The sequence below is a fragment of the Rhodococcus phenolicus genome (assembly GCF_001646785.1).
Taxonomy (GTDB): domain Bacteria; phylum Actinomycetota; class Actinomycetes; order Mycobacteriales; family Mycobacteriaceae; genus Rhodococcus; species Rhodococcus phenolicus.
In genome coordinates this window covers 1-55,877 of the sequence record NZ_LRRH01000022.1, presented here as the reverse complement: position 1 = coordinate 55,877, position 55,877 = coordinate 1, and the positions used below count along the sequence as shown (strand labels likewise).

At 68.9% G+C, this 55,877-nt stretch carries 61 protein-coding genes and 1 pseudogene (1 of these 62 running past the window's edge); 42 read left to right on the top strand and 20 right to left on the bottom strand.

The annotated features are described in order from the left end of the window. From A8G15_RS08010 to A8G15_RS07980, 8 genes and pseudogenes are all read left to right on the top strand, one after another. Positions 1-1,167, top strand: partial view of an acyl-CoA dehydrogenase family protein gene (locus tag A8G15_RS08010; RefSeq protein WP_068157628.1) — the 3' portion only. The gene continues 93 nt to the left of window position 1, outside the view; the window shows 1,167 of its 1,260 coding nt (coding positions 94-1,260); its start codon lies off the left edge, out of view; it ends in the stop codon at positions 1,165-1,167. 42 nt (positions 1,168-1,209) lie between these two features. Next, complete coding sequence (locus A8G15_RS08005) at positions 1,210-2,310, top strand: acyl-CoA dehydrogenase family protein (protein ID WP_068157557.1); 1,101 nt, start codon at positions 1,210-1,212, stop codon at positions 2,308-2,310. Between the two features lie 30 nt (positions 2,311-2,340). Next, positions 2,341-2,577: pseudogene (locus A8G15_RS32480) on the top strand (SDR family NAD(P)-dependent oxidoreductase); the annotation flags it as partial. A 19-nt stretch (positions 2,578-2,596) separates the two neighbouring features. Then, positions 2,597-3,127, top strand: coding sequence for an SDR family NAD(P)-dependent oxidoreductase (locus A8G15_RS31720; RefSeq protein WP_245687755.1), 531 nt, complete (start codon positions 2,597-2,599; stop codon positions 3,125-3,127). Positions 3,128-3,285: 158 nt separating this feature from the next. Next, complete coding sequence (locus A8G15_RS07995) at positions 3,286-4,572, top strand: type 2 periplasmic-binding domain-containing protein (protein ID WP_068157554.1); 1,287 nt, start codon at positions 3,286-3,288, stop codon at positions 4,570-4,572. 105 nt (positions 4,573-4,677) lie between these two features. Next, positions 4,678-5,562 (top strand): DUF6282 family protein, encoded by an 885-nt coding sequence (locus A8G15_RS07990; RefSeq protein WP_068157551.1) that lies wholly within the window; start codon positions 4,678-4,680, stop codon positions 5,560-5,562. Between the two features lie 31 nt (positions 5,563-5,593). Continuing rightward, positions 5,594-6,430 (top strand): mycofactocin-coupled SDR family oxidoreductase, encoded by an 837-nt coding sequence (locus tag A8G15_RS07985; RefSeq protein ID WP_068157626.1) that lies wholly within the window; start codon positions 5,594-5,596, stop codon positions 6,428-6,430. Between the two features lie 11 nt (positions 6,431-6,441). Further along, entirely contained in the window at positions 6,442-7,203 is a 762-nt protein-coding gene (locus A8G15_RS07980) for an SDR family NAD(P)-dependent oxidoreductase (protein WP_068157548.1), read from the top strand. Positions 7,204-7,265: 62 nt separating this feature from the next. Here A8G15_RS07980 and A8G15_RS07975 read toward each other — a convergent pair whose 3' ends face one another. From A8G15_RS07975 to A8G15_RS07965, 3 genes are read right to left on the bottom strand one after another with little or no spacing between them, the layout of a single operon-like run. Beyond that, complete coding sequence (locus tag A8G15_RS07975; protein ID WP_068157545.1) at positions 7,266-8,057, bottom strand: SDR family NAD(P)-dependent oxidoreductase; 792 nt, start codon at positions 8,055-8,057, stop codon at positions 7,266-7,268. A 55-nt stretch (positions 8,058-8,112) separates the two neighbouring features. Continuing rightward, complete coding sequence (locus A8G15_RS07970; protein ID WP_068157543.1) at positions 8,113-9,123, bottom strand: MaoC family dehydratase; 1,011 nt, start codon at positions 9,121-9,123, stop codon at positions 8,113-8,115. A gap of 1 nt (position 9,124) precedes the next feature. Beyond that, positions 9,125-9,976 carry an HpcH/HpaI aldolase/citrate lyase family protein gene (locus A8G15_RS07965; RefSeq protein WP_068157540.1) on the bottom strand — a complete coding sequence of 284 codons (852 nt, stop codon included), beginning with the start codon at positions 9,974-9,976 and terminating at the stop codon, positions 9,125-9,127. Between the two features lie 229 nt (positions 9,977-10,205). On the opposite strand from A8G15_RS07965, the gene A8G15_RS07960 reads away from it, so the two are divergent. The 3 genes from A8G15_RS07960 to A8G15_RS07950 are packed head-to-tail and all read left to right on the top strand — an operon-like array spanning position 10,206 to position 12,615. After that, positions 10,206-11,360 carry an acyl-CoA dehydrogenase family protein gene (locus A8G15_RS07960; RefSeq protein ID WP_068157537.1) on the top strand — a complete coding sequence of 385 codons (1,155 nt, stop codon included), beginning with the start codon at positions 10,206-10,208 and terminating at the stop codon, positions 11,358-11,360. A gap of 29 nt (positions 11,361-11,389) precedes the next feature. Then, positions 11,390-12,133, top strand: coding sequence for a GntR family transcriptional regulator (locus tag A8G15_RS07955; RefSeq protein ID WP_068157534.1), 744 nt, complete (start codon positions 11,390-11,392; stop codon positions 12,131-12,133). Positions 12,134-12,162: 29 nt separating this feature from the next. Continuing rightward, a complete protein-coding gene (locus A8G15_RS07950) occupies positions 12,163-12,615 on the top strand; it encodes a MaoC family dehydratase (protein WP_068157623.1) in 453 nt (150 codons plus the stop codon). Positions 12,616-12,692: 77 nt separating this feature from the next. On the opposite strand, the gene A8G15_RS07945 is transcribed toward A8G15_RS07950, so the two are convergent. Continuing rightward, on the bottom strand, positions 12,693-13,787 hold the full coding sequence (locus A8G15_RS07945; RefSeq protein WP_068157620.1) for an alanine racemase: 1,095 nt from the start codon (positions 13,785-13,787) through the stop codon (positions 12,693-12,695). 38 nt (positions 13,788-13,825) lie between these two features. Here A8G15_RS07945 and A8G15_RS07940 point away from each other — a divergent pair, with 38 nt between their 5' ends. From A8G15_RS07940 to A8G15_RS07855, 19 genes are all read left to right on the top strand, one after another. Continuing rightward, the gene (locus A8G15_RS07940; protein WP_068157617.1) at positions 13,826-14,173 is read left to right on the top strand and encodes an ArsR/SmtB family transcription factor; all 348 of its coding nucleotides are present in this window, start codon (positions 13,826-13,828) and stop codon (positions 14,171-14,173) included. Between the two features lie 71 nt (positions 14,174-14,244). Beyond that, a complete protein-coding gene (locus A8G15_RS07935) occupies positions 14,245-14,574 on the top strand; it encodes a hydrogenase maturation nickel metallochaperone HypA/HybF (protein ID WP_068157531.1) in 330 nt (109 codons plus the stop codon). A 4-nt stretch (positions 14,575-14,578) separates the two neighbouring features. After that, positions 14,579-15,379 carry a hydrogenase nickel incorporation protein HypB gene (gene hypB / locus A8G15_RS07930; protein ID WP_082899734.1) on the top strand — a complete coding sequence of 267 codons (801 nt, stop codon included), beginning with the start codon at positions 14,579-14,581 and terminating at the stop codon, positions 15,377-15,379. Between the two features lie 147 nt (positions 15,380-15,526). Next, the gene (locus A8G15_RS07925) at positions 15,527-16,582 is read left to right on the top strand and encodes an NADH-quinone oxidoreductase subunit B family protein (protein WP_068157614.1); all 1,056 of its coding nucleotides are present in this window, start codon (positions 15,527-15,529) and stop codon (positions 16,580-16,582) included. 34 nt (positions 16,583-16,616) lie between these two features. Continuing rightward, positions 16,617-18,398, top strand: a complete 1,782-nt coding sequence (locus A8G15_RS07920; protein ID WP_068157522.1) for a nickel-dependent hydrogenase large subunit — start codon at positions 16,617-16,619, stop codon at positions 18,396-18,398. 3 nt (positions 18,399-18,401) lie between these two features. Continuing rightward, positions 18,402-19,376 (top strand): NifU family protein, encoded by a 975-nt coding sequence (locus tag A8G15_RS07915; protein WP_068157519.1) that lies wholly within the window; start codon positions 18,402-18,404, stop codon positions 19,374-19,376. After that, entirely contained in the window at positions 19,376-20,011 is a 636-nt protein-coding gene (locus tag A8G15_RS07910) for a DUF5947 family protein (RefSeq protein WP_068157517.1), read from the top strand. Before A8G15_RS07915 ends, A8G15_RS07910 begins: the two co-directional genes overlap by 1 nt. After that, positions 20,008-20,661 (top strand): DUF6084 family protein, encoded by a 654-nt coding sequence (locus A8G15_RS07905; RefSeq protein WP_068157513.1) that lies wholly within the window; start codon positions 20,008-20,010, stop codon positions 20,659-20,661. The genes A8G15_RS07910 and A8G15_RS07905 overlap by 4 nt, the downstream gene beginning before the upstream one ends. 2 nt (positions 20,662-20,663) lie before the next feature. Beyond that, positions 20,664-22,061 (top strand): hypothetical protein, encoded by a 1,398-nt coding sequence (locus A8G15_RS07900; protein WP_068157510.1) that lies wholly within the window; start codon positions 20,664-20,666, stop codon positions 22,059-22,061. Then, positions 22,058-22,177 (top strand): DUF6893 family small protein, encoded by a 120-nt coding sequence (locus A8G15_RS32475; RefSeq protein ID WP_425415077.1) that lies wholly within the window; start codon positions 22,058-22,060, stop codon positions 22,175-22,177. The genes A8G15_RS07900 and A8G15_RS32475 overlap by 4 nt, the downstream gene beginning before the upstream one ends. Further along, positions 22,174-22,677, top strand: a complete 504-nt coding sequence (locus A8G15_RS07895) for a hydrogenase maturation protease (RefSeq protein WP_068157506.1) — start codon at positions 22,174-22,176, stop codon at positions 22,675-22,677. Before A8G15_RS32475 ends, A8G15_RS07895 begins: the two co-directional genes overlap by 4 nt. A 3-nt stretch (positions 22,678-22,680) precedes the next feature. Next, the gene (locus tag A8G15_RS07890; RefSeq protein ID WP_068157503.1) at positions 22,681-22,935 is read left to right on the top strand and encodes a HypC/HybG/HupF family hydrogenase formation chaperone; all 255 of its coding nucleotides are present in this window, start codon (positions 22,681-22,683) and stop codon (positions 22,933-22,935) included. Continuing rightward, entirely contained in the window at positions 22,932-25,394 is a 2,463-nt protein-coding gene (hypF, locus tag A8G15_RS07885) for a carbamoyltransferase HypF (protein WP_082899733.1), read from the top strand. Before A8G15_RS07890 ends, hypF begins: the two co-directional genes overlap by 4 nt. Further along, the gene (locus A8G15_RS07880; protein ID WP_068157612.1) at positions 25,391-26,149 is read left to right on the top strand and encodes a phosphoheptose isomerase family protein; all 759 of its coding nucleotides are present in this window, start codon (positions 25,391-25,393) and stop codon (positions 26,147-26,149) included. Before hypF ends, A8G15_RS07880 begins: the two co-directional genes overlap by 4 nt. A gap of 1 nt (position 26,150) precedes the next feature. Beyond that, on the top strand, positions 26,151-26,831 hold the full coding sequence (locus A8G15_RS07875; protein ID WP_082899740.1) for a D-sedoheptulose-7-phosphate isomerase: 681 nt from the start codon (positions 26,151-26,153) through the stop codon (positions 26,829-26,831). After that, on the top strand, positions 26,828-27,913 hold the full coding sequence (gene hypE / locus A8G15_RS07870; RefSeq protein ID WP_068157499.1) for a hydrogenase expression/formation protein HypE: 1,086 nt from the start codon (positions 26,828-26,830) through the stop codon (positions 27,911-27,913). The genes A8G15_RS07875 and hypE overlap by 4 nt, the downstream gene beginning before the upstream one ends. A 17-nt stretch (positions 27,914-27,930) precedes the next feature. After that, complete coding sequence (locus tag A8G15_RS07865) at positions 27,931-28,215, top strand: HypC/HybG/HupF family hydrogenase formation chaperone (RefSeq protein WP_068157496.1); 285 nt, start codon at positions 27,931-27,933, stop codon at positions 28,213-28,215. A gap of 30 nt (positions 28,216-28,245) precedes the next feature. After that, positions 28,246-29,379: a hydrogenase formation protein HypD gene (gene hypD, locus A8G15_RS07860; RefSeq protein ID WP_068157493.1), complete on the top strand. Its 1,134-nt coding sequence runs from the start codon at positions 28,246-28,248 to the stop codon at positions 29,377-29,379. Between the two features lie 2 nt (positions 29,380-29,381). Continuing rightward, positions 29,382-30,137 carry a DUF6390 family protein gene (locus A8G15_RS07855; RefSeq protein ID WP_068157491.1) on the top strand — a complete coding sequence of 252 codons (756 nt, stop codon included), beginning with the start codon at positions 29,382-29,384 and terminating at the stop codon, positions 30,135-30,137. Between the two features lie 5 nt (positions 30,138-30,142). On the opposite strand, the gene A8G15_RS07850 is transcribed toward A8G15_RS07855, so the two are convergent. The 5 genes from A8G15_RS07850 to A8G15_RS07830 all read right to left on the bottom strand — a co-directional run bounded on the left by A8G15_RS07850 (position 30,143) and on the right by A8G15_RS07830 (position 33,797). Further along, complete coding sequence (locus A8G15_RS07850) at positions 30,143-30,892, bottom strand: energy-coupling factor ABC transporter ATP-binding protein (protein WP_156665297.1); 750 nt, start codon at positions 30,890-30,892, stop codon at positions 30,143-30,145. Further along, entirely contained in the window at positions 30,889-31,653 is a 765-nt protein-coding gene (cbiQ, locus tag A8G15_RS07845) for a cobalt ECF transporter T component CbiQ (protein WP_068157489.1), read from the bottom strand. The genes A8G15_RS07850 and cbiQ overlap by 4 nt, the downstream gene beginning before the upstream one ends. Continuing rightward, positions 31,650-32,000 carry a PDGLE domain-containing protein gene (locus A8G15_RS07840; RefSeq protein ID WP_068157485.1) on the bottom strand — a complete coding sequence of 117 codons (351 nt, stop codon included), beginning with the start codon at positions 31,998-32,000 and terminating at the stop codon, positions 31,650-31,652. The genes cbiQ and A8G15_RS07840 overlap by 4 nt, the downstream gene beginning before the upstream one ends. Next, positions 31,997-32,692: an energy-coupling factor ABC transporter permease gene (locus A8G15_RS07835; protein ID WP_068157483.1), complete on the bottom strand. Its 696-nt coding sequence runs from the start codon at positions 32,690-32,692 to the stop codon at positions 31,997-31,999. The genes A8G15_RS07840 and A8G15_RS07835 overlap by 4 nt, the downstream gene beginning before the upstream one ends. 109 nt (positions 32,693-32,801) lie before the next feature. Next, the gene (locus A8G15_RS07830) at positions 32,802-33,797 is read right to left on the bottom strand and encodes an ABC transporter substrate-binding protein (protein ID WP_068157478.1); all 996 of its coding nucleotides are present in this window, start codon (positions 33,795-33,797) and stop codon (positions 32,802-32,804) included. Positions 33,798-33,925: 128 nt separating this feature from the next. Here A8G15_RS07830 and A8G15_RS07825 point away from each other — a divergent pair, with 128 nt between their 5' ends. Beyond that, positions 33,926-35,716, top strand: coding sequence for an N-acyl-D-amino-acid deacylase family protein (locus A8G15_RS07825; RefSeq protein ID WP_068157476.1), 1,791 nt, complete (start codon positions 33,926-33,928; stop codon positions 35,714-35,716). Continuing rightward, positions 35,713-36,345, top strand: a complete 633-nt coding sequence (locus A8G15_RS07820) for a TetR/AcrR family transcriptional regulator (RefSeq protein WP_068157473.1) — start codon at positions 35,713-35,715, stop codon at positions 36,343-36,345. The genes A8G15_RS07825 and A8G15_RS07820 overlap by 4 nt, the downstream gene beginning before the upstream one ends. Positions 36,346-36,531: 186 nt before the next feature. On the opposite strand, the gene A8G15_RS07815 is transcribed toward A8G15_RS07820, so the two are convergent. Continuing rightward, positions 36,532-37,107, bottom strand: coding sequence for a dihydrofolate reductase family protein (locus tag A8G15_RS07815; RefSeq protein WP_068157469.1), 576 nt, complete (start codon positions 37,105-37,107; stop codon positions 36,532-36,534). A gap of 70 nt (positions 37,108-37,177) precedes the next feature. Between A8G15_RS07815 and A8G15_RS07810 the strand changes: the two genes are divergently transcribed. Both A8G15_RS07810 and A8G15_RS07805 read left to right on the top strand, forming a co-directional pair. Further along, positions 37,178-37,756 (top strand): TetR/AcrR family transcriptional regulator, encoded by a 579-nt coding sequence (locus A8G15_RS07810; RefSeq protein WP_068157467.1) that lies wholly within the window; start codon positions 37,178-37,180, stop codon positions 37,754-37,756. A 54-nt stretch (positions 37,757-37,810) separates the two neighbouring features. Continuing rightward, positions 37,811-38,686, top strand: coding sequence for an alpha/beta fold hydrolase (locus A8G15_RS07805; RefSeq protein WP_068157465.1), 876 nt, complete (start codon positions 37,811-37,813; stop codon positions 38,684-38,686). A gap of 49 nt (positions 38,687-38,735) precedes the next feature. Here the strand turns inward: A8G15_RS07805 and A8G15_RS07800 are convergent, their stop codons facing one another. The 6 genes from A8G15_RS07800 to A8G15_RS32470 all read right to left on the bottom strand — a co-directional run bounded on the left by A8G15_RS07800 (position 38,736) and on the right by A8G15_RS32470 (position 43,188). Then, positions 38,736-39,584: an ABC transporter permease gene (locus tag A8G15_RS07800; RefSeq protein ID WP_068157462.1), complete on the bottom strand. Its 849-nt coding sequence runs from the start codon at positions 39,582-39,584 to the stop codon at positions 38,736-38,738. After that, positions 39,581-40,747: an ABC transporter substrate-binding protein gene (locus A8G15_RS07795; RefSeq protein ID WP_068157460.1), complete on the bottom strand. Its 1,167-nt coding sequence runs from the start codon at positions 40,745-40,747 to the stop codon at positions 39,581-39,583. Before A8G15_RS07795 ends, A8G15_RS07800 begins: the two co-directional genes overlap by 4 nt. Beyond that, entirely contained in the window at positions 40,744-41,490 is a 747-nt protein-coding gene (locus A8G15_RS07790; RefSeq protein WP_068157458.1) for an ABC transporter ATP-binding protein, read from the bottom strand. Before A8G15_RS07790 ends, A8G15_RS07795 begins: the two co-directional genes overlap by 4 nt. Then, positions 41,466-42,515 carry an acyl-CoA dehydrogenase family protein gene (locus tag A8G15_RS07785; protein WP_068157454.1) on the bottom strand — a complete coding sequence of 350 codons (1,050 nt, stop codon included), beginning with the start codon at positions 42,513-42,515 and terminating at the stop codon, positions 41,466-41,468. Before A8G15_RS07785 ends, A8G15_RS07790 begins: the two co-directional genes overlap by 25 nt. Positions 42,516-42,519: 4 nt before the next feature. Further along, a complete protein-coding gene (locus A8G15_RS07780; RefSeq protein ID WP_068157451.1) occupies positions 42,520-43,035 on the bottom strand; it encodes a DUF4242 domain-containing protein in 516 nt (171 codons plus the stop codon). Positions 43,036-43,137: 102 nt separating this feature from the next. Continuing rightward, positions 43,138-43,188: a hypothetical protein gene (locus A8G15_RS32470; protein WP_425415078.1), complete on the bottom strand. Its 51-nt coding sequence runs from the start codon at positions 43,186-43,188 to the stop codon at positions 43,138-43,140. 96 nt (positions 43,189-43,284) lie between these two features. On the opposite strand from A8G15_RS32470, the gene A8G15_RS07775 reads away from it, so the two are divergent. After that, the gene (locus A8G15_RS07775; protein ID WP_068157449.1) at positions 43,285-43,878 is read left to right on the top strand and encodes a TetR/AcrR family transcriptional regulator; all 594 of its coding nucleotides are present in this window, start codon (positions 43,285-43,287) and stop codon (positions 43,876-43,878) included. Positions 43,879-43,883: 5 nt separating this feature from the next. Here the strand turns inward: A8G15_RS07775 and A8G15_RS07770 are convergent, their stop codons facing one another. After that, positions 43,884-44,267, bottom strand: a complete 384-nt coding sequence (locus tag A8G15_RS07770) for a DUF5313 family protein (RefSeq protein ID WP_068157444.1) — start codon at positions 44,265-44,267, stop codon at positions 43,884-43,886. Positions 44,268-44,455: 188 nt separating this feature from the next. Here A8G15_RS07770 and A8G15_RS07765 point away from each other — a divergent pair, with 188 nt between their 5' ends. The 3 genes from A8G15_RS07765 (at position 44,456) to A8G15_RS07755 (ending at position 47,456) form a co-directional block, all read left to right on the top strand. Next, positions 44,456-45,682, top strand: coding sequence for an acyl-CoA dehydrogenase family protein (locus A8G15_RS07765; protein WP_068157440.1), 1,227 nt, complete (start codon positions 44,456-44,458; stop codon positions 45,680-45,682). 93 nt (positions 45,683-45,775) lie between these two features. Further along, entirely contained in the window at positions 45,776-46,753 is a 978-nt protein-coding gene (locus tag A8G15_RS07760) for an alpha/beta hydrolase (protein ID WP_156665296.1), read from the top strand. 136 nt (positions 46,754-46,889) lie between these two features. Beyond that, a complete protein-coding gene (locus A8G15_RS07755; protein WP_068157603.1) occupies positions 46,890-47,456 on the top strand; it encodes a TetR/AcrR family transcriptional regulator in 567 nt (188 codons plus the stop codon). Positions 47,457-47,500: 44 nt separating this feature from the next. Here A8G15_RS07755 and A8G15_RS07750 read toward each other — a convergent pair whose 3' ends face one another. Beyond that, entirely contained in the window at positions 47,501-48,571 is a 1,071-nt protein-coding gene (locus A8G15_RS07750; RefSeq protein ID WP_068157434.1) for a class I SAM-dependent methyltransferase, read from the bottom strand. A gap of 141 nt (positions 48,572-48,712) precedes the next feature. Here A8G15_RS07750 and A8G15_RS07745 point away from each other — a divergent pair, with 141 nt between their 5' ends. After that, entirely contained in the window at positions 48,713-49,105 is a 393-nt protein-coding gene (locus tag A8G15_RS07745) for a VOC family protein (protein ID WP_068157433.1), read from the top strand. Positions 49,106-49,146: 41 nt separating this feature from the next. Here A8G15_RS07745 and A8G15_RS07740 read toward each other — a convergent pair whose 3' ends face one another. Together A8G15_RS07740 and A8G15_RS07735 are read right to left on the bottom strand one after the other, a co-directional pair. Then, entirely contained in the window at positions 49,147-49,959 is an 813-nt protein-coding gene (locus A8G15_RS07740) for an alpha/beta fold hydrolase (RefSeq protein ID WP_068157429.1), read from the bottom strand. Then, positions 49,956-51,494 carry an ABC-F family ATP-binding cassette domain-containing protein gene (locus tag A8G15_RS07735; RefSeq protein WP_068157427.1) on the bottom strand — a complete coding sequence of 513 codons (1,539 nt, stop codon included), beginning with the start codon at positions 51,492-51,494 and terminating at the stop codon, positions 49,956-49,958. Before A8G15_RS07735 ends, A8G15_RS07740 begins: the two co-directional genes overlap by 4 nt. Before the next feature lie 218 nt (positions 51,495-51,712). Between A8G15_RS07735 and A8G15_RS07730 the strand changes: the two genes are divergently transcribed. From A8G15_RS07730 to A8G15_RS07720, 3 genes are all read left to right on the top strand, one after another. Further along, positions 51,713-53,542 carry a penicillin-binding transpeptidase domain-containing protein gene (locus A8G15_RS07730; protein ID WP_068157424.1) on the top strand — a complete coding sequence of 610 codons (1,830 nt, stop codon included), beginning with the start codon at positions 51,713-51,715 and terminating at the stop codon, positions 53,540-53,542. An 83-nt stretch (positions 53,543-53,625) separates the two neighbouring features. After that, positions 53,626-55,302, top strand: coding sequence for an NTF2-like N-terminal transpeptidase domain-containing protein (locus A8G15_RS07725; RefSeq protein WP_068157421.1), 1,677 nt, complete (start codon positions 53,626-53,628; stop codon positions 55,300-55,302). 58 nt (positions 55,303-55,360) lie between these two features. Next, on the top strand, positions 55,361-55,877 hold a 517-nt coding region (locus A8G15_RS07720; RefSeq protein ID WP_068157418.1), incomplete at its 3' end, for a TSUP family transporter.

Genomic DNA, 55,877 nt, shown 5'->3' with positions numbered 1-55,877 from the left:
GGGGCACTGCCCGACGCCGAACAGGACACATTCCTGCAGTCCTGGCGTAAGGTGCTCTCCGACAACGGGTTGCTCGCGGTTTCGCTGCCGAAGGAGTACGGCGGGGGAGGCCTGTCGGACATCGAGCAGGTCGTCCTGAACGAGGAACTGATGCGGCTCGGCGTGCCCGAGGGAACCGAGAACGACACGCTCGGTATCAAGCTGCTGTGCAACACGCTCACCGTGCTCGGAACCGAGGAGCAGAAGGCGTACTTCATCCCGAAGACGTTGTCCGGTGAGATCGTCTGGTGCCAGGGCTATTCGGAGCCCGAAGCCGGGTCCGATCTCGCCGGGATGCGGACCCGCGCGGTCCTCGACGGCGACGAGTGGGTCGTCAACGGGCAGAAGACGTGGACGTCGGCCGGAAGCAACGCCAACTGGATCTTCGCGATCTGCCGCACCGATCCGGCCGCGGTCAAGCACAAGGGCTTGTCGTTCCTGCTGATTCCGATGGATCAGCCCGGTATCGAGGTTCGCCCGATTCTCAACGCCGCGGGATACACCGCGTTCAACGAGGTCTTCTTCACCGATGCCCGGACCGCGAAGGCCAATGTCCTCGGTGGGGTCGACGGAGGCTGGCACACGGCCAACACGCTGCTCGGATTCGAGCGCGGGGTGCGTGCGACGACCGACGCGATCAGGTTCGGACGTGAGATCGACCGCCTGATCGAGCTCGCCCGTGAACGCGGTCTCGCCGAAGATCCGCACATCCGTAGCGAACTCGCATGGTGCTGGCAGCGGGTCCAGACGATGCGCTTCCGCGGGTACCGGGCTCTGACCACCCTTCTCGAAGGTGGCCGGCCGGGAGTGGACGGTTCGTTCTCGAAGATCTACTGGGCCGAGTTCTTCCAGCGCTACACCGAGATCGGCCTCGAGATCCTCGGCGTCGAGGCGCTGACACCGGAAGGTCAGGGCAACAACGGGATTCTCGTGACACCGCAACCCGGAACCGAGAACTCGACCCGCTGCTGGGACGATATCGCGCTGTACGCGCGGGCCGCGACCATCTACGGCGGCAGCTCCCAGATCCAGCGCAACATCATCGGAGAGCAGTTGCTCGGACTTCCCAAGGAACCCCGCCTCGACGGTGGTCCGTTCCAGGAGATCGGTCGCCGCAAGAGCGCCTGAGATCCGCTCGTCGCCGCGTCGTCGGCAGAATGGAAGATCAACGTGTATTTCGCATTCGACGAGGACCAGGAGGAGTTCCGGGCGTCGCTGCGCCGGCTCCTGGCCGAACGAGCCCCCATGACCGCCGTGCGCGAGATCGCGGCCACCCGCGGATTCGACTCGACGATATGGCGGACCCTCACCGGCGACATGGGTGTGCCCGGTCTCCACATCGCCGAGGAACTCGGCGGGAGTGGCTTCAGTTTCCTCGAAACCGCCATCGTGGCACAGGAGCTCGGTCGCGCACTGACTCCCGTTCCGATGATCGCGACGACCGGCGCCCTCGAAGCCGTGTTCCGTCTCGGTTCCCCCGAGTTGCGGACGGAACTGGTTCCGGTCCTCGCCTCGGGGCAGGCGGTGGGCACGCTCGCCGTGTCGGTCGAGCGCGACCTCGAGGTCGCCGCGGCCACGGTGCGGGCGACGGGCACCGGGCCGGTGACACTCGACGGCAGGCTCGACCACGTCGCATTCGGGCACATCGCCGACCTTCTCGTCGTTCCGGCCGTCACGCCGGGTGGTGACGCGGTGGCGCTGTACGTCGTCGAGGCGTCCGCTTCGGGAGTCACTGCCACCGTACGTGATTCGCTGGATCCGACCCGACCCCTCGCGACCGTCGAGTTCGCCGGTGCTCCGGCGCGGCTGCTCGGATCGGATCGTGCCGCGATCGACCGTGTCGTCGATTTCGTTCGGATCCTGCTCGCGAACGAGGCGATCGGTGCATCGCAGGCAGCGCTCGACATGGCCGTCGCCTACGCCAAGCAACGGGTGCAGTTCAACCGCGTGATCGGATCGTTCCAGGCGATCAAGCACAAGTGCGCGGACATGGCGATCGCGATCGAGTCGACGCAGGCCGCGGTGATGTACGCGTCGATGTGCGTGGACACCGATTCCGAGGACCTGCCCGTTGCGGCCGTGATGGCCAAGTCGCAGGCGTCGGAGTGCCTGACCCTGTGCGCCGGTCACAACATTCAGGTGCACGGCGGCATCGGGTTCACGTGGGAAGCGGACCCGCACCTGTACTTCCGCCGGGCCAAGGCGATCGAGCCGCTCTTCGGGAGCATCGCCGCGCACACCGCCAGGCTCGCCGACCTCGTCGGTATCTGACGCTGTACCTCACCACGAACGGAGAAACACATGACGATCACGCCGCGGCGACTCGACGGCGACATCGCACTGGTGACCGGCGGGGGCTCGGGGATCGGGGCCGCCTCCGCCATCCGTCTCGCGGCCGAAGGTGCCGCGGTCGCGATCGTCGACGTCCACCGGGACGCTGCCGAGGCGACCGCCGAGAAGATCCGCGCTGCCGGTGGCACCGCGCTGTCCTTTGCGGCGGACGTCCGTGACGACGGCGCGCTCGCGTCGATCGTGGAGTCGGTGGTCGCGGAGCTCGGTGAGATCAGCGTGGTCTTCACCGCCGCGGGGGGTCAGTGGTGCCCGGGTCGACAGCCACGAGATCAGCCGCGACGACTGGTACGGCGTCCTCGACATCAACCTGTCCGGCACGTTCTTCACGATCCGGGCCGCGCTGCCGTCGCTGCTGCGCCGCGGCGGAGGCTCGATCGTCACGTGTGGTTCGACGTCGTCGTTCGTCGCGACCCAGGGCGGGCTCGCGCCCTACCGTGCCTCGAAGGGCGGGGTGAAGATGCTCACGCAGACGCTGGCGGTCGAGTATGCGCCGCAGGGCATCCGGGTGAACAGCGTGTGCCCGGGCGCCGTGCGCACCAATCTGAGCGCCAACACCGCCGCGATCGTCCCGACCGAGGGTACGGTGCGGAATCCGTCGAAGCCGCTGTCGGTACCCCTGGGCCGCTACGGCGAGCCGGAGGAGATCGCTTCGGTGGTCGCGTTCCTGGCGTCACCCGATGCGTCGTACGTGACGGGTCAGGCGATTCTCGTGGACGGCGGCGTCACCGCCGAGTAGCCCGCGGCCAGGCCGGGCGAATTCAGGCGCATAGATCTTGACAGACAGGCCAATTGAGACGCATGATTAGCACTGTTGTGAGCGGGATCACGTGACTCACGCAGTGTGGACGACGGCACCGCCGCCGGTCCGCGTCAGTTCTCGACAAGGGAGTTCCAGTGACCAAGTTCGCCAGGCGGGCAGGGACATTCGTACGGGCCGGGGCCCTCGCCGTGGCCGGCGCACTCGCGGTTGCGGGATGTGCCGAATCCGGCTCGGGCGGTAGCTCGGGCGGCGGTGAAGGCGTCGCCTTCGGTGCCACCATGGAGGAATACAAGGCCGCGTTCGCGGACGTCGACCCGATCGTGCTGCACACACAGTCGCCGAGCACCAAGGGCTCGACCGGCGGTGCGTTCATCGACGCGTACACCTCCGCGGTGGAGGAGTGGTCCGACGGCAAGATCACCTTCGACATCGCCTACTCGGACGCGATCGCGAAGTCGACCGAGATCGACAACGCCATCGTCGACGGCCGTCTCGACATCGGCCAGGTCCTCGCCGTGTACGAGCCGAAGGAGTTCCCGGCGACCTCGGCGCTGCTCGACGCAAGCGTGCTGTCGGACCAGAGCGTCGTCACCGGCGTCCTGCAGTCCAACGCGTGGCCGGCCGACGTCGCCCTGTCGACACCCGAGATCGTCGAGGAGTTCGAGGACAAGGGACTCAAGCTGATGATGCCGGCCTACAACGCCGGCATGAACGCGCTGTTCTGCGCGCAGCCTCGCACCGCCCTGCCCGACTTCGCCGGCCGCAGCGTCTCCGTCGGCAGCACCGCCGGCAACCAGGAGGTCGCCGCCCTCGGTGCCACCCCCACCTCCGTCGCCTACACCGAGGCGTACGAGGCGTTGCAGCGCGGCGTCATCGACTGCTCGATGCTCAGCCCCGCCGCCGCGCAGATCGGCGGCATCGTCGAGGTCGCGCCCCAGACGGTGATCGACCCGGAGGCCGGTCTGGCCGTGCCGAGCGGCAACATGGCGATGAACCTCGATGTGTGGGAATCGCTTCCGCTCGTCGCGCAGCAGCTGCTGTGGGATCGCCTCGACGCCTTCGTCACCGGCAGTATTCAGGGCAAGATCTGGCCGGTCACAGTCGAATCCGTCGCGAGCATCCAGCAGTACGGCGGCAAGATCGTGCCGTTCGCCGACGACGCCCGCACGGCGCTGCAGGCGGCCAACGACAAGATCGTCGACGCGATCGCGGAGAACCCCGCGGTCGGTGACGGGCAGGCGTTCGTCGGCACCGTCCGTGACACCGCCGACAAGTGGAGCGGCATCGTCACCGAACTCGGATACACCAACGAGACGGACTACAACGGCTTCGCGACCTGGTACAGCCCGGACAAGATCGACATCCAGCCGTACGTCGAGCGGTTCTACGAGGAGATTCTCCTCCCGCACCGCCCGTCCTGATCGGACGAACACCGACCGCCCCGGAGCCGGGATCGACTCCCGCTCCGGGGCGTTCCGTTTCCATCGGCCGAATCCGGTGGGCTTCGACAGCAGGAGAGGTACACGATGACCGAACGCCGCTCGGGGACAGCCGCCATCGCACTGGACGGCGCGATCGACATGCACTGCCACTTCGGGCCCGAACCGCTCGTGGAAATGGCTGCCAAGACGCCGCACTCCGTCGACCCGGTCGAGGCCGCGCGCGAAGCGGCCGATCACGGGATGAAAGCGATCGTCCTCAAGGCTCACGAGTTCCCCTCCACCGTCGCCGCGCATCTGGCGAACAAGGCAGTGCCGGAAGTGCAGTCGATCTCCGGGATCTGCCTCGATCACCCGGTGGGCGGACTCAACCCGCACGCAGTCGAATGTGCGCTGCGCGCGGGCGCGAAAGTGGTGTGGCTGCCCACGATCTCCTCACAGCAGGACGCACCGGCCAAGGTGAACGCGTTCTTCGGTGTGCAGGAGGGCATCCGGGTGATCGATGCCGACGGCGAACTGCTGCCGGAGGTCCGGACGATCCTGGATCTGATCACGCAGTACGACGCGGTGCTCGCCACCGGCCACGTCTCCACCGCCGAACACTTCGCGGTCGCGCGCGAATACGGCACACGCGGCCGCGTCCTCGTCACGCACGCCATGCACGCGACCACCGGTCCCCGCCTGACCATCCAGGAGGTCACCGAGCTCGCCGGCCTCGGCGCGCACATCGAGTTCGCCGCGCACACATGCATGGGCGAGCCGTCGGTGTTCGCGGACGTCGTCGCGGCACTGCGTCGTCTCGACGCCGAAAAGGTCGTGCTCGCAACAGACTACGGATGGACCACGAAGGTCCCGCATCCGGCCGCAGGCCTGCACTCCTACGTCAACGCCCTGTGGGACGAAGGCGTCGACGAGGACGACCTGCGCGTCATGACGTGTGACACGCCGGCGCGGCTACTGGGAATGAACTGACAGACACCGAACCACCGGAGGAACAGTGATCATGCACACACAGGGACGAGTGGCCGGAAAGGTCGCCTTCATCACCGGTGCCGCGCGCGGACAGGGCAGATCCCACGCCCTGCGGCTCGCCCGGGAAGGCGCCGACATCTACGCCACCGATGCGTGCGAGGACATCGCCTCGCTCACCTACGGCATGGCGAGCGAGGAGGACCTCGCCGAGACCGTCCGCCTCGTCGAGGCCACCGGGCGCCGCATCATCACCCGCAAGGTCGACGTGCGCGACCAGGCCGGCCTCGACGCCGCGGCCGCCGATGCCGTCGAGAAGCTCGGCCGCATCGACATCGTCAGCGCGAACGCCGGCATCTGCGGTTGCCGTCCCACCGTCGAGCTGACCGAGGACGAGTGGCAGGACATGATCGACGTCAACCTCACCGGCGTGTGGAAGACGACCAAGGCCGTCATCCCCCGCATGCTCGAGACCGGCGGCGGCTCGATCGTCCTGACCAGTTCGGTCGTCACCTACAACGGTTCGCGCAACGTCGCGCACTACAACGCGTCCAAGCACGGCGTCGTCGGCCTGATGCAGACGCTCGCGGCCGAATACGGTGGGCAGGGTATCCGCGTCAATGCAGTGCATCCGGGCAATGTCGGCACCGACATGCTCTTCAGCGAGTCCACCCTGCGCGTGTTCTGCCCGGACCTGGAGAACCCCACGATCGAGGACCTGCGCGAGCGGGCCCGGCACCGCAACATCATGGACCTGGCCTGGGTCGAACCCGAGGACATCACGAACGCGGTGCTGTGGCTGGCCTCGGACGAGGCGCGGTACGTCACCGGTGTCTCGATTCCCGTCGACTGCGGACTCCGCATCAGCTGAGAGGAAACGCCATGAGCAACGCACGCAATCAGGGGCGCAGGGTTCTCGTCACCGGCGGCGCCGGAGGAATCGGTGCGGCCGCCGTCCGTCGTCTGGCGAACGAGGGCGCCGCGGTCGCGGTCCTCGACCTCGACGAGGCCGCGGCGAAGACCCTCGCCGACGACATCACCGCGGCGGGCGCGACGGCGGTCGCCGTCGCGGCGGACGTGTCCGATCCGGACTCGATCGGTCCCGCGGTCGACGAGGCCGCCGCCGCCCTGGGGGGACTGGACGGCATCGTCACCTGCGCCGGGATCGCGAAATCGGCTCTCGTGCACGAAATGTCGGTGGAGGACTGGAATGCCGTCGTCGGCATCAACCTGACCGGATCGTTCCTCTCGGTCCGCGCCGCGCTACCGCACATGCTCGAGGCGCAGCGGTCGTCGGTCGTGACGATCGGGTCGGTCGCGTCGCTGATCTCCGCGAACACCAACACGTGCGGCTACGACGCCTCGAAATCCGGTGTACTCGGATTGACGAGGTCCATCGCCGTCGGCTACGCGGACCGGGGAGTCCGAGCCAACACACTGTGCCCCGGCGTCGTCGACACGCCGCTCGCGCGCAAGGCCCGCGAGTCCGGCGGTGTCACGAGTTCGGCGCTCGCGCAGACTCCGCTGCAGCGCCGCGCGGAGGTCGACGAGATGGCCGCGGTCATCGCCTTCCTGATCTCGGACGAGTCGTCGTACATGACCGGATCGACCGTCACGGCGGACGGTGGGCTCACCGCCCAGTAGTCGCCCCCCGTGCGCGTTTTCGGTAGCGGCCGCTACCGAAAACGCGCACGGCAGGAAGGGCGTCAGAACGCGCTGCGCCCGCCGTCGACCGTGTAGATGCCGCCGGTCACCCAGTCCGCCTCGTCGCTCGCCAGGAACAACGCCAGCGACGCGACATCGTTCGGCGTACCCAGCCGCCGCAACGGGAAGCGGTTCGCGACCTCCGCGTCGATGGCCACCTGATCGGCGTCGTCGGTGGCCGCACCGCGGTCCACGCGTGAGCGGTACACCAGCGGCGTGGGGATGGTCCCGGGACAGATCGCGTTCACGCGGATGTTGTCCGGGCCGTACGTGACCGCCATCTGCTTGGTCATCGCGATGACGCCGCCCTTGGCCGCCGTATACGGGAAGATACCCGGCAGGCCGATCAGGCCACCCATGCTGGCCTGATTGATGATCGATCCGGTCCGCCGCTCGATCATGTGCGGCAGCGCGTACTTCGACGTCAGCCACACACCCTTGAGGTTGACGCCGACCACCTTGTCCCATTCGGCTTCCGTCGTGTCCGCCGCGTCCCCGGCGCCGTTCACGCCGGCGTTGGCGAACACGACGTCGAGCTGCCCGAATTCGGCGAGCGTCTCGTCGATCATGCGCCGGGAATCGGCATCGGAGGTGACGTTCGCTGTGACGGGCAGCGCCCGGCCACCCGCCGCCGCGATCTCGTCGCACACCGCGGTGGCCGCGGCGAGATCGAGGTCGACGACCGCGACCGCGGCGCCTTCCTCCGCGAAACGCAGGGCGGATGCGCGGCCGAGGCCGGAGCCGGAGCCGGTGACGAGTGCGGTCTTCCCCGCAAGGCGTCCATTCGAGGACAAGAGTGTTCCTTTCTTTCCGGCGTTGCCGCCGAACAGGATTCGAGAGGTGAGGCGTTCACGCCATGAGTGCGGTGAACTTCCAGTCCAGCACCGGTGCCGGCTCGGCACCCGCGCGGTGCGCGAAGACGAGCGAACGCAGCTTCAGGACGCCGCCACCGCCGGGGAGCGCGGTTGCGGACTCGATGTGCAGGTCGCTGGTGAGCGTGTCGCCCTCGTGCACCGGACCGGTGTGGTCGCAGGACTGCCAGCCGAGCACGGTCACGAGGTTGGGCAGCGCGCGCGTCGCCTGCGACAGTGCGAGACCGATCGTGTGGCCGCCGTAGACGAGGCGGCCCGCGGCGCCCACCCGCTCGTCGTGGTGGGTCGCGGCGATGTTGAGCGTCAGTCGTGCGAGTTCCGGTGCGCTGGAGACGACGTCGCCGCTCGATCGCAACACCGCACCCGCGAGGGACGGGTCGAAATGTGTGCCGGGAACACGGTCGCGGTACTCGGCGAGATTCCAGTCCACGGGAGCCGCCCAGTCCGGTTCGTCCTGAGGGCCGATGGACGACAGGTCGTCGGTGCGGATCACGGTCGCGGGGTCGGTCGCCGGGTTCAGCGGGAGCATCGCACAGCGGTAGAAGTCGAGCACGGTGCGGCCCTGCTGGTCGACCGTGTTCATCCGCAGCGCGGCCAGGCCGGTCGCGGCGCGGCCGGGTTTGACGGAGTTGCTCTTGAGCCCGACGACCTCGGTCGTGGTGTAGAGGGTGTCGCCGATGCGCGGGAACCGGTGGAAGCGCAGGCCCCGGTAGAACAGGTTGGCCTTGACATGGTGGGTCGCGAGCGTGGACTGGCCGATCGCGAGATCGGTGACCAGGCCGGCGTGCGCGATCGGCCCGGCCGCGACCGCGGTGGACAGGTGCGTGTCGAGCGCCAGGCGCAAGCGATCACCGAGGATCGCCTGGTGGGCCGCGGCGAGACCGTCGGTGAGCGTGACGGCGGGTGCCGTGTCGAAGACCTGGCCGACTGTCAGGTCGTCGAGGTAGGGTCCGCCGACGGCGATGGCTTCGGTTGCGGGAGTGGTCATCTCAGGATCCGATCTTCGACAGGGTGCGGCGGGCGGCGACGGCGACGGCTTCGTCGAGCATCTGTCCGTCGAGCTGGGCGGCCCCGGCGCCGCGAGCCTCGGCCTCCTCGAGCGCGGCCAGGACCTGTCGCGCGGCCTCGGCCTGTTCATCCGTGGGGGTGAATGCTGCGGCAGCGGAGTCGATCTGGGCGGGGTGGATGACCCACTTGCCGTCGAAGCCGAGGTCGGAGATCCACCGGGCGCTGTGGCGGAACGCCTCGTCGTCGGCGATGCCGAGGAACGGCCCGTCGATCGCCTGGACCCCGGCGGCGCGCGCGGCGTGGAGCACCCGGTCCTGGACGTGGATCCAGTGTTCGGGCGCGGCGGCACGGGAACGGCCCAGGGCGGCGCCGAGATCGGCGTAGCCGATGATGACGCCCGCCACGCGGGGACCGGTGACGATCTCGTCGATGCGCTGGACGCCCGCCGGGGTTTCGATGAGGGCCTGCACGACCGCGGACGAGGAAGCGCCCAGGATGCGGTCGGCTTCGGCGAGGTCGGCGGCGCTCTCCACCTTCGGGATCACGATCGAGGCGAGGGCGTCACCGAGTCCGGCGCACGCCCGCAGGTCGTCCTCGAACCAGGGAGTGCCGCGCCCGTTGATGCGTACCGACACCGTGCGCCGGCGGCCGTGCTCACGCACCAGGGGAGCGACGAGGTCGCGTGCCGCATCCTTCTGTGCGGGGGTGACGGCATCCTCGAGATCGAGGACGACTTCGTCGGCGGCGGAGGCGAGGGCTTTGGACGCTTTGCGTTCGTCCGAGCCGGGGGCGACGAGCGCGGCTCGCCGGCGGACGTGTTGCTCGAAAGTCACGGAGAACCTCGTGAAGTGTCGGGTCGGCAGTACGGCGCTAAATGTACGGCCATTGTGGTCGGTTCCGCCACTCCATAGGAAGTCATAGCCGGTCCTATCGCTGAAAACTGTGCAGAAGGCAGTGGTACGCCTCACGCAACGCATTGACAATACCCGTACGTCTCCACAAAATGGCCGTACAAACTTTCTCGGGTCTGCGCGGCCCGTTCCGAGCTGAAGGATCACTTGCGTGAGTTACAACCTGAACGACGAAGAAGCCTTCCTGGTCAAGACCGTCCGCGACTTCATCGACCGCGAGGTCAAGCCGTCCGTGCAGGAGGTCGAGCACGCAGGCGAGTACCCCGAGAAGTGGATCGAGCAGATGAAGCAGATCGGGATCTACGGTCTGGCGGTCCCGGAAGAGTACGGCGGCTCGCCGGTGTCGATGCCGTGCTACGTGCAGGTCACCGAGGAACTCGCGCGTGGCTGGATGTCGCTGTCCGGCGCGATGGGCGGGCACACCGTCGTCGCGAAGCTGCTGACCCTCTTCGGCACCGAGGATCAGAAGCGCAAGTACCTGCCGAAGCTCGCGACCGGTGAGATCCGCGCGACGATGGCCCTGACCGAACCCGGCGGCGGTTCCGATCTGCAGGCGATGACCACCACCGCCAAGCGTGACGGCGACGACCTGGTCATCAACGGCGCGAAGACGTGGATCACCAACGCCCGCCGTTCCGGTCTGATCGCGTTGCTGTGCAAGACCGACCCGTCGGCGACGCCGCGGCACAAGGGCATCTCCGTGGTGCTCGTCGAGCACGGCCCGGGCCTGACCGTGTCGCGCGACCTGCCGAAGCTCGGCTACAAGGGCGTCGAGAGCTGCGAGCTGAGCTTCGACAACTACCGCATCGCCGCCGATGCGATCCTCGGCGGCGAACCGGGCAAGGGCTTCGGGCACATGATGAAGGGTCTCGAGACCGGTCGCCTGCAGGTCGCGTCGCGTGCCCTCGGCGTCGCCACGGCGGCGCTCGAGGACTCGCTGGCGTACGCGCAGCAGCGCGAGAGCTTCGGCCAGCCCATCTGGAAGCACCAGTCGATCGGCAACTACCTGGCGGAGATGGCCACCAAGCTGACCGCGGCGCGGCAGCTGGCCCGCTACGCAGCGGAGAAGTACGACAGCGGCGAACGCTGCGACATGGAAGCGGGCATGGCGAAGCTGTACTGCTCGGAGGTCGCGATGGAGATCGCGCTGAACGCGGTGCGCATCCACGGCGGCTACGGGTACTCCACCGAGTACGACGTCGAACGTTACTTCCGGGACGCGCCGCTGATGATCGTCGGCGAGGGCACCAACGAGATCCAGCGCAACGTCATCGCGAGCCAGCTCGTGGCCCGCGGCGGGTTGTGACCGACCGGGACCAGTAGGATCTCCGCGTCATGAGCGGTAGGGAGCGAGATTCGGAGCCGGCGTACGCGCAGTTGTCACGGCAGTTGCGCGAGGCCGTCGAGTCCGGTGCATACCGGGACGGGGTCCGTCTGCCGACGGAGGCCGAACTCGCGCAGCAGCACGGCGTGAGCCGGCAGACGGTGCGCCGGGCCTTCCAGGACCTGGTGGCCGACGGTGTCGTGTACCGGGTTCCCGGACGCGGAACGTTCGCGAACGAACCGGGCCGCTACCGCAGGCCACACGGATCGATCGAGGATCTGCTCGCGCTGTCCGCGGACACCACGATGGAGATCGTGTCCTCCCTGCGCCGCGGCGTGGACATCGAGGCCGCCAGCAGGCTGCGGCTCGACACCGACCTGTTGCACTCGGTGGTGCTGCGCCGCCTGCACGACGGCGTGCCGTTCGTGCACACCACCATCTGGCTGCCGGATCCGATCGCGGCGCACGTGCAGGACGCGCCGGAGCTGGCGGCGGGCGCGTCGAGCAAGATCACGCTCATCGGGTTGCTCGAGCCGTATCTGCCGCATCCGATCGTCCAGGCAGCGCAATCGATCACCGTGGCCCCGGCCACCGCCGAGGTCGCGGCCGAACTGGGCTGCGAGGTGGGCCACCCCATGCTGCGGGTGGATCGCCTCTACTCCGACGCCGAGGGCGCGCTCACCGAACTGTCGGTGAGCTACTTTCTGCCGGAGCACTACACCTATCGCGTCACCCTCAGACGAGCCGGGCACTGACCCGGCCCCCGACCACAGGAGTGCAGAACATGCGCGTTTTCCAGGGCATCGCCGAGGCCGAAGCCGCCGTCGGCGAACACCTCGGCTACAGCGACTGGCTCGAGATCACGCAGGAGCGCGTGAACACGTTCGCCGACGCCACCGGCGACCATCAGTGGATCCACGTCGACCCCGAGCGCGCCGCGTCGGGCCCCTACGGCACGACGATCGCCCACGGCTACCTGACCCTGTCGCTGCTGCCCGTACTGGCCTCGCAGATCTTCACCGTCGAGGGCCTGAAGATGAAGGTCAACTACGGGTCCAACAAGGTGCGCTTCCCCGCGCCCGTCCCGGTCGGCTCCAAGGTGCGGGCCGGCGCGACGGTCGTGTCCGTCGAACGGACCGCCAAGGGCGCCAACATGGTCGTGTCCTACACGATCGGCGTCGAGGGCGCCGAGAAGCCGTCCCTCATCGCCGAGACGGTCACCGTCCTGGTCGAGTGACCCCCACCCTCCGGGTGATGGGAACCAGTATTCGGTCTACCCGGGTGATGGCTTCCATCACCCGGTGAGGGTGGGTGTCAGATGGTGCAGCCACGGGCGCTGACCGGCCAGTGATCGACGACGGCGCAGCCACGGACGACGACCAGTTCGTCGGCCAGGTTCACCGCAGTGCACACGTGATTCGGGACCACTCGCAGTCGCGAGCCGAGACCGGGAGGTGCCACGTCGGGACCGCCTGTGCGCGTTCCGCGTGCGGAGGGCCACGCGACCGTCGCGTGATGTTCCGACAGCGCAGTGATGCGTGCGTCCGGGACGCCGAGGATCCGGCCGTACCCGGTGGCCCACGGCGCCCGATCGGCACCGAGCGACTTGCTGCCCGCGTCGAGCACCACGACACCGTCCCGGACGGAGACGACGGTCGCGAGGACGGTGAGCGCGACCTCCGCCTCGGTGATGGTGCCGAGCTCGAGTTGCTGGGCGTCACCGAATACGTACACGCCCGGCCGCAGTTCGGTAGCGGAGGTGTCCAGATGCGCGGTGGGGGTGGACCCGCCGCTGAGGATCCCCGGTGCGATCCCGGCGGCGAGCAGTGAGTCCGCAGCGGTCCGCAGCGCCGCGGACTCGTCGGTCGCGGCATCCCCGGGTCGCCCCGGTCCGTACGAGTGGCCGGGGAACGTGAAGACCCCCGCGACCGTCAGCCCCGCCTCGGCGGCCGCGGCCGCCACCGCACCGGCGTGCCCGGGTGCCACACCGGTGCGATGGTGACCGCTGTCGACCTCCACCAGAACGTCGATCCCGGTGCCCGCGTGCGCCGCGAGCGCCCGCGCCCCCTCGGCCGAATCGATGCCGGCCGTCACACGCGCACGCTCCGCGAGCGCAGCGAGCCGTGCGCCGCGCGCGGCGTCGACCCACAACGGGTACGCGACGAACAGGTCGCCGAACCCGGCATCGGCGAACACCTCGGCCTCGGACACCGTCGCCACCGTCAGCCCGGCCGCACCGGCCGCGATCTGGAGCCGGGCGATATCCGGGCACTTGTGGGTCTTGGCATGCGGCCGCAGCGTGACGCCCCGCGTCCGGGCGGACATCGCCATCCGTTCGATGTTGCGGTCCAGGACGTCGTGGTCGATCAGCAGTGCAGGCGTGGCGGCGACGGTGTCGAACAGGGGCATGACGCGCACCGTACACTCGGCCCGTGGAAAGCCGGCCGATGTTCGATCCCGACGACGTGCGACGCGCCGAGGCGGCGCTTCGGACCCCGGACATCGAGCGGTGGGCGCAACGCTTCGAACTGCTCTCCGACGTCAACCGGCTGCGGATGTTGCTGTGCCTGCATCACGCACCGGGCATCCGGGTCACCGATCTCGCGACGGCGCTCGGCATGACCGGCACCGCCGTGTCGCACGCGCTGCGATTGCTGCGCGACCGCGGGTGGGTTGCGGCGGAACGGGACGGACGGACCGTGCGGTACCGGCTCGTCGACGACACGGTGCACGAGATGCTGCATTCGATCGGTGCGACGCACCAGCACGCCGCGCATTCCCACGAGAACGACTGAATCCTGCGCGCCGGCCGGTGACAGCGGCCTATCGTGGACACCAGCCTGTGAACCAGGCGGAGCGAGGCCCTATGCACGAATTGTCGATCGCGCAGAATCTGGTCGAGGCGGTGTGTGAGCACGCGAACGGCCGGCGCGTTCGTAGCGTGCGCATGGTCGTCGGAGCGTTGTGTGCGGTGGTGCCCGACTCGATGCACTTCTGTTTCGAGCTGGCGGCGGCCGGTACCGCTGCCGAGGGCGCGCGGCTGGATCTCGAGATCCCGCCCGGCGCCGGGCACTGCCGGCAGTGCGGTGCGGACATCGCTCTGACGGATCCGATCCTGTTGTGCCCGTGCGGAAGTTCGGACGTCGAGGTCCGTTCGGGCCGCGAATTGACGATTGTGTCGATGGAAGTGAGCTGATCGCATGTGCGCCACGTGTGGATGCGGTGACGACGCCGGCCCGCGCATCACGGTGCCTCATGAGCATGAGCATGAGCATGAGCATGAGCATGAGCATGAGCACGGACACGGACACGGACACGGACACGGACACGGTGGGGACACGGCAGGGCACGAACATACCGAGACCGTCACGCTCGAGCAGCGGGTGCTGGCCAAGAACGATGTTCTGGCGGAGGGTAATCGGGGATGGCTGGCCGGTCGCGGCGTCGCGGCGTTCAACGTGATGAGTTCGCCGGGCGCCGGAAAGACCACGTTGCTCGAACGCACGATCCGGGAACTTTCCGGATCCGGTCCGATTGCGGTGATCGAAGGGGATCAGGAAACGCTGCTCGACGCGGACCGGATCCGCGCGACGGGTTGTTCTGTCGTGCAGATCAATACCGGGGCGGGATGTCACCTGGACGCGCAGATGATGCGCGACGCGCTGACGGTGCTCGATCCGGACGCCGGCACCCTGCTGTTCGTCGAGAATGTCGGGAACCTGGTGTGCCCGGCCCTGTTCGACCTCGGCGAGCGGGGACGGGTCGTTCTCATCTCCACCCCGGAAGGAACGGACAAACCGCTGAAATATCCGCACATCTTCGCCGTGGCGGACCTGGTGCTGGTCAACAAGACCGACCTGCTGCCGTACGTCGACTTCGACCTCGAAACGTGTGTGGGCCACGCGAAGTCGATCAATCCGGGCATCGAGGCCATTGCCGTTTCCGCGACGACAGGGGAGAACCTGGACGCTTGGTACGCTTGGATCGCCGATCGGCGTTAGGCCCGAACATGATTCGCGGGCGTAAGTCCGTCCTTCGTTGACAATCCGCTCCGATCGGGTCCCTAATAGGAGAAGCGCTGTGCAAGTGGGCCGATGGTCGACTCCGGCAGTGCAGGAGTGAACCGGCACTCCGGAAGGTGGCTCCGCATGCCTACACCACAAGCGCAGGCGGCCGAGGACACGTTGATCCACGTCCTGTGGATCAACGCCGGGCTCAGTTGTGACGGCGACTCCGTCGCGCTCACCGCCGCGACACAGCCCACCATCGAGGAGATCGCACTCGGAGCACTGCCGGGTCTGCCGAAGGTCGCGGTGCACTGGCCGCTGATCGACTTCGAATGCGGACCCGAAGGCGGTGCCGACGACTTCCTCGAGTGGTTCCGCAAGGCCGACCGGGGAGAACTCGAACCGTTCGTGCTGGTCGTCGAAGGATCCATTCCCAACGAGAAGCTCCACGACGAAGGCTATTGGTGCGGTTTCGGCAACAACGAGGAGACCGGACAACCGATCACGACCAGTGAATGGCTGGACCGGCTGGCGCCGAAGGCCACTGCGATCGTGGCCGCCGGCACCTGCGCCACCTACGGTGGCATCCACGCGATGGCGGGGAATCCCACCGGCGCGATGGGCGTCCCGGACTATCTGGGCTGGGATTGGAAATCGAAGGCCGGCATCCCCATCGTGCGTGTGCCCGGGTGCCCGATCCAGCCGGACAACCTCTCCGAGACGATCACCTACCTGCTCTACATGGCCACCGACCAGGCGCCGATGATCCCGCTGGACGAGGCGCTCCGTCCGCAGTGGCTGTTCGGTCTGACGGTCCACGAGGGTTGCGACCGCGGCGGCTACTACGAGCAGGGTGATTTCGCGACCGAATACGGTTCCCCGAAGTGCATCGTCAAGCTGGGCTGCTGGGGGCCGGTCGTCAGATGCAATGTGCCCAAACGTGGTTGGATGAACGGCATCGGTGGGTGCCCCAACGTCGGCGGAATCTGCATCGGATGCACGATGCCGGGGTTCCCCGACAAGTTCATGCCCTTCATGGACGAACCCCCGGGTGGACTGGTGTCGAGCACCGCCGTCGGTGTGTACGGCACCGTCATCCGGAACCTTCGCAAGATCACGAGGCGGACCCTCGACCACGAACCGTCGTGGCGCGCACCGGGCACCAAACTGACGACCGGAGCCACCCGCACCTGGTAGACCCGCAGCCGATGTTCCGAGAGAAGGCAGCGCGATGACAGCCACCGCTCCCGATTCCAGATCCACCGACTCGCTCGTCGAGATGGCATGGGATCCCATCACCCGAATCGTCGGCAGTCTCGGCATCTACACCAAGATCGACTTCGCGAACAACACCGTCGCCGAATGCCACAGCACCTCGTCGATCTTCCGGGGGTACTCGCTGTTCATGAAGGGCAAGGACCCACGCGACGCGCACTTCATCACGAGCCGCATCTGCGGCATCTGCGGCGACAACCACGCCACCTGCTCGTGCTATGCGCAGAACATGGCCTACGGCGTGCAGCCACCGCACCTCGGCGAGTGGATCGTCAACCTCGGTGAAGCGGCCGAATACATGTTCGACCACAACATCTTCCAGGAGAACCTCGTCGGGGTCGACTACTGCGAGAAGATGGTCTCCGAGACGAACCCGGCCGTACTGGCGCGGGCCGAGAACACCCGCGCACCGCACGAGGACCAGCACGGCTACCGCACGATCGCGGACATCATGCGGTCCCTGAACCCGTTCAGCGGGGAGTTCTACCGGGAGGCGCTGCACGTCAGCCGATCGACACGAGAAATGTTCTGCCTCATGGAGGGTCGCCACGTCCATCCCTCGACGCTGTACCCCGGCGGTGTGGGAACGGTGGCCACGGTGCAGTTGATGACCGACTACCTGAGCCGGCTCATGCGGTACGTCGAGTTCATGAAGAAGGTCGTTCCGATGCACGACGACCTGTTCGACTTCTTCTACGAGGTCCTGCCGGGTTACGAGAAGGTGGGCCTGCGTCGGACCCTGGGTTGCTGGGGCGCGTTCCAGGACCCCGAGGTCTGCAACTTCTCGTACCGCGACATGGAGGACTGGGGCCGGAAGATGTTCGTGACACCGGGTGTCGTCGTCGACGGCACCCTGGTGACCACCTCCCTCGTCGACATCAATCTGGGCCTGCGGATCCTCCTCGGCTCGTCCTACTACGAGGACTGGACCGATCAGGAGACGTTCGTGCGGACCGATCCGCTCGGCAATCCCGTCGACCGTCGGCACCCGTGGAACCAGCACACCAACCCGCGCCCGCAGAAACGCGACCTCGAGGACAAATACAGCTGGGTGATGTCGCCGCGATGGTTCGACGGCACCGACCACCTCGCCCTGGACACGGGCGGAGGACCGCTGGCACGGCTGTGGTCGACCGCGCTGGCCGGGCTCGTCGACATCGGCTACGTCGAATCGACCGGATCGAGCGTGAAGATCAACCTCCCCAAGACCGCGTTGAAACCCCCGGTGACGCTCGAATGGAAGATTCCGGAACACGGCAGCAACACGCTCGAACGCAACCGTGCCCGCACCTACTTCCAGGCGTATGCCGCAGCGTGCGCACTGCACTTCGCCGAGAAGGCGCTCGTGGAGATCCGCGCAGGCCGGACCCAGACCTGGGAGACGTTCGAGGTGCCGGACGAGAGCATCGGCTGTGGATTCACCGAGGCGGTACGCGGGGTGCTCTCGCATCACCTGGTGATCCGGGACGGCAAGATCGCCAACTACCACCCGTATCCGCCGACGCCGTGGAACGCCAGCCCCCGCGACAGCTACGGGACGCCAGGACCCTACGAGGACGCGGTGCAGGACCAGCCCATCTTCGAGGAGAACGACCGCGAACACTTCAAGGGCATCGACATCATGCGCACCGTGCGCAGTTTCGATCCCTGCCTGCCGTGCGGTGTGCACATGTATCTGGGCGACGGGAAGACCCTCGAAAAGGTGCATTCACCGACACAGTCGGCCACCGGGGAGTGACGGATGGAACGGTGGCGGGAATCCGGTGACCGTATCGAGGCGCTGCTCGATGCCTGCTCCGTAACCGGGCCGGCAGCCCGGGACCGCGCGGAGGACGCCCTGCGCGAGGTGCTGGACCTGTACGGGGCGGGCCTGTCCCGCATCCTCGACACGATCGCCGCGTTTCCGGGGGCGGCCGACGCGGTCGCGGGTGACGAACTCGTGGCGAGCCTGCTGCTCGTCCACGGGCTGCACCCGCACGACGCGAGCACCCGCGTCCGCGCCGCACTCGACTCGGTGCGCCCGTACCTCGGATCCCACGGCGGCGACGTCGACCTGCTTGCCGTGGACGGAACGGTGGTGCGCCTGCGGTTGCTCGGCAACTGCCGGGGATGCCCGTCGTCGGCGGTCACGCTCGAACTGGCCGTGCGCGACGCGGTACGGGCGGCGGCACCGGAGATCACCGAACTCGACGTGGAGACGGGACCGGACGATCACGGTCTCATCCGGCCCGAGACCCTGTTCGCGCGCGTCCACCCCGATGAAGGTGGAAAATGGTGTGCCGTGCCGGAATTCGAGCTCCTCGGAGACCGGGAGATCGGCGGGTTCGCGATCGGCGGGGTGCAGGTGCTGGCGTGCCGTCTCGAAGACCGCTACCTCGCCTACCACGACCACTGTCCCGCGTGCGGGGGATCCTTCGCCGGTGCGGTGCTCCACCGGCGAGCGGGAGGTGACACCGGTGCAGCGGTGCTGCGCTGTCCCACGTGCAGGGCGCACTTCGACGTTCGTGCCGCCGGCGCCCGGCTGGACGAGGATGCAACCGAACACCTCGATCCGCTGCCGGTACTCGTCCGGGACGGAAAACTGTCCCTCGCCGTACCCGTCGCTCGCCGAGTCGACAACCCCCGTCGCTCCGCTCGCCGAGCCGACAACCCCCGTCGCTCCGCTCGCCGAACCGACAACGCCCGTCGCTCCGCTCGCCCCAGGGGGGTGACGTGATGGCCACCGTCCCCGAGGTTCTCGGGCGCATCGCCGCGGCGCCACCGGGTCCCGCGCCCGCCGAGCGGTGCCAGATGTGCGCGATCGAGATCGACGATACGCATCGGCACGTCGTCGACCTCGATTCCCGGCACCTGATGTGCGTGTGCCGGCCCTGCTACCTGCTGTTCACCGATCAGGACGCGGCCCTGCGATTCCGCGCCGTCCCCGACCGGTACCTGACGTTCCCCGCCTTCACACTCGCGCCGGGCCGCTGGGAGGAGCTGGAAATTCCGGTGGGGCTGGCCTTCTTCTTCCACAACTCGACGCTCGACCGCACCGTCGCGTTCTATCCGGGCCCGGCCGGAGCTGCGGAATCGGAGCTGCCACTGGGCACGTGGGACACCGTGCTCGCGGACAACCCCGGGCTGACGAGACCGATACCCGACGTGGAGGCGCTGCTCGTGCGGATACCGGACCGCGGTGCCCCCAGCTGCCACCTCGTGCCGATCGACGCATGCTACGAGCTGGTGGGCAGGCTGCGGCGGGTATGGCGCGGTTTCGACGGCGGACACGACGCCCGCGCCGAACTCGACGGATTCTTCGGCACACTCGCCCGGCGGAGCCGTCCGGTCGAGGCGGGAACGTCGCCGTGACCGCGCTCGAGTTCACCGTCGTCGACATCGTGCCGGAACCGTACGCGGCAGCGCCGACCCTACTGGCCGAGCTGGGGATCCGGGAGGGCACGGGCGCGACGGTGCACGCACTGGCACTGCGATGCCAGATCCGGATCGAACCGCGCCGCCGCAGCTACGGCCCGGACGAGGAGGCCGCACTGACCGACCTGTTCGGCACACGGGACAGGTGGGGCACCACCCTCGCACCCTTCACCTGGCTGCACGCGTCGACGGTGATACCCGGATTCGTCGGTACCTGCGAGACGACGCTCCCGTTGCCCTGCACGTACGACTTCGACGTGGCGGCGGCGCGGTACCTCAACGCGCTCGGTCAGGGAGCGATTCCACTGCTCGCCCTGTTCAGCGGAACGGTATTCACCCGTGGCACCACAGGATTCGCGGTCGAACAGGTGCCGTGGGACCGCGAGGCCCGATACGACCTGCCCGTCCGGGTATGGCACGACCTGATCCGGGCGCACTTCCCCGACACCGGCTATGCGCGGCTCACCCACGAAACGCTGGCGGCGCTGGGCCGGTTCAAGGCCGAGCGGGGACTCACCGACCTCGATGCCGCGATCGCCACACTGCTCGCCGCCGCCGGTGCCGGGACGGGAGAGGAAGCATCGTGACGATGTCGCGCCACCAGCAACACGACGACGCGGACCCGGTCCGTGCGGTCGCCGACGCGATCCTGTACGAGGGCTACCTCCTGTATCCGTATCGGGCGAGTTCGCGGAAGAATCACTCGCGCTGGCAGTTCGGGGTGCTCGGGCCGCCCGGTGGCGCCGAAACCGGACTCGGCGAGCCGCCGACACTGCGGACGCAGATCGTGGTGCGCACTCTCGGACCGGCGCCGGCCGTCGAGATCACCCTGCGATTTCTCCAGCTCCAGCGCCGCACGGTGCAGCGGCGCACCGGCAACGGATTCGAGACCGTTTCCGAACTCGTTGCCGGCGGACGCTCGTGGATCGGGTGGGACGAAGCGGTCGAACACTCGTGCGTGGTTTCGGTGGCCATCGCTACCGGAACCACGCACGGGGCAGCGACCGTCGTGGCGCCCGCCGGTGAGGACAGCGAACTGCTCACCGAACCCGGCGGCGAGACGGCCGGACGCCTGCTGCGCACCCGCCGCGCCGCGCGCGGGACCGTCACCGTCGAGGCCGACGCCGCCGCCGGCGATCTCGTCCGCGTGTCCGTGACCGTCGCGAACACCGGCGATGCACCGGTCGACCGGGACGACGCCGTCGGACGGTCGCTGATCGGCGCGCACCTGATCCTCGCCGCCGGCGACGCCCGTTTCGTGTCGCTGCTCGAGCCTGCCGCCGACGCGGCCGCGCTCACCGGAACCTGCACCCACGAGCGCTGCTTCCCGGTGCTGGCCGGCGACCCGGACCCCGCCGCGCCCGGGGAGGCCCCCGCGATGCTGGTGTCTCCGATCATCCTCTACGACCACCCGCGCGTGGCCGAACAGAGCGGAGGGGACCTGTTCGACGCCACGGAGATCGACGAGATCCTCACACTGCGTGTGCTGACCCTGACCGACGACGAGAAGGCCCAGGCCCGCGCCACCGACGCGCGGGCCGCGCAGATCGTGGATCGTTGCGAGGCGATGACCCCGGAACAGCACTCGGCGCTGCACGGCGTCCGACGCGACGGCGACCGTGCCGCCGGCCCGATACCGGAGGTACCCGACGGCGTCGACTGGTGGACCGAGGAGGCGGATACCAGCGTGCGGCCCGAAGCCGACACGGTGCTCGTGCAGGGGGTGCCCGTGGCGCGGGGAAGCCTGGTCCGGTTGCACCCGTCCCGGCGGGCCGACGCGCAGGACCTGTTCTTCCGCGATCGGCTCGCGCGCGTCGCGACCGTCCACGGCGACGTGGACGGCGAGACGCACATCGGCGTCGTTCTCACCGACGACCCCGCGGCCGATCTCCACGAATGGTTCGGCCGCTATCTGTATTTCGCGCCGGACGAGATCGAGCCGGTGCCGGACGCCCCGGTGAAGTCGTCGAGGAACGAGGAGCCATGAGAATCGTCGGAATGCTGACCACGGCGGCGGCTGTCGCCGTCGCGGTCGGGGCAGTGCTGGTGGCAGTGAGGTCGATGCCGGATCTCAAGCGCTATTTCCGGATACGGAACATGTGAGGAGCGGCGTGCGGATTCTGGTGGCGGGTATCGGCAACATCTTCCTCGGGGACGACGGTTTCGGCCCCGAGGTCGTGCGCATCCTCGCCGGAACCCGGCCTCCGGAAGGAGTTCGACTGGTGGACTACGGTATTCGCGGGATGCACCTGGCGTACGACCTGCTCGATCACTGGGACGGCCTGGTCCTGGTCGACGCCGTACCCGAGGCCGGGGAACCCGGCGCGGTGCGGGTCTTCGAAGTGGAGGACGCCGCTCCGGCCGCGGCCGGGGTGGATGCGCACGGCATGGACCCGGCGTCGGTGTTCGCCACCCTTGCGGCATTGGGCGGGAGCCGGCCCCGCACCGTCGTGGTGGGTTGCCAGGCGCAGTGCGTCGAGGAGGGAATCGGGCTCTCGCCCGCCGTCTCGGCCGCTGTCGAGCCGGCTGCGGAGGCCGTGCTGCGGGTCGTGCAGCTGCTCCGGCGGCCCGATCGGGCGGCATCCTCGGGACCCGGAGGTTGAGATATGTGCCTGGGGATTCCCGGCCGGGTGGTCCGGCTGCTCGAAGGCTACGGCGGCCAGCTGGCGCTCGTCGACGTCGTCGGGGAGAGCCGGCGGATCAACATCGGGCTGCTCGACGACACCGCTCTCGCGCCCGGCGACTGGGTCGTCATCCACATGGGTTTCGCGGTCGAGCGGGTCGACGAGGCCGGCGCCGCCCGCGCCCTGGCCGGGCTCGAACTGATGGGCCGCGGCAGTGACCGGGGAGACGAACCGTGACCGGCGCGGTCGAGCGCCGCCACCTCACCGTCCGGGGGGTGGTGCAGGGCGTCGGATTCCGGCCCTTCGCGGCGGCCCTGGCCGGCGAATTGCGCCTCGCCGGGCACTGCGGAAACGACGACTCCGGAGTGTTCGTCGAGATAGAAGGAGCCGCCGGCGCACTCGACGAGTTCGCGCGACGGTTGCGGGACGACGCCCCGCCGCTCGCCGAAGTGCTGGACGTGTCGTCGGTCCCGTGCCTTGCTCTGGGCGAACGGGACTTCCGCATCGTGGACAGCCGCCGTACCCCGGGGCTCCGGACTCTGATCCCGCCGGACGTCGCCACGTGCGCGGACTGTCTCCGGGAACTGAACGACCCCGCCGACCGTCGTTACCGGCATCCGTTCGTCAACTGCACACACTGCGGGCCGCGTTACACGGTGATCACCGATCTGCCGTACGACCGCCCGGCCACGACGATGGCGACGTTCCCGATGTGCCCGCGCTGCGCTCGCGAATACGCAGATCCGGCAGATCGCCGCTATCACGCCCAGCCGATCTGCTGCCCGGACTGCGGCCCGCGGATCCGTGCCGAACACGGAGGCGACCGGATCGACGGGGACGATGCGGTGCTGGCCGCGATTCAGGATGCACTCGCAGCCGGACGGATCGTCGCTGTGAAAGGTCTCGGCGGCTACCACCTGATGTGTGACGCAACCGATCCGCGCGCCGTCGGCCGCCTGCGTGAACGGAAGCGTCGACCGGACAAACCGTTCGCGCTGATGGCACCGGACGTCGGGACGATCACGGAACAGTGCGTCGTCTCCCGGCCGGAAGCTGCGGCCCTGACCCGCCCGGCGCGCCCGATCGTGCTGCTGGGCAAGCGCGCCGGCAGCGCCGTGGCCGACGGTGTGGCGCCCGGCCTCGGCGAGTTCGGCGTGATGCTTGCGTACACGCCCCTGCACCACCTGCTGTTCGCGCCGGTGCCCGGGCACTCGAACCCGGTGCCGCGTCTGCTGGTGATGACATCCGGGAACGTCTCGGGCGAACCGCTGTGCACCGACGACGCCGATGCGCGCGCCCGCCTCGGTGACATCGCCGATCTGTTCCTCGCCCACGATCGGGAGATCGCAGTGCCCTGCGAGGATTCGGTGGTCGTGGCCGTGCACGGCGGGCGGAGCGGTACGAACCGCGACGGTGGCGGCAACGGGGAAGCGCCGATCCGGCGCTCCCGAGGTTACGCGCCGATGCCGGTGCTGCTCGATCGGGTGTCGCCGCCGGTCCTCGCGGTCGGCGCGGAACTGAAGAACACCTTCTGCCTGACGCGCCGCGAATATGCGTTCTGTTCGGCGCACCTCGGGGACATGGGGACGCTGGAAGGCCGACGCGCATTCGAAACGTCAGTGGCGCGGGCGACCGCGGTGCACCGGGTGGATCCGGAGCTCGTGGTCGCCGATGCCCACCCCGGCTACGCGACGCGGCAGTGGGCCGAGTGCTACGCCCGCGACAAGGGCATCGCCCTGCACACCGTGCAGCATCATCACGCGCACGTCGCGTCGCTGCTCACCGAACACGGCAGGATCGGAGAGCCGGTGCTCGGTATCGCCTTCGACGGCACCGGGTACGGCTGCGACCGGACCGTGTGGGGTGGCGAACTGCTGCTCGTCGGACCGGACCTGCTCACCGCGCACCGGGCGGGGCACCTCCGATCGTTCCTGCTGCCCGGCGGCGACGTCGCGGTGCGGACACCGGCCCGGATCGCCGTGGCGTTGCTGCGGGGCGCCGGTATCGGAGAACCCACGTCCCGGGACGTGGCGGATCTGCCCTGTGCGCAGGCGCTCCCGGTAGCGGAACGGGAGCTGGTGGCCTCTCAGTTGAGAACGGGCATCGGCTGTGTGGTCACGACGAGTGCTGGACGGTTGTTCGACGGGGTGGCCTCGCTTCTCGGGGTGCGTCACCGCGTCACGTACGAAGGGCAGGCGGCGGTCGAGCTCGAAGCGTTCGCGCGGGGGGCGTCGGAGGCCGCGCCGGTGCGGATGACTCTGCACGACGACGAGCTGGACTGGACCGGAACACTGCGTTGTCTGGTCGGCGGATTGCGGCTGGGGGTGCCGGCCGCCGACCTGGCGCTCGGATTCCACCGCGCGCTCGCGGTCGCCACCGCGCGCCTCGCGACGCGGACAGCCGGCGCTGCGGGTGTGACGACGATCGGCTTGACCGGAGGCGTGTTCCAGAATCGTCTTCTCACCGCGGGTGTTCGAACACTTCTGCAGGACAGTGGTTTCGAGGTTCTGACCCACTGCCGGGTGCCGTCGAACGACGGTGGGCTGTCGCTGGGGCAGGCCGCGATCGGCGCGACGATTGCACGGCGGCGAGCCGCCGATTCCGGAGTGCGGCGAGCCGCCGATTGCGGAGTGCGGCGAGCCGACGGTTCCGAATTGTGGGTGACGGACCGGACACCGACGGGACAGGCGAGATGACACCCGGGATACAGCAACCGAATCCGCCGATCGGTGAGAATCCGATCGGGGAGGAACTCGCCGCGGATCTGGCGTCCGCGGCCCTGGGTCTGGCGCGACGGTTCCATGCCGGCGCGACACTGTGGGTGGTGTCGCCCCAGTGGGAACCGCACGCCCATCACGTGGCCGTGGAGTTCGTGCATCCGGTGATCATGGGTAAGCGGGCGCTGCCGGCGGTGTCGCTGGTCGAGCCGGATCCGGTGTCGCAGTGCCGCGTCGCGTCGCGGCCCGGCGACGTGATCCTCGCCGTCGCTGCGGCGGGTGAACCCGACGTCCTCGACATCGTGCGGCGTGCGGCGGCGTGGGGCACGGACACCATCTGGATCGGTGCCGGGCCCCGCCCGCCCGCGGGGGCCGCGACGCATGTGCTGTGGGTCGATTCGAGTGATCCGATGGTGCCCGCCACCGGTCGGTTCGTGCTGCTCTATCACCTGTTGTGGGAGCTGACACACGTGGTCTTCGAACATCCGGGCCTGCTCACCGCCGACGACCCCGCCGACGCGGTGTGTGTCACGTGCAGCGACGAGGGCAGGCTCGCGGAGGTCGTCTCTGCACCCGGCACCGCCTCGGCGACCGCACTCGCGCGAACGGCCGACGGCACGGAACACGTCGACGTGTCGATCCTCGAATCCGTCGCCGTGCACGATCTGCTCGTCGTGCACGGCGGTGTCGCGCTCGCCCGGCTGGACGTTCCCGCAACCCCGGGGACGAGGTGACATCGTGAGCGAATCCGAGGAAACCGGCTTCCTGTACCCGTTCATCGACGCGGAGGAACGGGACGCCGCGCCGCTGCTGCGCGACCTGGCCGCCTCCGCCCGCAGCAAGGCCGCGGAGAGCGCGCGGCTGCAGCAGGCGTCCATCGAGGAATGGGGGCCGGACCTCGACCGCGCGGGAGAGCGCGCCGCCCGGTCGTTCGCGCGCGGCGGCCGGCTCTACACGCTCGGGAACGGAGGCAGTTCGACCGATGCCGCAACGCTCGCATCCCTGTTCAGCCGGCCCGCCTGCGGCAGGCCGGTACCGGCCTGGTCCCTGGCTGCGGACCAGGCCGTCGTCACGGCACTGGGTAACGACGTCGGATTCGACCTGATCTTCTCGCGGCAGATCATCGCTCACGCGAAACCGGGCGATGTCGCGATCGCGTTGTCCACATCCGGTAACTCGGATGATCTGCTGACCGCTCTCGCCGAGGCGAGAGTTCGCGATCTGCTCACGATCGGGTTCGCCGGGCACGACGGTGGGCGGATGGCCGTCACAAACGACCTCGACTTCTGCTTCACGATCCGCTCCCAGAGCATCCACCGCATCCAGGAGAGCCACGCACTGCTCGGATACCGGCTCTGGGCGGTCACGCAGGAACATCTCGCGCGCGACACCTCGACGAGCGGAGGACAGCTGTGAGTACCGATGCGGGCCGCGAAGACCGGGTACTGGAACGGATCGAAGCGTTCCGGCGCCGACGGCCACGTCTGCTCGACACCGTCGTCACCCTCTCTCACGGGGCGGGCGGCAAGGCGTCCGCGGCCCTCGTGGATGCGGTGTTCGTGGACGCGTTCCGCAACGCCGAACTCGAACAGCTCGGTGACGCCGCCGTCGGTGTCGTGGGTTCGGGTGAACGCCTCGCGTTCTCGACCGACTCGTACGTCGTCCGGCCGCTGCAGTTCCCCGGTGGATCGATCGGGCATCTCGCGGTGCACGGCACCGTGAACGACCTCGCCGTGTCCGGGGCCCGGCCGCGCTGGTTGTCGGCCGCATTCGTGATCGAGGAGGGGTTCGAGATCGCCCGGCTGCGGGAGATCGTCGCCGACATGGCGAACGCGGCGTCCGGCGCGGGAGTCGACATCGTCACGGGGGACACCAAGGTCGTCGGTAAGGGCTCCGCCGACGGGCTCTACATCAGCACGGCAGGGGTGGGGGTGGTACCGGACGGCCGCCGTCTGGGCGCGGATCTGGTCCGGCCCGGGGACCGGGTCGTCGTGTCGGGCACGCTCGGTGACCACGGCATGGCGGTGCTCCTCGCGCGCGGTGAACTCGCACTCGAGGCGGACATCGCGTCCGACACGGCTCCCGTGCACCGGATGGTGGAGGCCCTGCTCGCGGCGGCACCGTCGACCCGGTGGATGCGTGACGCGACCCGCGGCGGCGTCGGCACCGTGTGCAACGAACTCGCGCAGGCCACCGGGCTCGCCGTGGTGCTCGACGAGGCGGCGTTGCCGATCCGGCCGGTGGTGCTCGGTGCGTGCGACCTGCTCGGGATCGACCCGCTGTATGTGGCGAACGAGGGCAGGTTCGTGGCGGTCGTCGCGGCCGGCGAGGTGGACGCGGCGCTCGCCGCGATACGGGGGCAGGCCGGCGGTGAGGCGGCGGCGGTGGTCGGCGAGATCCTTCCGGAACCGGAGGGGATCGTCGCGTTGCGCACTGCGTTCGGCGGAAGCCGGATCGTCGACATGCTCGTCGGGGACCCGCTGCCCCGGATCTGCTGACGGTGAGGAGAAGTGTTGTGTGTCTGGGAATTCCGGGTCGGATCGTCGATATCGTCGACGCCGGTCAGTACCTCGCCAAGGTCGATGTCAACGGGGTGCAACGGGCGATCAGTGTCCGGTTGCTCGCCGGCACCGGACTGCAGGTCGGCGACTGGGTGCTCGTGCACGTCGGCTTCGCGATGTCCCGCATCGACGAGGCGGAGGCGCAGACGACGCTCGATCAGGTGCGGCGGATGGGTGCCGACTACCTCAACGAAATCGAGGCGTTCACCAATTCGGAGATCGACACGACGCCGAGATAGCGCGGCGGCGAGGGAGAGTGGGGTGGCATCGTGAAATTCGTCGACGAGTTCCGCGACCCGGCGGCGGCCAGGGCGCTGGTCGCAGCGATCACCGATCTGGCCGCCGGCGACGAGTTCAAGTTCATGGAGGTGTGTGGCGGGCACACGCACACCATCTACCGGCACGGTATCGAACACCTGCTGCCACCGTCCGTGGAGCTGGTGCACGGGCCGGGCTGCCCCGTGTGCGTCATCCCCATGGGTCGCATCGACGACGCGATGTGGCTGGCCGAGCAACCCGATGTCGTGTTCACGACGTTCGGGGACATGATGCGGGTGCCAGGGTCGCGGGGAAACCTCCTCGAGGCGAAGGCACGCGGAGCCGATGTCCGGTTCGTGTACTCGCCGCTCGATGCGGTGAAGATCGCGATCGATCATCCGGACAAGCAGGTGGTCTTCTTCGCGGTCGGTTTCGAGACCACCGCGCCTTCCACCGCCGTGACCCTGGTTCGGGCGAAAGAACTGGGCCTGACCAACTTCTCGGTGTTCTGCAACCATGTGACGATCGTTCCGCCGATCAAGGCGATTCTCGAATCCCCGGACCTCCGCCTGTCCGGTTTCCTCGGACCGGGTCACGTGTCGACGGTGGTGGGCCTGCGCCCGTACCGTTTCGTGCCGGAGCAGTACGGAAAACCGATCGTGGTAGCGGGTTTCGAGCCGCTCGACATTCTCGCGTCGGTGCACATGCTGCTGCGCCAGCTCCGGGACGGGCGGTGCGAGGTCGAGAACCAGTACAGTCGGGTGGTCCGCAGCGAGGGCAACCGTCAGGCGCTGACGCTGCTGGCGCAGACCTTCGTTCTCCGGCCCCACTTCGAATGGCGCGGACTCGGATTCATCTCGCAGAGTGCACTGGGTATCCACCCGGACTACGCGGAGTTCGATGCCGAGCGGCACTTCTCGATGCCCGGTGTCCGGGTCGCCGATCCGAAGGCATGTCAGTGCGGTGAGGTGCTCAAGGGCGTGATCAAGCCCTGGGAGTGCAAGGTGTTCGGTACCGCGTGCACACCCGAGACACCGATCGGCACGTGCATGGTCTCACCGGAAGGAGCATGTGCCGCCTACTACAACTTCGGTCGTCTGCATCGGGAGACGGCGGCATTGGTGGGGCAACGCGGGAAGAGCTGACCGTGACGGACGGCGCGGTGGCCCGGGGTTCGCGGCTGTTCGCTCGTTATGCGCACGCGCCCAACGAGCTCGGCTATTGCGGCCCCGCGAGTGCCGCCGCCCTCGAACATGCCGCGTGCGGCGGGGGCGATCCTGCGGTGGTGGCCGCCGCAGCCCGGCAGTTCACCGGGGCGTGGCCGTATCAGCAGCTGATCGCCGCACAATGCGGGATCGTCGATCCGCTCGACGAACGGGTCGTGCGCGCCTACTGGACCAGAAATCTCCTCACCGACCGGATCGACGTCCATCGCTTCGGCAGTGAACTGCTGACCGGCTTCGGAGATCGCGCCGGCCACTACTGGTCCCATCTGACCGCGGACCTGCTTCCCGAGGTGACCGCGACACACGCGTTCCACGTGTTCGGGGTGTACCCGTGGTCGCGACTGCTGGAAACCGGGATGCCGCAGCCGCTCCACGTCCTCGACTCGTGCCGGATCGGATGGGGGAAGGTGCTCGAGGTGTCCGACGACGATGCCGCGGTGCGTGTGCGGCGGCTCGAGTACGACGGCACTCGGCTGGCTCTCGGTGCGGAAGCAGTCCGGCGGGTCGGCCGACGCACAGCGTCCGGAGTGTTCGTCCCGGGCCTGCGCGTGGGCGAACAGGTGGCGCTGCACTGGGATTTCGTGTGCGACAGGCTGACCGAGGAGGAAGCCGGCAGGCTCGAGTCGTGGACCGTTCGGCAGCTCGGGCACACCAACCGGCGGCTCGGCTCCCGTTGAGATGGTCAGGGCCGTCGTTGGGGTACGGAGAAGCCCCACGGCAGCTCGAGCCGGTGCGCCGCGAGCAGTGAACCGTCGCCGAGGATCTCGTCGATCGGTCCGTCCGCGACGAGCCGGCCCTCATCGAGAATTACCGCACGAGTACACAACTGCGCAGCGTACGGGAGATCGTGCGTGACCAGGAGCAGGGTCGCATCGAGCCGGTCGAGGACCTCGGCGAGTTCACGGCGGGCCACCGGATCGAGATTCGCCGACGGCTCGTCGAGGACCAGAACCTCCGGCCTGCAGGACAACACGGTCGCCAGGGCGACGCGGCGGCGCTGCCCGCCCGACAGATGGGCGGTGTCGCGCTCCGCGTGCTCGGTCATGTCGACCGCGGCGAGTGCCTCGCGGACCCGCTCGTCGAGTTCCGGTGGGCGGATGCCGAAGTTGGCCGGACCGAACGCGACGTCCTGGGCGACGGTGGGCATGAACAGCTGATCGTCGGGGTCCTGGAAGACCAGTCCCACGACGCGCCGGATTTCGCGGACGGTATCGCGGCCGACCCGCCGTCCGCCGATCGTCACGGTTCCCTCGTCCGGGGTGAGCACGCCGTTGAGGTGCAGCATGAGCGTCGTCTTGCCCGCGCCGTTGGGGCCGAGGACCGCCACCCGCTCGCCCGCCGCGACGGTCAGGCCGATGCCCTGCAGGGCGCGACGGCCGTCGGGGTACGAGTATCCGACGCCGGCGAGGCAGACGGCGGGGACGCCGGTCACGCTGTCACCCACGCCGTCGTGCACACCAGCACGGCGCACGCACTCGGGGCGAGCGCCGAGATCCAGTCCGTGGAGCGGGCGGGGGGCCCGAAGGCCGGCACGGTGCCGGAGAATCCGCGCGAGAGCATGGCCAGGTGCACCCGTTCGCCGCGCTCGTAGGCGCGCAGGAACAGACCGCCGATTCCGCGCGCGGTCGCGCCGACCTGCCGCAGCGTTCGGGGGTCGTCGCCGCGGGACAGCCGTGCGATGCGCATCCGGTGGGCTTCGGCGGCGAGCAGGTCCGCGTACCGGATCATCAGCACGACGATGGTGGTGATCGACCCGGGCACGTGGAGTCGTGCAAGCGCTTCCGGTAGTTCCCGCACCGCCGTGGTCGCGGCGAGGGTCAGGGAGACGAGCACGCCGAGGGTGCCCTTGGCGAGAATTCCCCACGCCGCATACAGGCCGGGCACCGACAGGGAAATGCCGGCCACGACGACGCGTTCACCGCCTTCGGCGAACGGCAGCAGAACCGCGAGCACGACGAACGGAAGTTCGATGAGCATCCGCGGAGCCAGCCACGAAAGCCTGATCCCCGCGACCGTCCACACCGCGGCGAGCAGCGCCAGGTACGCGCCGAACGCCCACATCGCCTCCCGGGGCGTGGCGACGACGACGAACACGAACGTGACCGCCGCGACGATCTTCACCTCCGCCGGAAGGCGGTGCACCGGTGAACTGCCCGGCAGGTGGAGCCGCGTCGCCGCGCTCGCGCCGGTCACCGACCCGCGGCTTCCTCGGGTGAGCGCCGACGGCCGAGGAGGCGGAACAGGCCACCGGCGGCGATCGCGACCACCACGACGCCGGCAATGCCGGCGAGCCCGGTCGAGAACTCGCGACCGCCGACCGCGTAGTCGGCCAGAGGGCTGCCGGTCAGGGTGTGGTCGGTGGCGTCGGTCGCGATGCACTCACCGGTCAGATGTTCGGTCCCGTCGATCTCGACGACCTCGCACCCGCGCAGAGTCGTCGAATCGAGGCCGTCGGGGCTGGAGCTGGCCAGGTAGGAGAGGACTCCGGCGATCAGCAGGGTGACCACGGCGAGTGCGAGCAGTACCCGGCGGCGGCTCATGCCGTCACGTCCGATGCCGTCGCGGCAGCGGCGCGCCGTGGTGCGGTACGCAGGAGGTACACCAGGTCGGGCCGGGCGCGCGCGACCGCGGCCACGGTCGCGGCCGTGACGATTCCCTCTCCGATGCCGATGAGGACGTGGGTGCCGAGCAGGTAGGTGGCCACCGTCCCGAGCGACGTGGTCGAGGCGCCGCCGATGGCGTACTCGAGCAGGAAGCCGGCCGATGCGGCGACCACGGCGGCCAGCGCCGCGGTGAACGACACGACCGTCAGGACCGGGACGCGGCCACGGCCCCGAATCAGGGGACGCATCGCGAGCGCGACGCCGTAGCCGGTCGCGACACCGATCAGGGCCATGTTGGTGATGTTCGCGCCGAGGGCGCTGAGGCCGCCGTCCGCGAAGAGGAGCGCCTGGACGATCAGCACGATGGAGATGCACAGTGCACCGGTGTACGGGCCGACGAGGATTGCCGCGAGCGCGCCGCCCAGGACGTGTCCGCTGACACCGGGGAGGATCGGGAAGTTCACCATCTGCAATGCGAACACGAACGCGGCGACGAGTCCCGCCATGGGGGCGGTGCGTTCGTCGAGTTCACTCCGGGCCCGCCACAACGCGATCCCGATCCCGCCGATCGCCACGGCTCCGAACAGGAGTGAGGTCGGGGCGTCGATGAGGCCGTCGCTCATGTGCATAGCTACGACATCCACCCGTGCATCGTACCTTCTCATCTGAACAGTTGCTCAGGTATGTGTCCGGCTCGCACGGCGGAAGCCGCCGCACGGTGCCGCAAGCCCCGCTGTGTCAGCCGATCGCCGGAACCACGGTGGCGGGATCGTCGTCGGTTGCCGCAGCGAGCGCCGGGACGGTGACGTCGAGCAGATACGGCAGGCTCAACGGGCTCGCGAAGCCCAGCGCGGCGGGCGCATCGGTTCCGAACTCGCCGAGATAGACCGTCCGGTCGTTCTCCACGACGTCGAGCGCCGCGAACAAGGGATCGGCGGTGAGTTGTTCCTTCGTCCCGCCGAGGACGATCAGGTTCTGCTGGTCGAGCATGTCGAGCCGCTCGGGGCTCACCTCGCCGACCTCCGCCGGGGTGACGAACCCCAGGTCGGTGAAGAATCGGTTGCGCGGATCGTCTGCTTCGAGGATGTAGAAGCCGTCGTCGAGGACCATCGCCACCGCCGCGGTCCGTCCAGCGAACTGCGGGTTCGAGGTGGTTGCGTCGGTGAACTCGCCGCGCACCGACTCCAGGAGCCGCTGTGCTTCGTCGCTCTTGCCGAGGGATCGGCCGATCGTCGTGAGCTGGTCCTCCCAGGACGCGGGTCCGCCGCCCGGGCCGCGCAGGTCCCCGACGGTCGGAGCGATGGCCGACACCGTCTCGTAGTCGTCGGGCTTGAGCAGCGCGTACGTCCCGAGGAGCAGGTCCGGGCCGGTCTCGGCGAGCTTCTCGAAGTCGAGTTCCATGCCGCCGACCTCGGGGAGCTGCGCCGCCTCCGGGTACCGGTCGGCCCACGGCCGTTGCCGGTAGTCGTAGCCGGTGAACTCGCGGGTGGCGACCGGGGTGTCGCCGAGGGCGAGCACGAAGTCCAGGTCGTTGAAGCCGATGGTCACCACCCGTTCGGGCGCGTCGCCGATCGTCGTCGATCCGTAGGCGTGATCGACGGTGACCGGGAACGCGCCGGCGGTCTCGGAGCCGGACGGAGTGCTGTCGTCACCGGAACCGCAGGCGACGAGGGTGGATGCGGTCGCAAGGGTGAGAGCCGCGACGAATACCGAGCGTGGACGGAACGTTCCCATGTGTTGTGCCCTTCTGTGGTGTGCCCTTCATTGGAGTTAGTTGACCCTAACCTGTTGGAATTCGAGATTTAGAGAGTGAACGACCTCTTTTCTGGCTATCGTGAGCGAACTCGGGCAGGAGGGGACTCATGAGTGAAGAATTCGATGTCATCGTGCGTGAGGGCCTGTGGTTCGACGGCACCGGTGCCCCCGGCGTCGTCCGCGACCTCGGCATCCGCGACGGAGTCGTGGTGGCCGAGAGTGCCGAGCCGCTGCCCGCAGGCCCCGGCACCGAGATCGTCGACGCGCGCGGCCGGTGGGTGATGCCCGGCTTCATCGACGCGCACACCCATTACGACGCGGAAGTACTCGTGGCGCCGGGGCTGACCGAATCGGTGCGGCACGGCGTGACGACCGTCCTCATGGGCAACTGTTCGCTGTCGACGGTGTTCGTGCCGCCGCTCGACGCCGCCGACCTGTTCAGCCGTGTCGAGGCGCTGCCCCGCGACCACGTGCTCACCGCGCTCGAGACCGCGAAATGCTGGTCCTCGCCCAAGGAGTACGTCGCGGCAATCGATGCGCTGCCTCTCGGGCCGAACGTCGCCGCGTTCATCGGTCATTCGGACGTGCGCGCCGCCGTGATGGGACTCGGCCGCTCCACCGACCCGGCGAACAAGCCGACCCGTGAGGAACTCGTCGCCATCGACACCGCCGTCGGCAAGGCGCTCGACGCGGGGTTCCTCGGTGTCTCCACCATGACGAACCCGTGGGACAAGATCGACGGGGATCGCTACCGGTCCCGCACCCTGCCGTCCACTCACGCATCGTGGTCGGAATTTCGTCGGCTGCACCGGATCCTGCGTCGTCGCGGTCGCGTGCTGCAGGCCGTGCCGAATCTCAACACCAAGTACGACGTGGCGTTCTTCGCGCTCGCGAGCACCGGACTCGGCCGCCGCCCCATGAAGGCCTCGGTCCTCGCCGCCGCGGACACCAAGGCCGAACGGTGGGTGCACCGCATCTTCGGTCCGATCGCGAAGGCGGCCAACAAATTCGGGCGCGGAGTGTTCCGGTGGCAGCACCTGCCCACGACCTTCGAGGTGCACTCGGACGGTATCGACCTCGTCGTCTTCGAGGAATTCGGATCGGGCCGCGCCGCCCTGCATCTGAAGGAGGAGATGGGCCGCAACGACCTGCTGCGCGACGAGTCCTATCGCCGGTGGTTCCGGCAGGACTTCGAGAAGCGGTTCTCCCCGCGGGTGTGGCACCGCGATTTCGACGACACCACGATCGTCGCCTGTCCGGACGGCACGATGGTGGGCCGCTCGATCGGTGACGTCGCGCGTGAACGCGGAGTGCATCCTGTCGACGTGTTCCTCGATCTCGTCGTCGAACACGGCCGGGATTTCCGTTGGCACACCGTCATCGCCAACGACCGGCCCGAGGTGCTGAACCGTCTGATCCGCACTCCCGGCGTGACGGTCGGATTCTCCGACGCCGGCGCGCACCTGCGCAACATGGCGTTCTACAACTTCGGGATCCGCATGTTGCGCCGCATCCACGACTTCGCCGAACGCGGCAGGCCGGTCATGCCGCTCGAGACCGCCGTTCACAAGCTCACCGGTGAACTCGGCGAATTCTACGGGATCGACGCCGGGCGCCTGCGTCTCGGCGACCGCGCCGACCTCGTCGTCGTCGATCCCGCCGGTCTCGACGACGAGACCGAGCGCTACCACGAGGAGCCCATGCCCGAATTCGGCGGGCTGCGCCGGATGGTGAACCGCAACGACGCCGCGGTCACCGCGACCCTCGTCGCCGGCCGGGTCGTCTTCCGTGACGGCGAGTTCGTGCCCGGCTACGGCATCACCGTCGGATCGGGGCGGTTCCTGCGTGCCGGTGTCACCGAACGCGGACCGGTCCCCGAGCCCGCTCCGGCCGGGTGACGCGCACCGTCGGGCCTCGTACCCAGCAGGAGCGCCGGGAGGCGACGATCCGGCGGATCGTCGACGCGACGGTGACCGCGCTGGGCGAGGTCGGCTACACCGCGACCACCATCGCCGAGGTGTGCACCAGATCCGGTGTGTCCTCCGGCGGGGTGTTCCGGCATTTTCCGACCCGGTTGGACCTGATGGCCGCGGCCGCCGACGAAGTGCGCAAGCGTCAGTTCGACAACTACCGCGCGGGCCTCGAGCAACTCGGCGTGATCGACCGTGGTTACGAGTCGGTCCTCGCGTGCCTGCGGTTGCTGCGTGCCGCGTGCCGGGCTCCGATCAACGCGGCCTGGTACGAACTGCTCGGCGCGGCCCGTACCGATGCACTGTTGCGCGAGCGGCTCGAACCCCTCGCGGCGCGCTACCACGACGAGATCGCGGAATTCGGTGCGGCGCTTCCGATCGCGTCGCGCTTCGATCCGGAGGTGTTCACCACGATCCTGTTCTCGATCGTGCATATGCTCGACGGTGAGGCGCTGTCCGCGGTCGTGCATCCACAACCCGAACAGGAGGATCTCCGGCTCGGTCGGATAGCCCGTGCGCTGACCGGGGACACCGGGCGTCGCGCCGACGAATCCTGAACCGGGAGAACGGACGTGGGTTACCGGCCGCCCCGCCGGCCGTGTCGTTGCCACCCGACTGCGGGTGTGATCGTGCGGGGAGGGACGGTACGAACGGCCGGGCGCTGCCGGTCGATCCGGGTCGGGTAGGTGCTGTGCTGCTTTCGCATGGGGTTTCCTTTCGGGGTGCGGAGGGGTGCGCCGGAGTCAGGCGCGGTCGAACCACGTCACCTGCGCGCCGTTGCTGAACTCCCGGCGCCGGGTGACGGTGAACTGTGTGGGCGCGAAGTTCCCGGACAGCGCCGGGATGCCGTCGCCGGCGAGCACCGGGTAGCTCTTGAAGATCAGCCGATCGATCTCGCCGACGAGCTGACCGGCGAGATTGCCACCGCCGCAGAGCCAGATGTCGAGGCCCTCCTGCGCTTTCAGCTTCCGGACCAGCTCGACCGGGTCGGTGTCGACGATCTCGAGCTGCGGCTCGTCGACCGGTGCGAGCGTGCGTGAGAAGACGTACTGCTTCAGGTGGTGGTAAGGACTGGCCGCACCCGCCGCGAGCCCCGGCTCGTAGGCGCCGCGGCCCATCAGTACGGTGTCCCAGGTCCGATTCGGGGTGTCGATCGGAACGCCGGCGTTCTCGCGCAGGTGGGTCGGGACGGTTTCCGGATACCGCTCGTCGATCCACGACGACATGTCGTCGCACATCGGATAGAAGTCGAATTCCCCGTGGGGGCCGGCGATGAAGCCGTCGAGGGAGACCGCCACGTAGTAGACGAGGTTTCGCACAAGAACCACCCTTCCGTAGTACTATGCATGAAGTGGTTTGAACGTAGTACTACGAATGGAGTGGTGTCAAGTGGTTCGCACGAATCCCGAGCGCCGGCAGGCCCTGCTGGACGCATCGATCGAGGTGCTCGCCAGGGACGGAGCCCGCGGGCTGACGTTCCGCGCGGTGGACAAGGAGGCGGGGGTGCCGGCGGGGACCGCCTCGAACTACTTCGCCAATCGCGACGACCTGCTCGTCCAGGTGGGGCACCGCTACTACGAGAGGCTGATTCCCGGTGACGAGGTCATCGCACAGTCGCGTCAGCGGCAGACTCGCGAGTCCATGACCGGGCTGATGACCGAAGTGGTCGAACGGGTCACCGACTTCCGCACGGGTTACCTCGCGATCCTCGAGCTGCGGCTCGAGGCGACCCGGCGACCCGAACTGCAGGACCTGCTCACCGAGCGGGTGCGAGCCGATCTCGATTTCAACATCGCCAACTATCGTGAATCCGGCCTGCCCGGCGGCGAGGATGCCGTCGTGCTGCTGTACCTCGCGCTGAACTGGCTGATCCTCGACCGTCTCACCCTGCCGGGAATCTTCGACGAGAAGCGCGCCGCCGATCTGGTGCGGATCGCCGTCGAGCGCGCAATCCCCGGCCACGCCTGAACCGAAATGCCGCCCGGCTGTCGGCGGGCGCCACACCTCGCTTAAGTTCGAGTAATGAGCAATGAGAACGGTTCTGCTCCGCAGTGGTTCGTCGATGCGCTTGCCGCACCCGTCGAGACGGGGAAATGCACAGCGTCGGGCGCGACGATCTCCTACCGCGCGTGGGGTGATCCGGGGCAGCCCGGCATCGTCCTCGTGCATGGCGGAATGGCCCATTCGGGCTGGTGGGACCACATCGGACCGCAGCTCGCCGAAGGCCGTCGCGTCGTCGCACCGGACCTGAGCGGCCACGGCGACAGCGACCACCGCGAGCGCTATGCACTCGAGGCGTGGACGGACGAGCTGCTCGCCGCCGCGGAAGCCGGCGGGATCGCCGGGCCGCCCGTCCTGGTCGGGCACAGCATGGGCGGCATCGTGTCGTTCGCGGCGTCCCACCGGATGGGGGAGCGCCTCGCCGGCGTGGTCATCCTGGACTCGCCGATCCGCGACCTCACCCCCGAGGAGCTCGAGATGCGAATCAAGGCGACGGCCTCGTCGGGCCCGCCGAAGGTGTATCCGACCGTCGAGGCCGCGGTCGCACGCTTCCGGCTCGTGCCGCCGCAGGACGACGCCGAACCGTACGTGTTCGACCACATCGCCCGCGGTTCCCTCAAATCGGTCGACGGCGGGTACTCCTGGAAGTTCGACGCCCTGCGGATGGGCCGCGAGACGCGCAGCAGCCTCGAGGAGATGAGCCCCCGCTGCCCGGTCGCGTACTTCCGCAGCGAGCACGGCATCGTCGACGACCGTCTCTACGGGCAGTTGCGCGAGCAGTTCGGCCCCGACGCGTTGATGACCGTGCTGCCTGCCGCCGGTCACCACCCGATGATCGACCAGCCGTTGTCCGTGGTCGCCGCAGTCCGCACCGTGCTCGCAGCCTGGCGCCGCTAGTACCCGCCGCGCCGACGGGGTGACGGGATCCTTCACCCGGTCGGACCGGCTATCGGCTCCCGGTGGCCGGGGGAGCGGGAGACCGGGGATCGTCGGCGTCCTCGACGGGCACGGGCCGCCGGCGCTCCCGCAGCAGGTGGCGGGCGGCCCAGTCCAGGCAGAAGCCCAGGGCACCGATCACGACGATCACGGCCATCACCTGGTCGTAGGCGAGCTGATCCCGGGCGTTGAGGATCTGGTAGCCCAGACCGGACCGGACACCGAGCATCTCGGCCGGAACGAGAACCACCCACGCGATGCCCAGACCGACCCGCAGGCCGGTCTGCACCTGACCGCGGATCGCGGGGAGCACCACGGACGTCAACTGTTCGAGGCGGGTCGCGCCGAACGACCGTGCGACGAGCAGATGCCCGGGATCGATGCCGTGCACACCGGCCGCGGTGTTGATGACGATCGGCCACACCGCCGCCGCGGCGATGAGAAAGAACACCGGCTGGTGACCGATCCCGAACAGTGCCACCGCGATCGGCGCCCACGACAGTGGGGAGATCATCCGCAGGAACTGCACCACCGGCATCGACGCGCGCTCGACGACCGGGTTCAGGCCGATGAGCAGACCGAGCGGAATTCCGACCACGGCCGCGATCGACAGGCCGACGAGCAGACGCCACATGCTCGCTGCGATGTCCGGCAGCAGGACGCCGCGGGAGATCAGGTCGCCGAGGGCGGGGAGGACATGCTGTGGTGCGAATTCGCGCACCAGCGAATCGGATCCGGCGACGACGGTGGTGAGCAGCCACCAGACGAACACGGCGACGGCGATCGCGGCGAACGGGGGCCACCACGCATCCCGGCGCGGACGAGCGGTGGCGCTGGGGGCGAGCGCGGTGGTGCTCATGAAGGATCGACCTCCTCGATACGGGTGAGATCTGCGGGCAGACCGAACGCGGCGGTGCCGTCGACCCGGCTCAGGGACGTGCGCACGAAACGGTCGTCGACCAGGTCGGTGTGCACGGTCGCAGGATCGAGACGCGACAGGAAACGGGTGTCGCCGTCGACGACGGTGTCGTGCATGGCCAGCGCCAGCGCCTCGGTGAAACTCGGGAACGGGAACGGCTGATAACCGATCTGCTGCGGTTGCCACTGCGGGTGCCGGATCGTTCCCGGTGGCTCGGGATAGGTGAGAGCGCGGGTCACCGCGGGCAGCGGCTGCGGCAGATATCCGTCGGTGAGGGCCTTCGCGGCAGCGGCGCGGTCTGCTGCGATCCGCAGCTGTGCGGCCACGAGGGAGTCCGAGACCTGCTGCACCACAGCGGGATTGCGGTCGATGAGGTCCTCGTGGACGAGGAGGGCGCAGCACGCGTGCTCGCGCCACACGTCACCGAGGAACCGGTGGATGCGGCCGATGCCGCGCAGGTCGGCCGCCGCGTTGAACGGGTCGGCGACGGTGAACGCGGCGATCGAGCCGTTCGCGAGCGCCGGGATCATGTCGGACGGACTCATCACCACCAGTTCCACGGTGCCCGCCGATCGCGACGCGGACTGCCGGATCACCGGTCGCAGACCGTGGGCGCGCAGCATCTGCTGGACGGTGATGTTGTGGATCGACCACCAGAACGGGATCGCCACCTGGCGACCGGCCAGCTGCCCGAGTTCGGTGACGTCCGGGGCGACGGTGAGCGCGGACCCGTTCGTGTGGTTCCAGCCCAGCACCCGCACCGCGCTGCCCAGCGAATACCGCAGCTGCAGTGCCATCGGCATCAGCAGGTGCACCACGTCGACCTGCCGGGTGACGAACGCCTCCGCCAGCGAGGCCCAGCTGCGGAACAGGACCGGCCGGGCGTCGTCCACGACACCGGGTGCGAACAGTCCGGCGTGGTGCGCCACGAGCAGCGGCGCCGCGTCGGTGATCGGCAGATAACCGATGCGCAGCCGGCCGGTGGTGTTCGTGCGGTCCGTGCTCGCGGCGCGGCCCAGGTCGAGGACGCCGGCGACACCACCGGCCGCAGCGAGACCTACGGCACCGCGCAGCAGAGTCCGGCGGCCGATACTCGCGCTCATGCTGTTTCGAGCGTGGAGTCGCGGTAGCGGGCGAAGATCTCGGTGCGCAGCCGCTGCCGCTCGGAATCGGTGAACCCGGCCCGATCGAGATGCCACTGTTGCTGGACCCGGCCGCCGGTCCCGAGCAGGGCGATGCGTCCGGCGAGCCGCAGTGCCTCGTCGATGTCGTGGGTGACGAGCACCGTGGTGAAGCCGAGTTCGCGGGCCAGGTCGCCCAGCCAGTCCTGCAGGTCCGCGCGAATCGCCGGATCGAGCGCGCTGAACGGTTCGTCGAGCAGCAGCAGTCGCGGCCGCACGGCGACGGCCCGGATCACCGCGACCCGTTGGGCCTGACCGCCGGAGAGCTGTTCCGGATAGCGGTCGGCGAGACCGGCGAGACCGAACGCGTCGAGCAGTTCGTCTGCGTACACGGCGTCGAAACGGTCGCGGTGCGCCGCGAAACGTCCACCGAACCCGATGTTCTCGCGAACGGTGAGCCACGGCATCAGGAGCGGTTGCTGGAACACCACACCCGTGTGCGGGCGGGCCGCGTCGTCCGTCTCGGGCCAGGTGATCGTGCCCCGGTCGAGTTGATCGAGGCCGGCGACGATGCGCAGCAACGTGGACTTCCCGCTGCCGCTGCTGCCGAGCACCACGAGGAATTCACCGGTGTCGATGTCCAGGTCGAGGCCACCGAGAACGGGTTCGGTGAGACCCGGAAAACTCTTGTATCCCTGAGCTACTCGTACTGCGACAGTTCCCACCGAAGCTGTCCTTCCGACGGCGATTGAATGGGCAGGAACGCTGCTTCGCGGAAGCGGCGGTTGGTTGCGCTCGCCGACGCGTAGCCGGCACCACCGCGCAGAGTCGATTCGAGCCGGGTCGCCTCGACAGCGACCAGCGATCCGTCGAGGCGCAGCCGCAACAGATCGGCCGGGTCCACCGATGCCGGAGCCGCGGCGTATTCGTGGAGGCGGTCGCGCAGGCCGTCGAAGCGATTCCGCAGCGCGTCGTACTCGCCGGCGAACTGTGCGCCGAGACCGGTGGTGCGGGTGCCGGATTCGTCGAGCGCGGTGCGGGAGATCCCGACGCAGAAGGAGGTCTGCAGCAGCAGGAAGGTGGGGCGGATGGTGCCGCAGAACGACCGCAGGTCTTCGGAGACGACCTGGCCCGCAGGGACGTGCACCCGGTCGAAGGTCAGCGACGTGGACGCGGTCGCACCGAGGGCGAGCAGGTCGGGCCGGGGATCGATGCGGACCCCGGGGGTGTCGGCTCGGACCGCTGCGACGATGCCGTCGCCGCTCGCGGTGCGCGCCGGGAAGACGATGAGTGCATCGTCGAACACGTTGGACGCCCAGTGGATCGGCCCGGACACCTCGAGCCCGTCCGCGGTACGCTCGGCCACGAGTGACAGATCACCCAGTCCCGCAAGGTGTTTCATCGCGGCTGCCATCGCGGTGACACCCACCCGGCGCCCCGCGCACAGGTCGTCGCGGAACTTCGCGCGCAGCGACGCCGGCGCCCGGTCGATGTACTCGAGCGCCATGCGCTGAGCCCACAGTGAGAACCCGACCGCGAGTGATTCGGCGGCGATGTCCTCGATGACCGCGACCATCTCCCGGAGTTCGCCGCCGTCGAGTCCGGACGCGATGAGCCCGAGTTCGCCGACGCGGGCGAGATCGGTTCGGGTGTCGGTTTCTCCACGGTCCAGCGCGGCTGCGCGATCACGCACGAATTCGGCGATCGTCCGGCGCTGGTGCTCGTCGGTTCGTTCCATGGCCGCGGTCATCTGGTCATCCTTCGAGGGAGTGGATGCGGTCGATCGGAGTGCTGACGGCCTCGCGGGCGCGGACGACCGCGGCCTCGTCGGGGGCGTTGTAGAAGCACAGGCACTTGTCCATGTCCTCGCGGACGTAGGTGCGCAGGAAGCTCACTTCGGGGACGTTCGCGTACTTCGGCGAGTTGGCCTTCTTGCGTGCCAGGTAGGTGTCCATGTCGATGGTGTCGGGGATGTCCCACTCGACGAGGTAGCCGGCCTCGGGGCGGGCCGCCTTGATCTGTTCCAGGTCGGCTCCCACGAGGCGAACCTCGTCGGGTCCCAGGATCTCCGCGACGTCGAGCTGGGCGGCCTCGAGCTGGGCGGCGCGGCACGCGCTGAACTCGGCGATCGCGAAGACGCGGGCGCCGCCGGTCGTGACCTGCGATTCGATGAGTTCGCCACCGGCCGAGGTGACCTCGGCGTCGAATGCCTTGATCGCGGCGTCGACCTGGCCGTCGGTGGGCACGAGTTCGTACAGGTACAGGGACATGAGGGCACCTTCCGATGGAACGGGTTTGGGGTGTGTCGCTGCGCCGGCGCCCGGGCACGGTGAACGGGCGTGAATGCCCGGGAAAGACGTGGGTGTCGCCGGTCAGCGGGGAATGTGACAACACGCGGCGCCGGCCACGCGCACGAGGTCCACGTGCAGGCGGCGGGTCAGCTGGCGGCGGGTCACGAACGTGACAGTACAGGCGGACAGACCGATCTGTCTATTGCGACGGTCCGTTAGTCTCGAGGTGTGACAGTCTCCACCCGCGGTGAGTCGAACATCGGCCGGAATCCTCGCGTCGGCAAGCCCGGTCCGGCCGAGAGACTCCTGGAGACCGCGTCGGCGCTGTTCTCGGAACACGGCATCCGGGCGGTCGGCATCGACCGCATCCTCGCCGAATCCGGAGTCGCGCGCGCGAGTCTGTACTCGGCCTACGGCTCCAAGGATGCACTGGTGGTCGCCTACCTGGATCGGCTGGACCGCCGCGACCGCGCCCGGTGGGTGGACGCGGTCGCCGGAATGCAGGACCCGGCGGCGAAGATTCTCGCGTTCTTCGACCTGGCGCTCGCGTCGGCGCCGTCGAAGGGATATCGCGGGTGCCAATACTCCAATGCGGCAACGGAATTCCCGGACGAGTCGTTCGCGCCGGTGGTCGCCCACCGGGAGTGGCTGCGTGGCACACTCGTCGAGTTGCTCACGGCGGCCGGCGTTGCCGAACCGGATGCCGTCGCGCTGCGGATCCGGCTGATCTACGACGGCGCGTTCGCCGGGTCGAAGCTCGAGCGGACCGATTCGCCGTTGCGGCGGGGGCGCGAGATGGTCGCGGAGCTCATCGGCGGCTGACTCCGTCAGCGCGAGCTCAGGGTGCTGCGCCACCGTTCGTAGGCGGCCTGCTCGGCTGCGCGGCGCTGCAGGACCCGCTCGTTCTCGAGGTTGCCCGGCAGTCCGTTCTTCTCCAGGCGGCGCATGCGGTTGTGGGCCATGTACGCCACGGAGAAGAACAGTGACAGCATCACGCCGAGTCCGACCGTGCTCACCCGGAGCCAGATCGGGCCGGGCAGCAGCATGAACGCTGCGTAGACGGGGAGGAACGGGATCTGGCTCCGGATCATGTGCCGGAGGACGGCGTGATCGCCGACCAGGTCGTTGCGGACCCATTCGCGCATCGAAGCGGGCAAGGGGCGCCCGAATGCGTAGGCGGTCCACCGGACGGGGCCGGGTCGAGTGTGCATGTGCCGTCTCGCTTCCTCGTGTCGTCACGATCGTCGATATAGATCGTACACATATAAGTAGCGCACGAACTAATAGCGAGACCCGGCTCTCGTCCGGGGTGGGGTGGTCGGCCCGGCGACATCGCCATCGGGGACGAGAACGGGGCGACTGCTGTACGACGAACAGGAACCTGTTCTATATTGCGATCATGTACGAGTGGTCAGACACCGACCTCATGTTCCGCGACGTTCTCCGCGGATTCATCGAGAAGGAAATCCGCCCCCACGTCGACGAGCTCGAGAGCGGTGAGCTGCCGCCGTACGACATCATCCGCAAGATGTTCGCGGCGTTCGGCATCGACGAGATGGCCAGGGAATCGCTGGCGAAGGCACTCGCCCGCGAGGAGGCGGGGGAGAGCGCGCCCGCCAAGTCCGGCGGCATGGGCGGTTCCCCCGGGATGGCGGCGCTGCTCAACATCGAGATCGCAGGCGTCAGTCTGGGCCTCGTCGCGTCGATGGGGGTGAGTCTCGGCCTGACCGCCGGCACGATCCGCAGCCGCGGCACCCTTGCCCAGAAGAAGCGCTGGCTGCCGGAGCTGGTGACGATGGAGAAGGTCGGCGCCTGGGCGATCACCGAACCGGACTCCGGTTCCGACGCGTTCGGCGGCATGAAGTCCACCGTGCGCCGCGACGGTGAGGACTACATCCTCAACGGACAGAAGACGTTCATCACCAACGGCCCGTACGCCGACGTCATCATCGTCTACGCGAAGCTCGACGAGGGCGACGCGAGTGTCGATCGCCGCGACCGCAAGGTGCTCGCGTTCGTGCTCGACAAGGGCATGGAGGGTCTGACGCAGAGTGCGCCGTTCAAGAAGATGGGCATGAACTCCTCGCCCACCGGCGAGCTGTTCTTCGACAACGTCCGGATCACCCGCGACCGTCTCCTCGGCGAAACCGAGGACGGTGGCAAGAGCGACGGCAAGGACAGCGCGAAGGAATCCTTCGCCGCCGAACGGATCGGCATCGCCTACCTGTCCCTCGGCATCATCGAACAGTGCCTGAAGCTGTGCACCGCGTACGCCAAGTCCCGCAAGCTGTGGGGGCAGGAGATCGCGCAGTTCCAGCTCATCCAGCTCAAGCTCGCCGAGATGGAGGTCGCGCGGATCAATGTCCAGAACATGGTGTTCAGCGCGATCGAGCGTGCCGGGTCCGGCAAGCCGGTGAGTCTGTCCGAGGCGTCGGCGATGAAGCTGTACTCCTCGCGCGCGGCGACCGAGGTGGCGATGGAGGCGGTGCAGTTGTTCGGCGGCAACGGCTACATGGCCGAGTACCGCGTCGAGCAGCTCGCGCGCGACGCGAAGTCGTTGATGATCTACGCGGGAAGCAACGAGATCCAGGTGACGCACATCGCGAAGGGCCTGCTCGCCGAGTAGAACCGTGGCGGGTCCCGGGGCGGATTCCCGCCCCGGGACCGGTGGGACGGAAAATCTGCACCGGGACTGCCGAATCAATTAGTGTCATCCGGCATGAGTGAGATTATGCCGTTCTCGGCGACGGTCGATCCCGATCTCGCCGCTGCCGTCGCGCAGCTCCCCGACCTGCGCCTCGACGACCTGGACGAGGCCCGCCGCACGTTCGACGCGTTGATGGCGACGCTCGGTCCCGCCGACACGTCCGGTGTCACCGTCGAGGAGTGGCTGGTCCCCGGCGCCCACGACGGTCCGGAGATTCCGGTCCGGTTGTTCGTGCCCGACGCCTGCCCGGACGGCAACTTCGGGTCGCGCGCGGTCGTCGTCGAGATCCACGGTGGCGGGTTCGTGCTGGGGTCGGCCGCCCAGAGCGACGGCCTGAACGCGGTGATCGCCCGGCGCACCGGAGCGGTCGTGGTCTCCGTCGACTACCGGCTCGCTCCGGAGCATCCCTACCCCGCCGCGGTCGACGACTGCTATGCCGCACTGAGCTGGATCGCCTCGAGCGCGGCACATCTCGACATCGACCCGGACCGGATCGTCCTCGTCGGCGACTCCGCGGGCGGTGGCCTGGCCGCCAGTGTCGCCGTGCGCGCCCGGGACCACGGCGGCCCGCCGATCGCGCTGCAGGTACTGCTCGAACCGGAACTCGACGACCGGCTCGAAACCGCCTCGATGCGCAACGGAACGGATACCCCGGTGTGGGACAACACCAAGGCGGCGCTGAGCTGGCGGCACTACCTCGGTGAGCGGCCTCCGACCGCCGACGCGGTTCCGGCCCGGCAACCGGACCTCTCCGGGCTGCCGGCCACCTACATCACCGTCAACGAACTCGATCCGCTGCGTGACGAAGGGCTGGAATACGCCCAGCGCCTCCTTCACGCCGGCGTCCGGGTCGAGCTGCACCTCTGGCCCGGCGCATTCCACGGCTTTTCGCTGGTTCGGGGCGCGGCCCTGACCCGTCGCGCAACCGCCTCCCTGTGTGATTCGATCATTCGCGCCACCGCGAGAACAGCGGTGCTGGAGAACGACTAGAACGAAACTGGGGGATTCGGTGGGGGCTGTCAGTGGAAGCACACCTGCGGTGCGGGTGATTCCGTCTCGCGAGGACGTGGTATCGGTCGATGCTGCCGGGGGACAGGAAGACTCGCAACAAGTCGCGGACGGTCGCATGGCACGGGCCGAGCGGACCCGCCGCGTGGTCGTCGAGGCGCACATCGCGCTGATCCGGGCGGGCGAACTCAAACCGACGGGCGCGCAGATCGCGGACCGGGCCGGGGTGTCGCTGCGGTCGTTGTGGGGGAATTTCAACGACCTCGAGACCCTGTTCGCGGTCACGGGCGCGGAAGTGATGCGCCGCCAGGATGCGATGATCGCACCGATCGACGCGGACCTGCCGCTGACCGAACGGCTCGGGGCGTACTGCCGGCAGCGTGCCGAGGTCCTCGAATTCATCGCGCCGTTCGCGCGGTCGTCGGAGATCCGGGCACCGTTCTCCCGTCAACTGCAGCGCAATCGAGTGTGGTACCTGCACGGCGTGAGGTCGGAGGCCGAGAAGTTGTTCGCCCGCGAGCTCGCCGGGCTCGACGACGTCCGCCGTCGCGAGGTGGTGCAGGCGCTGGGGATCACCCTCACGTGGCCGACATGGGTCTCTCTGCGGGACGTGATGAGACTGTCGATTCCCGACGCAACGTCGGTGATGAGCCGGATGGTGGGTGCGCTGCTGACCTCCGCCTGAGCGCTCCGCGTACGGCTCCGTTCGCCCGCTCGTACCGAGCGGTGTCACGTGCCGAGCAGATAGAACCGCCAGAATCCGAACTCGTCGATCGGCAGAACCGAGACCTCCGTGAAGCCGGCCTCGAGCGCGTAGCGGCGAAGTGTGGACGGACGCATCACCGTTCCCGTCCCGACGGACTCGGGATGGCTCATGCCGTCGGGGAGGCAGCACGTCAGGCTGAACCCGTACATGAGCCGCTCGACGTCGTCGCCCGGGGCGGTGAACTCGTCCGCGACCGCCTCGTCCATCACCACCACGACCCCGCCCTCGGTGAGCGACCGCCGCACCGCGCCGAGCACCTCGACGGGTCGCGGCATGTCGTGGATGCACTCGAACGCGAACACAGCCGAGAACCGTTGCTGTGGTAGGGCACTGGCGTCGGATGCGACGATCGTGATGCGGTCGGCCACGTCCGGTGATCCGGCGACGTCGGCGAGCGCGAGGGAGACCGTCGCCGGGTCGACGTCGTAGCCGCTCAACCGAGCCCGGGGATACGCCCGCGCCAGCGCGATCGTCGACCACGCTCCGCCGCAACCGATGTCGGCGATCTCGATTCCCGGTGCCCGCAGCAGGTCGTCGAGTTCGGGCACCGAAGCGAGCGCGGCGGGAAGCGCTTCCTCGAACCACGGGCGGTTCATCGCCGCCTGGGATTCGCGCGCGTCCGCTCCGAGTTCGGCCCAGCTCACGCCGCTGCCGGTGCGGTAGGCGGTGACCAGTTCGGGCAGGTGGGCCGCGAAGCCGCACAGCATCCGCGCGAGCGGGCCGAGATAGTTGAGGCTGTGTTCGTCGGTGAGTACCTCGGCTGCCGCCTCCGGGAGGGTGAATCGCCGCGGCTCTCCGTCGCTCGCGACCAGAAGTCCGGTCACTGCCTGCTGCTCGAGCCATTCGCGGGCGTAACGGGGATCGGTGCCGGTGCGGGCGGCGAGTTCGTCCGGGGTGGCGGGTCCGTCCGCGGCGAGACTGCGGTACCAGCCGAGACGGTCGCCGAGATACATCGCGATCAGGTCGATCGTTCCGAGCGACGCGTCGACGACACGGTGCACGAGGGAATCGACCGTGGTGAGGGTGTCGGTCATGGGTGCCTCCGAGGGCCGGGGGTGGTCGGGGCCTTCTCATCGTGCGCGCCGGGGTGCGTGCAGAACAAGCCGAATGAGACCGGGAACATTTGCCGTACGGTGTACGTTAATGGGGCGTATTCCGACAGAAGGAGAGTTCTCGTGCAGATCACCGGCAGTGCCCTGTCCCTCAATGTTGCGGACGTCGCCGCATCGGCGGACTTCGCGATCCGGCACCTGGGGTTCACCCAGGCGATGGCGGCCGACGGATTCGTATCCCTCGCCCGCGAGGACGCCGGATTCAACCTGATCTTCCTGCAGACCGGCCTCGGCACCTTCAAGCCCGCCAGCCACGCCGGTGACGCCGGGCAGGGGACCCTCGTGGCGTTCGTCGTCGACGACATCGACGCCGAATACGACCGGCTCCGGGGCGAAGGCGTCCGGATCGTCACCCCCATCGAAACCGAGCCGTGGGGGGAACGCTACTTCCAGATGCTCGATCCCAACGGCGTCGTGTTCCAGCTCGTGCAGTGGGTCGACGGCGCGGACGGGTGATTCCGGCTGGTGCGTGATTCCGGTAGCTGCTACTACCGGAATCACGCACGACCGGCAGCGGAACGGGCGGCGAGGAACGGCTCGACCACCGACAGCACCTCACGGCTCGCGGCGATCGTGGTGGCGTGGTCGAATCCGCGGAGAATCGCGAGCCGCGCGCCCGGAATCGTCCGGGCCAGCGACCGCGTGTCCGGTACCCGGACGAGATCCTCCGACCCGACGAACGCCAGGGTCGGAACCCGCAGCGCCGCGAGTGCCTCGTCGGCGACCCCCGGTTCCAGTTCGGCCCTGCGGAAACAGGCGGCCAGCGCGCGGTCGTCGTTGGCGCGGAACGCCGCTCGGGTCGCGGGATCGACCGGCCACTGCCGGTGTGCGGACCATCCGTCGAGGAACGCCTCCATGCCGTCGCGTTCGAGCACGTCGACACACCCGGGGAAGAACAACCGGTCGAACGCGCCGGCCTGCGGGCGGGCACTCCCGCCACCGACGATCAGCGAGCGCACCCGGTCCTCGGCGGCCACGGCGAGCGACAGCACGGCGCGTGCCCCGAACGAATAACCCAGGACGTGAGCGCGATCGACGCCGGCGTCGTCCAGGACGGCGAGCAGATCCTCGACGACGAGATCCATTGCGTAGCAATCCGGATCGGTGGGTTTGTCGCTCCGGCCGTGTCCTCGCAGATCCGGCAGGAGCAGCCGGTGGCGTGGCCGCAGCGCCGCGAGATACCCGAAGCCCCGCCAGATCGCCGACGACAGGGCGCTCCCGTGCGCGAGCAGCAACGGCGGGGCGTCCGCGGGGCCCACCGCCGCATAGGCGACGGCGGTGCCGTCGACAGGATTGACAGCTCGACTCATCCTCCGAGTGTGACCGATCGGGTGACGCCGATGTCCGCGAGGAACCGCTCGTCGTGCGACACCACCACGAGAGCGCCCTCGAAGGCCAGCAGTGCCTGCGCGAGATGCTCGAGGCTCGGCAGATCGAGATTGTTCGTCGGCTCGTCGAGCATCAGCAGTTGCGGTGCCGGATCGGCCGCGAGCAGGATGGCCAGCGCTGCGCGCAGACGCTCGCCGCCGGACAACGCACCGACCGGGCGGTCGGCATCGGCGCCGCGGAACAGGAAACGCGCCAGCCGGGCCCGGATGTCCTGCGGCGTGCGATGCGGTGCCCGCACGGCCGCGTTCCCCGCGACGGACAGCGCATCGTCGAACACGTCGAGCCGCTGCGGGAGCAACGCGAACGGCACCCGCGGTGGCGCGTCCGCGATGCGATGCAGCAGTGTCGTCTTCCCGGAACCGTTCGGACCGCGCAGTGCGATCCGTTCGGGTCCGACGATCTCGAGCGGCTCGTCGAGCACCCGTTGACCCGGATGTACGGCGGTGGCCGGAAGGTCCACCCGGATCTCGCGATCGTCGCGGACCGCCTCCTGGGCACGCGTGAGATGCTCCCGGGCCTGCTCGAGGTTGCCCTCGTGCTCCCGGCGCAAGCGGCCCGCGGACACCTGCGCGGCGCGCTTGCGGGCACCCATGACGATCTTGGGTTCCCGCTTGTTCTCGAACATCTTGCGCCCGTAGCGTTCCCGTCGATCCAGGATGATGTGCGCCGCCGACAGTTCGCGCGCCTGCCGGCGCACGTCGTTGCGAGCGTCCCGGACCACTGCCTGTGCTGCCTCCTGTTCCGCCGCGACGGTCTGCTCGTACCGGCTGTAGGGACCACCGAACAGACGCAGAGCACCGTCGCGCAACTCGGCGATCGCATCCATCCGTTCGAGCAGGTCGCGGTCGTGGGAGACCACGACGAGTGTGCCGGCGAACTGCTGCAACGCCTCGTACAGCCGGCCGCGTGCGGCCGCGTCGAGGTTGTTGGTCGGTTCGTCGAGCAACAGCACCTGCGGATCGTCGAGCAGACGCGCCGTGAGTGCGAGCAGGACCGTCTCGCCACCGGACAGGGTTCCGACCGTGCGGTCGAAGTCGTTCCGGTCCTGCAGGATCCGATCGAGACCGAGCCGGTGCACGGTCGCGATCGCGTGTTCCTCGACGTCCCAGCGATCTCCGACGGTGTCGAAGTCCGCCGCGGTCCCGTCGCCGGATTCGATGTTCCGCAGCGCAGCCCGGACGTCTGCGATGCCGAGGACGGTCTCGACCCGCAGATCCGGGTCGAGCGTGATGTCCTGCGGCAGGTGGCCGACGCGACCGCGTGCCGTGGCGGACCCGCGGGTCGGCTTCAGTGACCCCGAAAGAATGTGCAACAGAGTCGTTTTGCCGGACCCGTTGCGTCCGACGAGACCGGTGCGCCCGAGCGGGAACGTCGCGTCGAGCCCGTCGAACACGGGGTCGCCGTCGGGGTGCTCGTAGTGCAGATCGGACAGAGAAATGCCGTGGGGAGAGGTCATGGGAACTCCTGGAGGTAGCGACGTGGCACACGAGGGGACGTGTGGGATGCGAAACCTCTACAGGAGCAAGGGCCTTCTCCGATCGACGACGATGTGACTTCTCCACGATAGGGATCGGCGTCGGGCCGTGCAACCGATTTGTCACCACGCTCACGGCCGGTGCGCGATACGGATCGGGACGTGGTGTCGGTGACGGGCATCGGTCGTGGAATTCCGGCATGATCGATCGTGTGCGCACTCTTCGACGGATGGTTCTGCCGGTGGTGACCGTGGCTGCGCTCGTGGTGACCGGATGTTCCTCCGGACCCGATCAGCCGGAGACCGTTGCAGAGCAGTTCGCGGAGGCGCTCGAGCAGGGCGACGCGCAGGCGGCGGCGGAGCTGACCACCGACCCCGCCGGTGCGGCCGCGGCGATCGGGGATTTGTTCGAGGGACTGGGTTCGGCCTCGCCGGAGGTGACGCTCGGCGGCACGGGGGACGGGAACACGTTCGACCTCGACGTGGTGTGGAGGCTGGGACCCGAGCCGACGGCAGAGCCCGACGGCGCGACGCCGCCGGAGACATCCGAGGCCCCCGAGGGAAGCGCGGGCGAGTGGTCCTATCGCACGTCCGGGTCCGCGGTCGAGGGCGAGGCGGGCTGGCTCATCCGCTGGGATCCCGCGGTGCTCGCGCCCGGGCTGACCGCGGACACGTCGTTGAGGTATCTCCGGACCGAGGGTGAGCCGGCGTCGGTGCTGGACCGCAACGGCCTGCCGCTGATGGAGCAGCAGGTCGTGACGTTGGTGAATCTCGACGCGACCGCGGACCCGGCGGCGGTGGCGCCGGTGCTCGCGACCGTCGTGCCGTCGATCACCACGGAATCGCTGGCCGCCGATCTCGCGAAGGCCGGAACCGCTCCGGTGACGGCGGTGACCCTGCGCGACGAGGACCTCGCGTCCGTCGAAGCGCAGCTGACGGCGTTGCCGGGCGTGTCACTGGTCGCACAGACCCGGCTGCTGACCGTGGACCGGGAGTTGGCGTCGCCGGTGTGGTCCGGTCTGGCGGAACTGTGGCAGGACGGGCAGGACGCGTCGGCGGGCTGGGCCGTGCAGTCGGTGAACGCCGACGGTTCGGCGAAGCGGGTGACCGGGGTCGACGGGACGGACCCGCCGGATGTGCGCACGACCGTGGACCTGGGGCTGCAGGCGCGGGCGGAGGCCGCGGTCGCACCGGTATCGCAACCCGCGGTCGTGGTGGCGGTGGAACCGTCGACGGGTGCGGTGCGCGCCGTCGCGCAGAACGCCGCGGCGGACGCGGAGGGTGCGGTGGCGCTGACCGGTCTGTATCCGCCGGGGTCGACGTTCAAGACCGTGACGACGTCGGCGGCGTTGCAGGCGGGCGCGGCGGATCCGGACACGGTGCTGCCGTGTCCCGGGGTCGCGACGATCGAGGACCGCACGATTCCGAACGACGACAGCTTCGATCTCGGGCCGGTGCCGTTGCACACGGCGTTCGCGCACTCGTGCAACACGACGATGGCGCAGCTGGCGGTGAACCTCCCGGCCGATGCCCTGTCCGACGCCGCGGCACAGTTCGGTCTCGGTATCGATTACGTGACACCGGGGTTGGTCACCGTGACCGGAAGTGTCCCGGTCGCGGAGTCGCCGGCGCAGCGGGTGGAGTCGGCGATCGGTCAGGGGACGGTGACCGCGTCGCCGTTCGGCATGGCGATGGTCGCGGCGTCGATCGTCCGCGGCTCCACACCCGCTCCGATGATCGTGCAGGGTGAGCCCGCGACCGCCGACCGGACCGTGGACGCCGCGCCTGTCGCGGCGACCACTGCGTTGCGAACCATGATGCGCGAGACCGTGACCGACGGGACTGCAACCGCTCTGCGGGACATTCCGGAACTGATCGGTAAGACGGGGACTGCGGAGTACGGTGACAACAGCGAGGCGCACGGATGGTTCATTGCAGCGCAGAACGATCTTGCGTTCGCGGTTTTCGTTGCGGGGGCGGGTAGTTCGGCGCCCGCGGTCGAAGTGGCCGGGCGAATGCTCAGGGGGTGATTCGAAGCTCGTAGTCCAACTGTGACAGCATCGTAGGCAAGCTGTGCTTGAGGCTCACGTGACTGAAGTGAAGGTTGATCTCTATGGGTTCTCGGGAACGGCGACGAGCGCGAGTGGTCGCCCTCATCTCCGCGATCGTGATCTGCGTGGCAGCAGGGATCGCGGTGTTCAAGCTTGCCGATTCCCGCACCGATGCGGAACGTCTGGTCGACGAATTCGTCGCCGAGCTCAACGATCGTGACGCCGAGGGCGCCGCTGCCCTCACGTCCTACCCGAACGCGGCATCCGCGACCCTGACCCAGCTGTTCGACGGACTCTCCGACGGCACCGTCGAGTACGACATCACCCAATTGGTCGAGCTCTCCGGCGAGTCCGGCTACTTCACCCTCGCGGGCAACTGGAACTTCGGCCCGGACAAGAACTGGTCCTATCAGGTCGACGGTTCCGTGAAGAAACTCGCCGTCGGCTGGCGGGTGTCGTGGAACCCCGACGTGGTCGTGCCCGATCTCGGCGGCGGACGCACGGTGCATCACGTGCGCACGGACGCCGCGCCCCCGCGGATCTTCGATCGCAACGGGCAGTTGCTGATGGACGAGCAGACGATCAACACGGTCGTGCTCGATCCCGCGAAGATGCCCGATCCTGTGCTCACGACCACACTGCTCGGCGACGTACTCGCCCCCGTCGCGCCCGTCATCAACGCCCAGTCGCTGCAGCAGCGCCTGGCAGAGCAGCCCGGTGAGCGGATCGCCGCCGTCAAGCTGCGCGACCAGGACTACCAGTTCCTCGAGGACGCCATCGTCCCCATCCCCGGCGTCGAGGTGATCAAGACGCCGACGCTCATCAGCTCCGACCGCCGGATCTCGAGCCCGCTGCTCGACTCGCTGCGCGGCGCGTGGCAGCTCGAACGCGACCGGACCGCCGGCTGGGCGGTGACCCTCGAGGACCCGCAGGCCGGTCCCATCCAGGTCGCCGGATTTCAGGGGCCGCCGCCACCGGATCTCGTCTCCACCCTGGACTCGCGCGTCCAGCTCGCCGCGAAGGAGGCCGTCGTCAGCGTCGGCACACCCGCCGCGATCGTCGCGATCCAGCCCTCGACCGGCGGCATCCTCGCAGTCGACGTGAACAACCAGGCGATGGAACTCGGAGCGGTCGCCACCCGCGGCCTGTACCCCGCGGGCACTGCCGCGGACCCCGTCCGCGTCGCCGCGGGCATCGCCCTGGGGAAGGATCCGTCGCAGGTCAGCACCGCCGAGCTCGGCGACACCGCGCGCAGCCTCGGTCTCGGTCTCGATTACGCCGTCCCCGGTTTCGACTTCGAGACCGCGCAGTTCGGGCAGAGCCGGGGCGGGGTCGTGCAGTTCACGAGTTCCTCGTCCGACAGCGAGGCACTGATGAGCCCGCTCGGGGCCGCGCTGCTGGCTGCGTCGGTCGCGCGTGGGACGGCGCCCCTGCCGACGATCGTGCAGGGGCAGCCCGCGAGCGTCGCGGACCCGGCCGAACCCCTCTCGGCCCAGGCGATCGACGCGATGCGCGGCAGGATGATCGACAACGTCCAGAACGGACCCGCCTCGTTCCTGAAGGGGCACCCCGGCCTGATGGGCATCGCGGCGGAGAACAGCAACGACCGCTGGTTCTACGGTGTCAGCGGCGACATGGCGTTCGCGGTCTTCGTCGCCAACGCCGACGGAGGCGACCGCGCCGTCAAGATGGCCGACATGTTCCTGCGCGAACTCGCGAAGCCGGCCGACGCGTTCTGAGCGGGCACCGCCCGCCCGCGTTCGCGAGCAGAAGCGGACCACGGTACGTTTACCGCTCGTGACCGTCTTCGACCTGCTGCTGCTCGTCGTCGCGGGATTCTTCGCCGGACTCATCGGGTTCGTCACCGGACTCGCCTCGATCGTCTCGTACCCCGCCCTGCTCGCGGTCGGTCTGTCACCCGTGGCCGCGAACGTCACCAACACGGTCGCGATGGTGGGCGTCGGCGTCGGCGCGCTGTCCAACTCGGCGCGCGAGGTCGTCGACACCGGACCGCGGGTGTGGCGGTGGACCGCCTACGCGGCGCTCGGCGGCGTGGCCGGGGCGGTCGTGCTGCTGGCCGCGCCCGAGGGATCGTTCGAGGCGATCGTCCCGTATCTGGTGGCACTGGCGGCGCTCGCGTTGCTGTTCCAGCCCCGGATCCGCGCTCTCGCCGGGAACCGTGACCTGCCCCGGACCTTCTCGGCGGCCGTGTTCGTCGTCGCCGTGTACGGCGGCTACTTCGGCGCGGGCGCCGGCGTGATCTTCCTGGCACTCATCCTCGTGTGCTCGTCGGAGAGCATCTGGCGGGCCAGCG

Coding starts and splice junctions, on each gene's coding strand:
- A8G15_RS07990 (WP_068157551.1), top strand. CDS start 4,678: ATGACCGAACGCCGCTCGGGGACAGCCGCCATCGCACTGGACGGCGCG.
- A8G15_RS07985 (WP_068157626.1), top strand. CDS start 5,594: ATGCACACACAGGGACGAGTGGCCGGAAAGGTCGCCTTCATCACCGGT.
- A8G15_RS07980 (WP_068157548.1), top strand. CDS start 6,442: ATGAGCAACGCACGCAATCAGGGGCGCAGGGTTCTCGTCACCGGCGGC.
- A8G15_RS07970 (WP_068157543.1), bottom strand. CDS start 9,123: ATGACCACTCCCGCAACCGAAGCCATCGCCGTCGGCGGACCCTACCTC.
- A8G15_RS07955 (WP_068157534.1), top strand. CDS start 11,390: ATGAGCGGTAGGGAGCGAGATTCGGAGCCGGCGTACGCGCAGTTGTCA.
- A8G15_RS07950 (WP_068157623.1), top strand. CDS start 12,163: ATGCGCGTTTTCCAGGGCATCGCCGAGGCCGAAGCCGCCGTCGGCGAA.
- A8G15_RS07945 (WP_068157620.1), bottom strand. CDS start 13,787: ATGCCCCTGTTCGACACCGTCGCCGCCACGCCTGCACTGCTGATCGAC.
- A8G15_RS07940 (WP_068157617.1), top strand. CDS start 13,826: ATGTTCGATCCCGACGACGTGCGACGCGCCGAGGCGGCGCTTCGGACC.
- A8G15_RS07935 (WP_068157531.1), top strand. CDS start 14,245: ATGCACGAATTGTCGATCGCGCAGAATCTGGTCGAGGCGGTGTGTGAG.
- hypB (WP_082899734.1), top strand. CDS start 14,579: ATGTGCGCCACGTGTGGATGCGGTGACGACGCCGGCCCGCGCATCACG.
- A8G15_RS07925 (WP_068157614.1), top strand. CDS start 15,527: ATGCCTACACCACAAGCGCAGGCGGCCGAGGACACGTTGATCCACGTC.
- A8G15_RS07920 (WP_068157522.1), top strand. CDS start 16,617: ATGACAGCCACCGCTCCCGATTCCAGATCCACCGACTCGCTCGTCGAG.
- A8G15_RS07915 (WP_068157519.1), top strand. CDS start 18,402: ATGGAACGGTGGCGGGAATCCGGTGACCGTATCGAGGCGCTGCTCGAT.
- A8G15_RS07910 (WP_068157517.1), top strand. CDS start 19,376: ATGGCCACCGTCCCCGAGGTTCTCGGGCGCATCGCCGCGGCGCCACCG.
- A8G15_RS07900 (WP_068157510.1), top strand. CDS start 20,664: ATGTCGCGCCACCAGCAACACGACGACGCGGACCCGGTCCGTGCGGTC.
- A8G15_RS32475 (WP_425415077.1), top strand. CDS start 22,058: ATGAGAATCGTCGGAATGCTGACCACGGCGGCGGCTGTCGCCGTCGCG.
- A8G15_RS07890 (WP_068157503.1), top strand. CDS start 22,681: ATGTGCCTGGGGATTCCCGGCCGGGTGGTCCGGCTGCTCGAAGGCTAC.
- A8G15_RS07880 (WP_068157612.1), top strand. CDS start 25,391: ATGACACCCGGGATACAGCAACCGAATCCGCCGATCGGTGAGAATCCG.
- A8G15_RS07840 (WP_068157485.1), bottom strand. CDS start 32,000: ATGAGCCGCCGCCGGGTACTGCTCGCACTCGCCGTGGTCACCCTGCTG.
- A8G15_RS07835 (WP_068157483.1), bottom strand. CDS start 32,692: ATGCACATGAGCGACGGCCTCATCGACGCCCCGACCTCACTCCTGTTC.
- A8G15_RS07830 (WP_068157478.1), bottom strand. CDS start 33,797: ATGGGAACGTTCCGTCCACGCTCGGTATTCGTCGCGGCTCTCACCCTT.
- A8G15_RS07825 (WP_068157476.1), top strand. CDS start 33,926: ATGAGTGAAGAATTCGATGTCATCGTGCGTGAGGGCCTGTGGTTCGAC.
- A8G15_RS07805 (WP_068157465.1), top strand. CDS start 37,811: ATGAGCAATGAGAACGGTTCTGCTCCGCAGTGGTTCGTCGATGCGCTT.
- A8G15_RS07800 (WP_068157462.1), bottom strand. CDS start 39,584: ATGAGCACCACCGCGCTCGCCCCCAGCGCCACCGCTCGTCCGCGCCGG.
- A8G15_RS07795 (WP_068157460.1), bottom strand. CDS start 40,747: ATGAGCGCGAGTATCGGCCGCCGGACTCTGCTGCGCGGTGCCGTAGGT.
- A8G15_RS07785 (WP_068157454.1), bottom strand. CDS start 42,515: ATGACCGCGGCCATGGAACGAACCGACGAGCACCAGCGCCGGACGATC.
- A8G15_RS07780 (WP_068157451.1), bottom strand. CDS start 43,035: ATGTCCCTGTACCTGTACGAACTCGTGCCCACCGACGGCCAGGTCGAC.
- A8G15_RS07770 (WP_068157444.1), bottom strand. CDS start 44,267: ATGCACACTCGACCCGGCCCCGTCCGGTGGACCGCCTACGCATTCGGG.
- A8G15_RS07765 (WP_068157440.1), top strand. CDS start 44,456: ATGTACGAGTGGTCAGACACCGACCTCATGTTCCGCGACGTTCTCCGC.
- A8G15_RS07760 (WP_156665296.1), top strand. CDS start 45,776: ATGAGTGAGATTATGCCGTTCTCGGCGACGGTCGATCCCGATCTCGCC.
- A8G15_RS07755 (WP_068157603.1), top strand. CDS start 46,890: ATGGCACGGGCCGAGCGGACCCGCCGCGTGGTCGTCGAGGCGCACATC.
- A8G15_RS07750 (WP_068157434.1), bottom strand. CDS start 48,571: ATGACCGACACCCTCACCACGGTCGATTCCCTCGTGCACCGTGTCGTC.
- A8G15_RS07740 (WP_068157429.1), bottom strand. CDS start 49,959: ATGAGTCGAGCTGTCAATCCTGTCGACGGCACCGCCGTCGCCTATGCG.
- A8G15_RS07735 (WP_068157427.1), bottom strand. CDS start 51,494: ATGACCTCTCCCCACGGCATTTCTCTGTCCGATCTGCACTACGAGCAC.
- A8G15_RS07730 (WP_068157424.1), top strand. CDS start 51,713: ATGATCGATCGTGTGCGCACTCTTCGACGGATGGTTCTGCCGGTGGTG.
- A8G15_RS07725 (WP_068157421.1), top strand. CDS start 53,626: ATGGGTTCTCGGGAACGGCGACGAGCGCGAGTGGTCGCCCTCATCTCC.